This is a genomic window from Actinosynnema sp. NPDC049800 (assembly GCF_040656635.1).
GTDB lineage: Bacteria > Actinomycetota > Actinomycetes > Mycobacteriales > Pseudonocardiaceae > Actinosynnema.
Genome location: NZ_JBFAMT010000016.1, coordinates 56,515 through 112,401, shown reverse-complemented (window position 1 = coordinate 112,401; position 55,887 = coordinate 56,515). Strand labels below are relative to the sequence as shown.

Genomic DNA, 55,887 nt, shown 5'->3' with positions numbered 1-55,887 from the left:
CGGCAGAACGTCCGGCAGGCGTTGAAGGACGTCGAGGGCCCGATCGCGGTGGTGGCCGGCGCGTGGCACGTGCCCGCGCTGCGCACCCTGCCGCCCGCGTCGGTCGACGCCGCGGCGCTGAAGGGCTTGCCGCGCAAGAAGATCTCGGGCACGTGGGTGCCGTGGAGCCACGGTCGGCTGGCGGCGTCGTCCGGTTACGGCGCGGGCGTCGCTTCGCCGGGTTGGTACGCGCACTTGTGGGAGTGCGCCGAACGCGGCGACGCCGTGCCGCGGTGGTTCGCGAAGGCGTGCGCGGTGTTACGGGCCGAGGACTTGCCCGCGTCGACGGCGAGCGCGGTTGAGGCGGTGCGGCTGGCGGACGCGTTGGCGGCGATGCGCGGGCGGCCGTCGCCGGGGCTTTCGGAGGTGATGGAGGCGTCGCTGGCGGTGTTGTGCGGCGGTGACGCGACCCCGCTCCGCTTGGTGCACGAGCAGTTGGTGGTCGGTGAGCGGTTGGGCGTGGTGGGCGACGACGTCCCGACGTCACCGCTGGCCGCGGACCTGGCGCGGTGGCAACGCCGGCTGCGGATGCCCGCCAGTGCGGCGATCAAGCCGATGCGCTTCGACCTGCGCAAGGACACCGATCGCGAACGCTCGAAGTTGTTGCGGCGCTTGGAAGTCCTCGACGTCCCTTGGGGCACGCCGGACACGACCCGGACCCTGGGCACGTTCGCCGAGGCCTGGCAGCTGCACTGGCGGCCGGAGTTCGCGGTCGCGCTGGCCGTCGCCGCGCGGCACGGCACGACGGTCGAATCCGCCGCCCGGACCGTGCTGATCGCCCGTGCCGCGGCGGCCACCCGGGTGGTCGACGCCGCCGAAACGCTGAGCCAGGCCGTGGGGTGCGAGATCCCGGAGGCCGTCGCCGCGTCCCGCCAGGCCCTGGACCGCTGCGCCGCCGCCGCGACCGACGCACTGGAACTCCTGTCCGCCCTGCCGGACCTGGCGACGACCGTCCGCTACGGCTCGGTGCGCGGCACGGATCCGGAACTGCTTCGCGTTGCGCTGCACGGATTGCTGGCCCGCGGCGCGGTCGGCCTGCCGCTCGCGTGCCGGGGCGTGGACGAGGACACGGCGGAACGGGCGGTCAAGGCGGTCGAGGGCGCGGACGACGCGGTGCGCCTGGCCGCCGACGACGAGCACCGCGACACGTGGCAGCGCGCGCTGAAATCGCTGGTCGCGATGCCCGACACGCACGGCCTGCCGACCGGCCGGGCGACGCGCCTGCTGTGGGAAACGGGCGCCCTGGACTCCGACGAAGTCGCCACCCGCCTGCACCGCGCGGTCTCGCTGGCGGCCGGCGCGACCGCGTTCGTGGCGGGCTTCCTGCGCGGGTCGGCCGCGCTGCTCACCGCCGATCCACGCCTGTTCGGCGTCGTGGACGAGTGGCTGACCGGCCTGTCGGGCGCGGATTTCGCCGCCGCGCTGCCGCTCCTGCGCCGCGCGGTGGGTGATTTTAGCCCGGCCGAGCGCCGGATGCTCGGCGACCGGGTCAAGGGCACGGTGGCGGGCGGTGCGATGGCGGCGGGCGACTGGGACGAAGAGCTCGCGGCACGTCTTGCCGGCCACGTGCGCGATCTGCTGGGTGCGGGCACGTGACGCGCGTGACGCGCGTGGCCACGCGGCAGAGGCAGGGGCAGGAGGTGGCGGGCGGGGTGCGGGGTGAGGCGGCCCGTGGTCGAGAGGCGGTGGGTCGGGAGGCGGTGGGTCGGGGTCGTGGGGTGGGTGGGGCCAGGGGTCCGGGGGGTTGGGATGGGTGGTGGTTGTCGGGGCTCCTCATGTTTTAACCGAGGGGCGGTAACAGTGTTTCCGTACATTTTCGGGCGATGATCACCCGATGGTGTGACTGAGGGCCCTGGGGTGGCCGGGATGGCAGGTGGGCGCGTGACGCAGGATATCGCGGTTGAGCGGCAGCGGCGGTGGAGGTTGTTGTTGGGTGGGGCGGCCGGGGATCTCGGTGCGCTCGGCGAGGACGACCAGCGGCGGGATTCCGCGTTGACCGGGTTGTACGGCGGTGGTGGGGACGCGGTGGACGCCGGTGGCAAGCGCGGTGCCGGGTTGGGTGGGTCGTCGCCCGTCCTGCACCGGTGGTTGGGCGATGTCCGCACGTACTTCCCCAGCTCGGTCGTCCAGGTGATGCAGAAGGACGCCGTGGAACGCCTGGGCCTGCGCCAACTGCTCCTCGAACCGGAACTGCTCTCCAGCGTCGAGCCGGACGTGAGCCTGGTCGGCACGCTGGTCTCGCTCTCCCGCGCCATCCCCGAACGCACCCGCGAGACCGCCCGCGCCGTGGTGCGCAAGGTGGTCGAGGACATCGAGCGCAAGCTCGCCGACCGCCTCCTGGCCGCCGTGCACGGCGCGATCGACCGGTCCCGCCGCACCAGCCGCCCGCGGCTGTCCGATGTGGACTGGAATCGCACGATCCGCAAGAACCTGCGCCACTACCAGCCCGACCAGCGCACGGTGATCGTGCAGGACCTGGTCGGCAACAGCAGGCGCAGCCGCCAGGCCTCGCTGCGGGACGTGGTCCTGCTGGTCGACCAGTCCGGCTCGATGGCCGAGTCGGTCGTCTACTCCGCCGTGCTCGGCGCCTCGCTGGCCTCGTTGAAGGCCGTCGACACGAAGCTGGTCGTGTTCGACACCGAGGTGGTGGACCTGACCGAGCAGCTCAAGGACCCGGTGGACCTGCTGTTCTCCACCCAACTGGGTGGCGGCACGGACATCAACCGCGCCGTCGCCTACGGCCAGTCGCTGGTCCGCCGCCCGACGGACACCGTCATGGTGCTGATCAGCGACCTGTACGAGGGCGGTGTGGCGCGGGAGTTGCAGCGGCGCGTGCGGGAGTTGGTGCAGAGCGGGGTGACGGTGGTGGTGCTGCTCGCGTTGTCCGACGGCGGCACGCCCGCCTACGACCACGAGCTGGCCGCGAAGCTGTCCGAGCTGGGCGCGCCGGCGTTCGCGTGCACCCCGGACCGGTTCCCGGACCTGCTGGCCACGGCCCTGCGCCGCGAGGACGTCGCCGCGTGGGCCGAGCAGAGCGGGATCCCGGTGGGCCGGTGAGCCTCAGCGGATGACGATCCGGCCGAGCGTCGTGAACGGCGCGCCCCTGGTCAGCACGGCGGTCCGGCCGCGCGGGTCGGGTCCGGCCAGCCACACCCGGCCGCCGCGGCGGATGTTCTCGCGGACGCGTTCGGGGATCTCGGCCAGCCGCAGGAACGTCCGGTCGGAGCCCGCCGTCTCCAGGTACGTCTGCCGCCCGACGCGGGTGCGCCCCGGCACGAAGTGCACCGAGACGGCGTGCCGGGGGTAGGTGTCGAGCAGCCGCCGCAGGGCGCGCCGCGAGAAGAAGTGCCGCAGCCCGGGCACGGCGAGCTCCACGCACAGCGGTGTGAGCACGAACACCCAGCGCGACCCGGCCCACTCCGAGACGACCCACAGCGTCAGGAAGGCGAACACCGCCAGCCCGAGGAACCCGACCGCGCGGCGATCCGCACTGGTCAGGCACTTGTCCACCCAAGCCTCGCCCACCACCGCTCCCAGCAAACCAGAAGTCCCCCCGGTGGGTAACCGAATAGATGATCAGCAAACTCACCGGCGGACGACCTTCGCCGGGAACAGCTTCGGCACGCCGCGGAACGTGACCACGGTGTTCCCGGCGCGGTCGGGGGCGACGACCCACGCGCGCCGGTGCCGGTTGATCCGCCCGCGGGCGAGGGGTCCGGCGCTGACGTCCAGCACGAGCGGCCGCGGTCCGTGCACGACGAGCAGCCCGCCGCGCCAGTGGATGCGCACGTAGACCCACGCGTGCTCGCCGAGGACCTCGGGCAGCACCTGCCGCCGCGTCAGCCCGAACCCGAGGACGAGCACGGAGAACAGCAGCAGCACGAGCGGCAGGGCGGACGACACGGTGAACACGAAGATCAGCGCGAGCTGGAGCACGAACGCGAGCGCGCCGACCACGACCCAGCCGAACGCCCGCCGGCCCGCGATCTCCATGCAGTACCGGGTCCACCGGTCGTCGAGGGCCGCTCCCCGGGTGGACGGCTTGTTCGGCACGACCACGAGCCACCTCCGCCAGGCGTGCCAAGGTTACGACGAACGCGCGGCCCGCCGAATCGGCCAACCGGACCGAACCGCAGACCGACCGGGGCGACCCGAGGGCCGACCGGGGCGATCCGAGGGCCGACCGGGGCGATCCGCGGCGCTTTTCCCGCGCGCCTGGTCGGCACGGCCGCGGCGGACCCCCTAACCTGCCTGGACGACTCCGGCCCGGCGGAGCGCCGGTAAGCCGGTCGTGGGACTACCGCCGCGGGGCCCCATCAAGTTAGGCTGCCCTAAGTTGGGAGGTGAGCGGGTGAACGAGACACGTCGTCCGCCGGCGCCGCATCCGGCGGAGCGGGCCCGCACGATCGCCGCCCGTGGTGGGCGCGCGGCCCTGCTGCCCTCCGGCGGCACGGAGAACCGGATCACCCCGGTGCTGCACCACGTCCACGCGGACGGTGACGCGACGATCGTGCTGCCCGACGGGCACCCGCTGGTCGAGGCCGCGCGCGGGACCGAGGTGACCGCGATGCTGGAGCTCGCCGACCAGGCGCCCGTGCAGCTGCGCGAGCCGGTCCGGGGGCTGCTGTGGATCACCGGTTGGCTGCGCACGCTCACGCCGGGGGAGGCGCGCGAGGCGAGCCTCCAGGTCGCCGAGGCGCGGCCGGACCCGCGGCTGCTCGACGTCGGGCACGGCGCGTCGGCGCTGCGGCTCTCGCCCGCGTCGCTGGTGGTGGCCGACGCGGAGGGCACCACGTCGTTGCGGCCGGAGCTGTTCGCGCAGGCGGAGCCGGACCCGTTCGCCGCGCACGAGGACCACTGGCTGCGCCACCTGGAGCTGTCGCACCGGGACGTGGTGGGCCTGCTCTCCCAGCACCTGCCGGAGGAGCTGAGGGGCGGTCACGTGCGCCCGCTCGGCCTGGACCGCTTCGGCCTGCGGCTGCGGGTGGAGATGGCGGACTCCGACCACGACGTGCGGATCGCGTTCTCCCGCCCGGTGGGCACGGCGCAGGAGCTGGCCGCGGAGCTGCGTCGCCTGATGGGCTGCCCTTTCCTGGCCCAACGCCGGTGACGCCCGCGCGGTTAACGTAGGGGCGTGATCGAAGACCTCGACGCCCGGACGCGCCGCGGCTACCGGCTGGAACTGCTGCTCGTCTTCGCCGTGACGCTCGGGTTGTCCGGGGCGCGCAGCCTGGTGCGGCTGCTCGACAGCCTGCTCGACCCCGTGCCGCTGAACGAGCAGAAGGTCGCGATCAACGTCCCGCAGGCGCGGTTCGACCTGCTCGACCTGATCGCGCAGCTGCTGGGCGTCGTGCAGCTGGCCGCGTGGGGCGGGCTCGGCCTGTACCTGCTGTGGCAGGGCGGGATCAAGCTGAAGGCGCTCGGGCTGGACCGGACCCGCGTCGGGCCGGACGCGCTGGGCAGCCTCGGGCTGGCGGCCGTGATCGGCGTTCCGGGGCTGGTGTTCTACCTGGTCGCGTGGAACCTGGGGTTGAACCTGGCCGTGCTGCCGTCCACGTTGGACTCCTCGTGGTGGCGCAGCGCGGTGCTGGTGCTGTCCGCGGTGGGCAACGCGTGGGCGGAGGAGGTGCTGGTCGTCGGGTACTTCATCACCCGGCTGCGGCAGCTCGGGTGGCGGGAGAACACGGCGTTGCTGGCCAGCGCGGTGCTGCGCGGCTCGTACCACCTGTACCAGGGGTTCGGCGGGTTCATCGGCAACGTGGTGATGGGCCTGGTGTTCGGCAAGGTGTGGCAGCGCACGAACCGGCTGTGGGTGCTGGTGGTGGCGCACGCGCTGCTCGACGTGGTCGCGTTCGTCGGCTACACGCTGCTGCGCGGGCACGTGTCCTGGTTGCCCTGAGGTCCTCCGCGCGAACGACGCCCGGTCAGCCGCGAGGCGGACGCGTGGCGACAGCCGCTCCCGACAGCATCAGGTGACCCGACAAGAGGGGGGACCTGATGCGCACCACAGCACTCGCCGTCGCGGCCGTCGCGACTCTCGGTCTGGCCGCGCCCGCGGCCGCCGACACCGGCTTGCGGATCACGATGCCCGAGCTGAGCGGCCGGCACGCCGTCGGCACGACCGAGCTGCACCTGGTCGACCGGCGGCCGGACCCGTGGCGACCGGCGGAGGACCGGGAGGTGATGGTCACCGTCACCTACCCGGCGCACGGCTCCGGCGGCGGACGCGCGCCGTGGATGACCTCGGGCGTGGCGGCGGCAGTCGACCGGGAGGCGGGGCTCCTCGACATCCCGCCCGGCGCGGTCGACTGGGGTTCGACCCGGCGGCACGCCCGCACCGGCGCGCCGGTCCTCGGCCGGTGGCCCGTCGTGCTGCACTCGCCCGGTTTCGGCTCGGCGCGGGAGCTGGGCGCGGGTCTCGTCGACGACCTGGCGAGCCGCGGGTACGTCGTCGTCTCGATGTCGCACACGCACGAGTCGCTCGCGGTCGAGTTCCCCGACGGGCGGGTCGAGCCGCCGATGATCGACGAGGACGACCCCACCCAGTTCAAGACCGCGCTCGACGCGCGGGTGGCCGACACCCGGTTCGTGCTCGACCAGCTGGGTTCGATCGCGCGCGGGCACAACCCGGACGCCGAACGCGACCCGTTGCCGCGCGGGCTCGGCCGTGCGCTGGACCTGTCGCGGGTCGGCATGTTCGGCCACTCGTACGGCGGGTTCACGGCGGGCGAGACGATGGTGCACGACCGGCGGATCGACGCGGGGATCAACGTGGACGGCGCCATGTCCCACGGCTTCGGTGACGGCTACCGGCCGGGCGAGGTCGTGACGCGCGGGCTGGACCGGCCGTTCATGCTGGTGGGCGCGGACTTCGTGGACCCGGTGACGGGCGGGCGGGTCGAGCACTCGCACCTGACGCCGGAGTTCGACCCGACGTGGGCGGACTTCTGGGTGAACCAGCGCGGGTGGAAGCGCGACCTGCACTTCGACGGGGCGACGCACTACAGCTTCACCGACCTGCAGTTCGCCGTGCCGCAGCTGGGCGGGGTGATCAGCCCGGACAAGCAGCGGGAGCTGGTGGGCGAGATCGACGCGACCCGGTCGTCGGCCGCGCAGCACGAGTACTTCGCCGGGTACTTCGACCTGCACCTGAAGGGGCGCGACACCGGGCTGTTCCGGGGCGACTCGCCGCAGCACCCCGACGTGCGGTTCATCGCCTGAGCGTTCGACCCGGGTCAGTGGACGAGGAGGAAGCGGGAGGTGGTGTGGGCGGCGGCGGTGACGACGGTGCGGGCGACGCCGGCCGAGTCCAGCAGGGTCTCGTCCAGGTCGGCGACGGCCAGGGCGGCGTTCTCGGCGATCCGGGCGGCCGGTTCCGACAGGGCGGCGGCGAAGGCGCGCCAGCCGGCGATCTCCTCCGGGCCGCCGGCGGCGTCCCGCGCGAGCAGGGCGCCCACCTCGGCCAGGCCCACGCCACCGCCGCGGATCACGCCCTCCTGCACCGCGCTGTCCACCGCGCGCACGGCCCGCCGCACCTTCTCCACGTCAGCGGCGGGCGCCCGGATGAGAGCGGCGGTGTGACCGCGGTTCGCCCCGGGGTGGGCCAGCACCGTTGTGTCCCGTTCGGTCACCACGACCCTCGCCGCGCGGCCCAACGACGACTTCAACGCCGGGTCGCTCCCCCAGTACGGGTAGTGGATCGCGCCGCCGACCACGCGCTGGAGCCGCTCCACCTCGTCCAGCTCGGCGGTCACCGCGACCACGTCCCGCGTCCCGCCCACCCGCAGCAGCTCGGCGAGCTCCGCGTGCGGCAGCATCTCGCAGACCACGAGCAGCGGGTGCTCGCCGAGCTCCAGCCCTCCCGTCAACCGGTCGACGTCGGTCAGCCGACCGGCGGCCAGCAACACCCAGGCGTCCTGCAGCACGACGGTGCCGCCGACGGTGTCGGTGACGAACCGGTCGGACGCGTAGCCGCGGTCCAGGCGCAGGCCGCGGTGGAACTCGAGCTCCAGCTCGAACCGCTTGCTCTCCTCGACCAGGACGGGGCCGACGGCCACGGACCCGACGAGCCGCCCGACCTCGGGGTCACCTGAAGCGGTGGTGGCCAGCAGGGTCAGCTCGTCCGGCTGCAACGGCCGCGCCAGGGACAGTTCGATCAGCTCGTCCGCACGGGCGGCGGCGGCCGTGACGCCGCGCAGCAGCCGCACCGGGTGGTGCCCGTCGCGCATCGCGTCGACCAGCCCGCCGATCGCGCCGCGCGCCACGGCCACCGCCGACGCCGCGCCGTCACCGGCCTCCCGTCGAACCTCCCGCACCAGGTCGCGCACGTACCCGGCGCCGAGCCGGTCACGCGGGTCGTCCGGCTCGAACGCGTCCGCGATCGCCGACGCGTCGGACAGCTCCACCGGCCGCCGGTCGACGAACACCACGGCCCGCCGCCCCATCGGGCCCAGCGTCCGGCACACCGGCTCGGCGGCGGCCCGAAAACCACGCGCCACCAGCAACTGCGCGGACGTGTACGACGCCGTGCCGCGCGGCCGACGTCCCGAGGAGCCACCGGCGCGGGCGATCCGCAGCGGCTGCGACGAGCCGTGCGCGAAGTACTGCGGCGTCTGGTCGGGGCGCCTGGCGCGCACCTCGGCCTGCGCGTACTTGAACAGCTCGTCGACGTCGATCCACCCGTCGCCGTCGAGGTCGGCGCCGCCGCCTGCCAGGCCCTCGATCAGCACGTCGGTGAACAGCGACGCGAGCGGCGCGTCCAGGGACAGCGAGTCCTGCTCGAACGCGTACTCGTAGGCGTTGGACGCGGTCATCACCACGTACCCGGAGCCCGCCCCGTCCAGGGCCCCGCCGTCGAGCACGCCGGTCCCGCCCGCCTTGAAGCCCTCCACGAACGCGCCGCTGAAGCAGCAGTCCAGCAGCAGGACCCGCCCGGACGCCCGGCAGTCCTCCAGCTGCTCGTTGAGGAACGAGCGCGGTATCGCGGTGCCGGCGGGCCGGTCCTGCACGGTGTTCGACGCGGCGAAGTACAGCCGCCGCGCGGGGGTGGTCAGGCCGTGGCACGAGAAGTACAGCAGCACCAGGTCGTCGGCCTCGCGCGGCGCGAGCAGGTCCTCGACCGCGCGCCGGATCTCGTGGTCGGCGCGGTCCCGCAGCACCTCGACCGTCGTGAAGCCGCCGACGTCCGGGTCCTCCAGCACGGCGGCGAGCCGTTCCACGTCCTGCTCCGGCGCGCGCAGCCGGCTCAGCCGGACGTCCTCGTACTCGCCGGTCGCCACCAGGAGCGCGTGCCGGCCCACCTCACCCCTCGCCCTCGTGCTCGCGCAGCCACGCCTCCAGCAGCGCCTTCTGCGAGCGGGCGTCCACGCCCTCGACGGTGATCTCGTCGTCACGGGTCTTGATCGTCACCTTGCGCGCGCTGCCGCGCTGCACGAACGACGTGACCACGGACGCGACCGCGGCGGCCACCGCGGCGGGCAGCGCGCCGTTGAGCACGAGCTCGGCGACGGTCGCGCCCGCGCCGCTCTTGGAGCCCTCCGGCGACGCGGCGGGCGCGGGCCGCGCGTCGACCTTCGCGCCCCTGACCAGCTCTTGCAGCAACTGGCTCGTCGCCGAGGCGGCGTGGCCAGGCGCGTCGACGAACAAGCGGAAGTCCGACACTGATCCTCCCCCGGTAGAACACGATCATCCCGCAACCGCACCCCCGGACCGGTAGTCCACGTGACAACGCAACGTTCACAAAGCCCCAGCACCCGATCACGCAATGAATCGCCGTTCGAAGGCGGTCATACGATCGAGTCTCGCCGGAACAGGCCACTCAGAGCTGCTGATCCGACCGACCTCGGGTTACCCTCGATCCGTGACTGCGCACATCGCCCAGACCGCGTCCACCGACGGCGAGCCGGCAGCGGCGCCCCGCGTCGACAGCGAAGTCGGACCCCTGCGCACGGTGCTGCTGCACCGTCCCGGCGCCGAGCTCAAGCGGCTGACCCCGCGCAACAACGACCAGCTGCTGTTCGACGGCGTGCCGTGGGTCGACCGGGCCCAGGAGGAGCACGACGCGTTCGCCGAGCTGCTGCGCGGGCGCGGCGTCGAGGTGCTGCTGCTGGCGGACCTGCTGGTCGACGCGCTGCACGACGACCGGGCCCGGATCGCGGGGATCCACAGCGCGGTCAACGAGCGGCGGCTGGGCATCGACCTGGCCGACGCGCTGCGCTCGCACCTGGCCTCGATCAGCCCCGACCAGCTGGCCACCGCGCTGATGACCGGCATGACGTTCGAGGAGCTGCCCGCCGCCGAGGGCGCGTCACTGGTGCGCAAGATGCACCACCCGATCGACTTCGCGGTCGACCCGCTGCCGAACCTGCTGTTCACCCGCGACTCGTCGGTGTGGGTCGGCGACCGGGTCGCGATCACGTCGCTGGCGCTGCCCGCGCGCGACCGGGAGACCGCGCTGACCGACCTGATCTACGCCTACCACCCGCGGTTCCGCCGCACCGGCCGCGCCTACGGCGCGCACTCCGCGCCGGTCGAGGGCGGTGACGTGCTGCTGCTCGCGCCGGGCGTGCTGGCGATCGGCGTCGGCGAGCGGACCACGCCCGCGGGCGCGGAGTCGTTCGCCCGGTCCGCGCTGGCCGACGGCCTGGCGCACACCGTGCTGGCGGTGCCGATCACGCAGGAGCGGGCGACCATGCACCTGGACACCGTGTGCACGATGGTCGACCGGGACGCCGTGGTGATGTACCCGGCGGTGCGGGACAACCTGTTCGCCTACCCCGTGCGGTCCGACGGCGGGGGCGGCGTCGTGGTCGAGGACCGGCGGCCGTTCCTGGAGGCGGCGGCCGACGCGATGGGCATCGAGCGGCTGCGCGTGATCGACACCGGGCTCGACCCGGTGACCGCCGAGCGCGAGCAGTGGGACGACGGCAACAACACGCTGGCCGTCGGCCCCGGCCTGGTGGTGGCCTACGAGCGGAACGTGGAGACGAACGCGCGCCTGGAGGACGCGGGCGTCGAGGTGATCCGGATCAGCGGCTCCGAGCTGGGCTCCGGCCGCGGCGGACCGCGCTGCATGTCGTGCCCGATCGACCGCGCGCCGCTCGTCTGAAACGTCCCGGAAAGGGTTGCCTAAGCTTTCTTCGGCAACCCTTTCCTTACCTTCGTAAGCCTTACCTGAAATGCATTAAAGCGCACTTTCAGTTATTCTGCGAGTATGGCTGTCAACTTGAAGAAGATTACCGCCGCGCGTTCCTCGAAGTTCCACGACCTGCTTCAGGAGCAGGTGCGCAACGAGTTCACGGCCTCGCAGCAGTACGTGGCCATCGCGGTCTGGTTCGACGCCGCCGACCTGCCGCGCCTCGCGTCGCACTTCTACAAGCAGGCGCTGGAAGAGCGCAACCACGCCATGATGATCGTGCAGTACCTGATGGACAGCGGACTGCCGGTGGCCATTCCCGGTGTGGACGACGTGCGCAACGACTTCACCGCGCCGCGCGAGCCGGTCGCGCTCGCGCTGGAGCAGGAGAAGAAGGTCACCGAGCAGATCGTCACGCTCGCCAAGACGGCCCGCGACGAGGGCGACTACATCGGCGAGCAGTTCCTCCAGTGGTTCCTGAAGGAGCAGGTGGAGGAGGTCGCGTCGATGAGCACGCTGCTCACCGTGATCGACCGCGCCGACGGCAACCTGTTCCACGTGGAGGCCTTCCTGACCCGCGAGAGCGTGGGCGAGGAAGCCGACAACGGCACGCCGCGCGCCGCGGGTGGCGCCCTGTAAAGGGCCCGCACAGGCCGACCCGCCGACAGCGGACGACGCCCGTCACCCTTGGGGGTGGCGGGCGTCGCGGTCAGTTCAGGCAGCCGTGGCCTTCCCTGGTCAGGCCGATGCCGGTGAGGGTGTCGCCCGCGTCGCGGAAGTAGAACCACGACCAGGTCCCGCTCTCCGCCGCCCGGACGAACCCGTGCGGTGTCTGCTCCACGTCCGGGTAGACCTCGTGCATGCGGGCCCGCGAGTCGCCGAGGCGCAGGCCCTCCGGGGTGCGGGCGCCCGACTCGACCCGGAGGTCCACCGCGACGCCGTCGTGCAGGCCCACCCAGCCCTCCACGGTCCGCAGCTCGTGCACCGGGCACGAGAACTCCGGCTCGGTCATCTCCTCGCCGACCTCGCCGGTGGCCTTGAGCTGCTCCAACGACATCCCCAGCCGCACCGCGCCGATGCCGCGGGCGTCGAGCACGGCCGCGTCACCCGCCCCGGACGTGCCGCTCACGTTCGTGACGGGTGGCACGACCTGCGGCGCGGACGACTCGCAGGCGGTCAGCAGCAGGGTTGCCGCCACCACGACCAGCCACTTCATCCGTCCATCCTCCCGCTCGGCCCCACCCGCGGCAGGATCAGCTGAAGCAGGCCTGACCCCGACGGGCCAGCGACGTGCTGCCCCGGAACGTGTACCTCACGTCGTCGCTCACCCACACCTTGAAGGCGGCCGTCACTCCGCCGCCATCCTCCCAAGGCTCGCCGCTCGGGTAGGTCTCGGCGAGCCGCGGGTCGGCCGGGCCGATGTCGACCGGCAGGCCCTCCGCGGTCACGGCGCCGTGGTTCATCAAGATCGCCATGAGGCCCTGGCCGTCCTGGATCCACGCGGAGCCGTTACCGGACTTCAGCGGGTACATGTCGCACATGGCGCTCATCCGCAGCGTCGGCTCCCCGACCAGGCCGGTGGCCACGAGCTGCTCGCGCGTCATGCCGAGCTTGACCGCGCCGAACGCGGAGTGGCCGAGCACCGGCGTCGTGTCCACCACCACGGTCTCCTGCACGGTGCTCGTCACCGTCGACCGCACCGTGACGGTGCTCGGCGCGACGGCCGACGCGCTCGACGTGCCCGACGCGCTCGACGGCGCGGTGGTCGTGACCGCCGTCGTGGTCGTGGCCGACGCCGACGACGCCGAGCCGATCGACGCGTCCGTGCCCGCCGTGCACCCCACCAGCGCCAGACCCGCGACCACCAGCACCACGACACCCCTGACCTTCATCGCTGTTCCCCCTGCTGCGCGCAGTCGGCGGTGAGCCGCTGCATCCGAATACCGACGACCCGCTCCGCGTCCAGCGCGAACACGTACATCCAGCCCACGTCACCGGTCATGGAGACCTGGTAACCACCGTGGGTCGGCTCCCCCTGCGGGTACTGCGCCTTCACCTGCTCCAGCGTCGAGCCGACGCCGATCCCCTTCGACGTCGTGCCGGCCGCGGGCAACGTGATGCGCACGACGCCCTGTCCCGGCGCCACGAGCACGGCGTTCGCGGTGCCCGGGTCGCTCGTCCACGTGAACGCCGCGCACTCGCCACCGGGCGCCCCGGTCACCAGACCGGTGGCCGCCACCTCCTGCGCGGTCATGCCGAACTTCACCGCGCCGTACCCCACGTTCGGCCGCGTCGGCCCCACGGTCACCACCACCGTGACCGTCTCCACCACGGTGTGCGGTGGCGGCGCGACCTCCGTCCCGCCGGCGGGCGTCGCCGTCGTGGCGGTCGTGGTGGTGGTCGGCAGCACGGCCGGGTCCACCGGCGGCAGGCTCAACGAGCCGCCGAGCGCCGTCACGCCCCACCCGCTCGCCACCAGCGCGACCGCCGTGACCGCGCCCACCACCGCGGTCCGCCGGTGACGCGCCCGGCGCGCACCCGCCACGACCACCTCGGTCGCGTCCGGCCTGGGCCGCACGTCCAACCGGTCGTCGTGCAGCAACCGGCCCAGCTCCTCCTCGAGGTTCACCCCGCGTCCCCCAGTCGTGCGCGCAAGGTCGCCATCGCCTTGCTGTTCTGGCTCTTGACCGTGCCCGCGGACACGCCGAGCGTGCGGGCGATCTCGGCCTCGGACAGACCGTCGTAGAAGCGCAGCACGACCACGGCGCGCTGACGCGGCGGCAGCGACCGCAGCGCCTGCCACAGCGGCTCGTGCTCCAGGCGGTCGTGCCCGGCCGCGGCCACCCCGTCGGGGAACTCCGCCACCAGGTCCTCACGCCGCCGACGGCGCCACCGGCTGGTGTTGGCGTTCGCCATGGACCGCCGCACGTACGCCAAGGGGTCGCCCTTGCGCAGCACCGCCGCCCACCGCGCGCCGACCTTCTCCAGCACGGTCTGCACCAGGTCTCCCGCGTCGTGCGGGTTGCCGGTCAAGGCGTGCCCGTAGCGCAACAGGCCCGGTAACGACATCCGCACGAAGTCGGCGAAGTCGGCCGTCGTCCCCCCACCCCGATCGGTGGCTCTTTCCCCCGGCAAGACCGCGGTCACCTCGACAACCCCCTCCGGCGGCGGCCCCTCGGCCACCGTCGGAGAGGACACGTTCGAGAGGGGGTGTCGGTTGCCTCAGACCGAGGTCACAAAACGGGCAACGGCCGGAAGGCGCCGTCGGCGTCCGGCGTGAACTCGTGCACGGCCACCACCGCGTCGGCCGGGATCGGCCCGTAGACGTGCGGGAACCACGGGCCGTCCTCGGTCTCGCCCGGCTCCCACAGCACGGGCAGGCCCTCGGGGTCGATCACCAGCAGCACGAGGTCGTGGCGGTGCGGGTACAGGCGGTTGGCGGGCAGGTGCACCGTCCCGGGGTCCGAGCAGTGCACGAAACCGTCGAGGTCGAGCGGGATCGCGCCGTCCTCGCGGGCCCGCCTCCAGTCCTCCTTCGGGCTGATCCGCAGGATCACTCCGACTCCTCACTTGTCCACAGGACCCTGTGGACAAAGCTGGGGATACCTGTGGACAGGTTCAGCGCAGGGTGATCTGCCGCCCGCGCAGACCGTCGCGCGCCCGCCGTTCCTGCTCGGTGAGCGGCTCGTCGTCGAGGCTGGTCAGGGCGTCCCGCAAACGGTTGCCCAACGCCTCCGCGCCCGGCGCCCACTCGCTGGAGTGCAGCTCGCGGTCCAGGTCCCACACCGGGACCAGCAGGCCGTGCGCGCGGAACGACCCGGCGTACCGGGAGCCCTCGCCCAGGTCGAGCTCGCCGCGCACGGACAGCCGGGCGAGCGCCGCGAGCAGCGTCTCCTCCGGCTCGGGGCGGACCCAGCGCAGGTGCGCCTTGTCGCCCGCGTCCACCCAGTAGGCGGCGGCCACGCCGGGCGCGTCGAGGCGCTCGGTGGGCAGGATCGCGGCGTTGGCGCGCTCCAGGGACAGGGCGACCTCGCCGGCGGGCTCGTTGTCCGGCGGCAGCCACCACGCGAAGTCGGCGTGCAGCTCCGGGCTCAGCGTCGCCTCGACGTCCAGCAGGTCCTGCAGGCGGCCGGGGTTCGAGCCGTCGTCCGGGCCGACGACCGCGAGGGCGTCACCGGTCTTCGCGGTCTGCGCCCACCGCACGGCGCGCGCCAGGTCGCGGCTGAGGTCGCCGGACCGGGTCTGCACCTGCAGGCCGACGAACGCGGTGCCGTCCGAGCGCACCAGGCCCGCCGCCGCCATCGGCAGCACGGTCGCCAGCACGACCTCACGACCGCCGTCGGTCGCCTTGAGCGGCAGCTTCACCGTCGCCGAGGGCACGAACTCGCGCAGCGCGATCAGCTCCGCCTCGGCGGCCAGGCCCTGGAACGGTCGGGAGACGATCACGTCCGCCGCGCCGCCCGCCGAACCGTGGCAGGCCTTGTAGCGCTTGCCGGAGCCGCACGGGCACGGCTGCCGCGGGTTGACGCCGTCCGCCGGCTTGTTCTTCACGGCTGTCCGCTTCGCCACCGCGCCTCCTCGGTCTCAGGGCTGGTCGGGCGTCAAGTTATCCGCAAGGTGCTCGCGCGTCTCCTCCGGGTTGTTGGTGGCGAGGAACCGGACGCCGCGCTCACGGCACAACGCGATGTCGGCCGGGTCGTCCACCGTCCACACGTAGGCGCCCTCTCCCCTGCCCGGGTGACGTCTGAGCAGGTGAACTCCAGGTCCGGCGTAGTCGGCGAAGTGGGGCTTGGTCCTCGGCCACAGCCGGTCGTAGAGCAGGACCGTGGGCACCTCGGGCCTGAGCTTCTTGAACCGGTGCACGGCGAAGACGGAGAACGACATCATCACCGCGTCGACCCGGTGGCGGCCCAGCTCCTCGGCGAGGCGGCGCTCGACCAGGCCCCGGTACCGGACGGGGTGCTTGGTCTCGACGAACAGCCGCTTGCCGTGGTCGGCGGCGAGGCCGAGCAGCGCGTCCAGGGTCAGCACCTCGGCGGGCTCGCCGCCGTGCCAGCTGCCGAAGTCGTGCCGCCGCAGCTCCTCCAGGGTCATCGCGCTGACCTTGCCCTCGCCGCCGCTGGTGCGGTCGATCGTGCGGTCGTGCACGCACACGAGGTGCCCGTCCCTGGTGAGCCGCACGTCGCACTCCAGCCCGTCGGCGCCCTGCCGCAGGGCCAGCTCGTAGGCGGCGAGGGTGTGCTCGGGGCGGCGGGTGGACGCGCCGCGGTGGGCGATGACGTCAGGTGACACGTCAGGGATGCTCCTGGTGGGGCACGCACGGGGTCAACCTGACTACCCGATGTCACAGCTCGCTGAATATTTGAAACAACAACCACACTCGGATGGACGCGAGCCGCGCTCAAGACCTACCGTCCGTCACCGTGGCATCCTTCGACCAGCACGATCTGGCATTCATCGCGGATCCGTACCCCGCGTTCGCCGCGATGCGCGCGCAGGGCGGGGTGCACTGGCACGAGGACCTGGGCGTGGCGGTGGCGGTGTCGCACGCGGCGGCGTCGGCCGTGCTCAGGCACCGGTCCCTCGGCCGCATCTGGACCGACGCGAAGCCGGTGGACCGGTTCGCGTCGTTCAACCTCCTGCACCGCAACTCGATGCTGGAGAACGAGCCGCCCACGCACAGCCGGCTGCGCAGGCTGGTGGCCGCCGCGTTCGGCCGCGGCCACGTCGAGCGGCTGCGGCCGTGGATCGTCGAGCTGGCCGACCGCCTGGTGGACGAGCTCGTGGCCAAGGTGTCGTCGGAGGGGCAGGCCGACCTGCTGTCCCACGTGGCGGCGCCGCTGCCGGTCGAGGTGATCGCCGAGCTGCTGGGCGTGCCCGCGCGGGACCGCGCGCTGTTGCAGCCGTGGTCGAACGCCATCGTGAAGATGTACGAGTACGACCTGGCCCCGGACAAGCAGGAGGCGGCCGAGCGCGCGGCCGCGGAGTTCGTCGCCTACCTGCGGGAGCTGGTCGCGCTGCGGCGCACGTCGCCCGGTGACGACCTGGTGTCCGACCTCGTGGCGGTCACCGACACCGACGGCGCGAAGCTGACCGAGAACGAGCTGGTGGCGACCGCCGTGCTGCTGCTCATGGCCGGTCACGAGGCCACGGTCAACGTCATCGGCAACGGCGTCCAAGCGCTGATGAATCACCCGCACGAGTGGCGACGCCTGGTGAACGACCACGCTCTGCTACCCACGGCGGTGGAGGAGCTGATCCGCTACGACTCGCCGTTGCAGCTGTTCGAGCGCACCGCCACCGAGCCCGTGACCATCGCCGGGTACCGGGTCGAGCCGGGGCAGAAGATCGCCGCGCTGCTGGGCGCGGCGGCCCGCGACCCCGAGGTCTTCACCGACCCGGACACCTTCGACATCACCCGCGACCCGAACCCCCACCTGGGCTTCGGCATGGGCATCCACTACTGCCTGGGCGCGCCCCTGGCCCGCATCGAGGTCCAGGCGGCCCTGTCCTCCCTGATCCGCAAGCTGCCGAACGCGACCCTGGCCGCCGAACCGCGCCGCCGGGCCGAGTTCGTCATCCGGGGCCTGCACGACCTGCCGCTGACGTCCGCGTGATCCGGTGACCCGGTAATCCGGTGGACGGCACGGCAACCGGCCGCCACCCTGCGTCGATGAGGTTGTCGGTGATCGCGCACCCGGTGGTGCGGCACTCGCCGCTGCACCGCGTCCTCGTGCCCGCCGCACGGTTGCGCAACCTCTGGGTGCGGCCCCCTGAGCCGATCGTCGGCACGGCGACGGTGACCGGGTCGCGGGCCGACCTGCTGCGGCTGGGCGCGTTGGTGCGGTTGGCGGCGACCAGTCGGCACAGCGCGCTGTTCGTCCCGGCGCGGGACAACGTGCCGGAGGGAGAGCGGTGGCGGATGGGCTGCGCCCGGCCCGTCGACCTGCTGGTGGTGCGGCGTGACGTCGGGCTGAGGCCGTCGCGGTGGCCCGAGGTGCGGCGGGCGTTGCGGCGGTCGACGGCACGTCCCGCGCGGTTCACGACGCCACCAGCGCGCACGGACGAGGAGTGGCGCGACCGGGAGTGGACCGGGTCGCACCGGATCACCCTCGCCGAGCACGCGGCCACCCTCGTCGTCTCCAGCACGAGCCGCTCGCTGCTCCGCCTCGGCGACCTGTTCACCGAGGCGGGCGAGCTGGTCGCCGCGGACCGGGAGGTCCACCGGCACGGGCACGCGCACCTGACCGGCCTGCGGAGGGTGTTCGCCGAGCCCGACGTGGCGCTCGACGTCTACGGCCGCGACCCGATCTTCCACAAGGGCCGCTGGGCGCGGGCCGCTAGCGCTTGAGCGTGTGCTTCTTCGGCAGCTTGAAGCCGCGTTCGGCCATCACCGCGCGCAGGCGGTCCGGGTAGTCGGTGATCAGGCCGTCCACGCCGTCGTCGATCAGCTTGTGCATGGTGGCCGGGTCGTTGACCGTCCACGGGACGACCTTCAGGCCGTGCGCGTGCGCCTCGTCCACCAGGGCCTTCGTGGTGAACGGGACGTAGTCCGGGTCGCCGACCTTGCCGTTCTGCGGGTTGCCGTGCACCGGGGAGAGCGCGGACGCGCCGAAGCTCTTCACCGCCCTGACCACGCTGCCGTCGAAGTCGGCCAGGTCGAGGCCGCCCGTCCACGGGGAACCGGGGCGCAGGAACTCGGGCTGCGTCAGCGCGACCAGCGGGAGGCGCGGCTCGGCCTTGCGCCACAGCATCAGCGTGCCCCAGTCGAACGACTGCACGGTGACGTTGCGGAAGAAGCCGGACCTGCGGATCTCGCGGGCCGTGACCTCGACGAACTGCTCGCGCGGCGCGGTCTCGTGCGGCGCGGCGGCCTCGACCTTGGTCTCGATGTTGAACTTCACGGTGAACGCGCGGTAGTCGCGGGCCAGCGCGAAGACCTCGGCCAACGTGGGCATCCGCGCGCCCGGCGACAGCTCCTGCTCCGGGTACTGCGCCCACCGCCGCGATCCGCAGTCCAGCGTGCGGACCTGCGCGAACGTCAGGTCCTTCACGTACTTGCCCGCGTACGGGAACGCCGGGTCGCCGGGGAACGCGGGCGCGGTGTCGACGCACTTCGCCGGGTTCGTCCTGCGGTCGTGCGTGACGACCTCACGGCCGTCCTTGGTGATCTGGACGTCCAGCTCCAGCGTCGTGACGCCCAGTTCGAGCGCCTTGGCGAACGCCGCCAACGTGCTCTCGACCGTCAGCCCGATCCCGCCGCGGTGGGCTTGGAGGTCGAACTTGCGCCCGCTGTCGGCGTTCGCCACGCCGGAGCTCAGCCCAGAGGTCAGCCCGGAGGTCAGCAGGGTCAGGATCAGTGCCGCCGCGAGTGCCCGCATGGGGTCACGGTGGCACGTGGCAGGTCAGGAGCCCAAGTGCCGGAGGAAGAACGACCACTGAACAGCGGGGAACGCGAGCGTTGCGGCGTCCGGGTTCTTCGAGTCCCGCACGGCGACCGCCGGCCCCGCGAACGCCACCTCGACGCAGTTGGTGTTGCTGGCGCCCCCACTACGGCTGCTCTTCCGCCACACGGCGCCTGAAAGGTCCACAGTGGACACAGCCATCGCCTCTTTCACTCCGCCAGAACGCGTCCGACCAAGGCGATCGACTCATCCGGGCTCAACGCTTGGGACGTCAAGTGCTCGAACACGAGTTTAGCTTCCCGGAGTCCCCGCTCGTCCTCGATGTGCACAGCGCCCGCCATGTGCTCGATGAAGAGGACCGGCGACTCGTCGTCCTCGAACCCGAGCAGGGCGAAGCCGCCGACCATGCCGGCGTGCGCGCCCCGTGCATCGGCGAGCACCCGGATGGTGATGTTCGGCAGTCCCGCCATGTCCAGCAGGTGCTGCCGCTGCTCGCGCATGACGCCCGGCCCACCGACCTGCTTGCGCAGCGCGGCTTCGTCGATGATCGCGTGCAGCCGCAGGGGATCGTCCTGATCGGTCAGCCGCTGCTGGCGGATCTGGCGAACGCGGATGTCGTTCTCCAGCCACCGCTTGGTGCGCGGCAGGCGATGGGCCTCGAACAACGCGCGCATGTAGCCGACCGTTTGCAGCAGGCCAGGGATCACCAGCAACGCGAGTTCGGACACGTCCGAGGCCTCGGTCTCGACGTCGATGTAGCCCTGGTTCTCGATGCCGTAGGTGGTCCACCAGCCGGGCTCGCGGGCCCGCAGCGCCTGGTCGATGAGGTCGGGGTCGTACTGGTCGTAGAGGTCCATCATCGACTTGGCGAGGTGGACGTCGAGGATCGTCTCGCCCTTCTCCAGCCGGTGGAGGGTGGACTTGGTGCGGTAGAGGGCTTTGGCGGCCTCGTCGAGGGTCAACTTGGCCTGGGTCCGCATCCGGGCGAGCTTGCGCCCCAGCCGACGGCGGCGGAACGGTGGCGGAGTGGGCACAGGGCAGCATGATCCGGTGGGACTCGCGGATGCGGGATTCCCGCCGCGCGTCACCGCATCGGGCGGATCTCCCGGCCGCACAGTGGTCCCCGTGGAAGCGAACCTCTTCAGCCTGGTGGACGCGACCGACCGCCGACGGATCTTCGCCTGGGGCATGGAAATCGTGGACGAGGACCGGTCGGACGCGGTCGTCTACCGGCGTGATCCCGAGACCGGCCGGACGTTCATCGGGCAGCACGTGTCCGCCGAATCAGCCCTCAAGCGCTACGGCAGGCGCGTCCCCCTGGCCCTGGTCTGGGAGTACGAGCACGTCCTTGAGGCGTTCGCGGTCGGCCAGCACGTCGATGGCGGCGATCCGGCCCCCGGTGACGGTGAAGGCCATGACCGACAGCGCCCGGCCGTCGGCCGCGACGACGACCCCGGCGACACCGTTGACCAGGGCGGGACGGGCGAGCGGGAAGAGCCGGCCGAAGGTGACGGCCTGGCCGGCCACGGTGCGCGCGCCGGACAGGGTGACGCTGAAGCGTGACCCCGCCCCGCCGTCGGAGCGGAGCACGACGTCCGGGTCGAGCACCGCGACCAGGGCGTCGAGGTCACCGTCGCGCGCGGCGGCGAAGAAGGCGTCCACGACCTCCCGTTGCCGGGTCGGGTCGGTGTCCGGGGTCGGGACCCGGCCCTGGACGCGGCGGCGGGCGCGGCTGGCCAGCTGGCGGGTCGCGGCCGTCGACTTCTCGATCACCGCGGCGATCTCGTCGAACGGGACGGCGAACAGGTCGTGCAGCACGAACGCGAGGCGTTCGGCGGGCGTGAGGGTGTCCAGGACGACCAGCAGCGCCAGGCCGACCGAGTCGGCGAGCACCGCTTCGTACTCGGGGTCGGCGCCGCCGTCGTAGCTGACGACCGGGTCGGGCACGTGGACGTCGAACGGGTCCTCGCGCCGCTGCCCGCGGGAGCGCAGGACGTTCAGGCAGAGGCGGGCGACGACCGTGGTCAGCCACGCGCCGAGGTTCTCCACCTCGTCGGTGTCGGCGCGGTCGAACCGCAGCCAGGCGTCCTGCACGGCGTCGTCCGCCTCGGCCACCGAGCCGAGCATCCGGTACGCCACCGAACGCAGGTGGGTCCGGTGCTCCTCGAAGCGCTCGGCGCGCAGCTCCCGGTCGTCCACCGTGTCACGTTCCCTCCGCGCCGCGGGTCGAGGCAGTAGACCCATTCGACATGTTCGGAGGAACAATGACATCCATCCTGGTCACGGGCGGTACCGGCACCCTCGGACGGCTCGTCACGCCGTTGCTCGCGGGACACCGGGTGCGCGTGCTCAGCCGGCGCGGCCACGGGCCGGTGAACGGCGTCGAGCACCTGACCGGCGACCTGCTCACCGGCGAGGGCGTCGAGGCGGCGGTGGACGGCGTCGAGGTCGTCCTGCACCTGGCCGGCGGCCCGAAGGGTGACGCGGAGGCGACCGAGCGGCTGGTGCGCACGGCGGCGGCGACCGGCGGTGTGCGGCACTTCGTCTACATCTCGGCCATCGGCGCGGACCGCGTGCCGCTTGCCTGGTTCCGGGAGAAGCTCGGCGCGGAGCGCGCGGTGGCCGGGTCGGGCCTGCCGTGGACGACCCTGCGCGCCGCCCAGTTCCACGACCTGGTCCTGACCGTGGTCGAGAAGATGGCGAAGATGCCGGTCGTCCCGATCCCGGGCGGGCTGCGGTTCGAGCCGGTCGACGCCCGTGACGTGGCCGAACGCCTGGCGGAGCTGACGCTCGCCGCACCGGCCGGCCTGGTGCCCGACCTGGCCGGCCCGGAGGTCCACGGCCTGGCCGACCTGGTCCGCGGCTACCTGGCAGGACGGGACAAGCGCCGGCTGCTGGTCCCCGTGCGGATGCCCGGGAAGGCGGGCCGCGCCTACCGCGCGGGCGAGAACCTGGCGGGCGAGGGAGCCGCGAGGGGTGCCCGGACCTGGGAGGACTTCCTGGCCGAACGGGTGCCGGCGAACCGGTGACGTGGTCGGCGGCGTGCGAGGGCGCGTCCCTCCGGGCCACGCGGACCAGCCGCCCACGGGGGAACCGCGACGACCGCGCACCCGAGAGGCGGACAGCCGCAGGGCCCCGCGGCCGGAGCGGTCAGCGCGGCGAGCCCGAGGAGCGGACGGGGCGCAGGACCGGGGTCGGGGCGTCCTTGACGTCCACGACCCGCATCCGGCGGATGGCGCCCGCGTCCACCGGCAGCAGGAGCGTGGTGATGCGGCGGACCAGCACCGCCGTCACGATCGCCACGGCGGCGGCCAGGAGGTCGGCGACGGCGTGGAACAGCACGCCGTCCGCCATGGCCTGCACGCTGGAGCGGAAGCCCCAGACCACGGTGAACCCGACGAACAGGCCGGTGAACGCCCACAGGCCCCACCACCAGCGGACCAGCTTGGACGGCGCCGGGCGGGCGGTGGCCGGCTCGCGCAGGGCGGCGTGCTCCAGCTCGGCCAGGATCGAGCCGGGCACCACCAGGTTCACCCCCGGCACCACCAGGCCGACCAGCACCTCCCGGTCCGACCTCGACGGGCCGTAGCCCGCCTCGGCAGCGGCCGCGTTGCGGGCGCGGCGCAGCCACAGCAGGGTGAAGACCAGGGCGACCGCGGACGCCACGATCGTCACCACCGAGGAGGCCACGACCATCGCGTCCGACACGCCCACCGTGGTCTCCGACATCGCGCCGTAGCGGCTGAGCAGCAACAACGCGTAACGCCACAGCTCGCTGCCCGCCGCCCACAGCGCCGTCAGCGCGGCCAGGCCCAGGGCGTGCGACGCCGTGCGCGCCAGCCTCTGCACGTGCTCGACGGTGTCCGCGGACCGGTCGTCATCCATCGCCACGGACGTGGGCCAGCGCCACGCCAGCAGCGGGAAGCCCCAGCGGGGCGGCACCGGGTACGACGGCGGGCCGGTGTAGACCCGGCGCGGCGCGCCCTGGCGACGGTGCGGGTAGGCGCCGGGTGGCGGGGTCGCCACCCAGTCCACCCGCAGCGGTCGCAGCGCCATGTCAGATGACCTCGGGCTCCGCGCCGTCGACCTCACCGACCAGCGGACGGCCGGTCGCGGCCCACAGCTGCATGCCGCCGTCGACGTTCCTCGCCTCCCAGCCGTTGGCGTTCAGGTACTGCGTGACCCGCGCGGAACGGCCGCCGGAGCGGCACACGACGTAGAACTCGGAGTCGCCGGGCAGCTCGTCGAGCTTGCCCGCCAACTCGCTCATCGGGATGTGCAGGGCGCCCGGGGCGTGGCCCGCCGCCCACTCGTCGGCCTCGCGCACGTCGAGCAGGACCTTGCCCTCCGGCAGCTCGGCCGGTACCTCGGACACTTCAACGCTGGGAACCGTCACGGGTCCATGCTGCCACGCGGGTTATAAACCGGGGATAAGGAGCACGCCGGCCACCTCCCCCGAAAGGATGGTGGCCGGCGTGGTGAGCGCGGAACGGCGGGCTAGTGCGCGACCGCCTTCTCGGCGCCGACGCCGGTGAGGGCGCGCACCTCCATCTCCGCGTACTTATCCTTGTCGTTCTCCTTCGACAGCACGGTGCCGAGGTAGCCGAGGAGGAACGCCACCGGGATCGACACGATGCCCGGGTTGGACAGCGGGAACAACGCGAAGTCGACGTTCTTGAACATCGAGGTCGACTTGCCGGACACCGCGGGCGACAGCACGATCAGCGTGATCGTGACGGCGAGACCGCCGTAGATGCTCCACAGCGCGCCGGAGGTGTTGAACCGCTTCCAGAACAGCGAGTACAGGATGGTCGGCAGGTTCGCCGACGCCGCCACCGCGAACGCCAGCGCCACCAGGAACGCGATGTTCTGGCCGTTGGCCGCGATACCGCCGGCGATGGACACGATGCCGATCACGATCGCCGTCCGCCGCGCCACCTTGACCTCGGCGTCCTTGTCCTCCGCCTCACCCTTCTTGATGATGTTGGCGTAGATGTCGTGCGCGAACGACGCCGAAGCGGTGATCGTCAGACCGGCCACCACCGCGAGGATCGTGGCGAACGCGACCGCGGCGATCAGGCCGAGCAGCAGCGGTCCGCCGAGCGCCTCGGCGAGCAGCGGAGCCGCCGAGTTCGCCCCACCCGGAGCCGCCCTGATCTTGTCCGGACCCACCAACGCCGCCGCGCCGTAGCCCAGGACCAGCGTGAACAGGTAGAACAGGCCGATCAGCCAGATCGCCCAGACCACCGAGCGGCGGGCTTCCTTCGCGGTCGGCACGGTGTAGAAGCGCATCAGGATGTGCGGCAGGCCGGCCGTGCCGAGCACCAGCGCGAGGGCCAGCGACAGGAAGTCCAGCTTCGACGTGCCGGTCGCGCCGTACTGCAGGCCGGGGCCGAGCAGCTTCTCGCCGGCCTTCGGCGCGTTCTCCACGGCCGAGCCGAGCAGGCTGGACAGGTTCAGGCCGAACTTGGCCAGGACCCACAGCGTCATCACGCCGGCGCCGACGATCAGCAGCACCGCCTTGATGATCTGCACCCAGGTGGTGCCCTTCATGCCGCCGATGAGCACGTACGCGATCATCAGCGCGCCCACGATCGCGATCACGATCGCCTGGCCGAGCTTGCCGGTGATGTTGAGCAGCAGGGCGACCAGGCCGCCCGCGCCCGCCATCTGGGCCAGCAGGTAGAAGAAGGACACGGCCATGGTCGACGTCGCCGCCGCCGCGCGCACCGGGCGCTGGCGCATGCGGAAGCTCAGCACGTCGCCCATCGTGTACTTGCCGGTGTTGCGCAGCAGCTCGGCGACCAGCAGCAGCGCGATGAGCCACGCCACCAGGAAGCCGATGGAGTACAGGAAGCCGTCGTAGCCGTTGAGCGCGATGGCGCCCGCGATGCCGAGGAACGACGCGGCGGACAGGTAGTCGCCCGCGATCGCGACGCCGTTCTGGGGGCCGGTGAACGAGCGGCCCGCGGCGAGGTAGTCGGCGGCCGTCTTGGTGTTGCGGCTGGCCCGGATGACGACGACCAGGGTTGCCGCGACGAAGATGCCGAAGATGCCGATGTTGAGCAGGGCGTTGCCGTTCACGCTTGACCCCTTTCGAGCTCGTTGCGGAGCTTCTCCGCCATGGGGTCGAGGTTCTTGTTCGCGTGCCGCACGTACAGCGTCGTGATGGCGAAGGTCGACACGAACTGCAGCAGCCCGAGGATCAGGCCGACGTTGATGTTGCCGATGACCTTCGTCGACATGAACCCGTGGGCGTAGTCGGCGAGCAGGACGTACAGCAGGTACCAGGCCAGGAAGAGACCGGCCATGGGGAAGACGAAACTGCGCAGCCGCCGGCGCAACTCGCGGAAGTCGGGGCTGTCCTGCACATCCACCCAGTTGTGGTTGTCCTGGGCGTCGGGGGTGTGCTGCTCAGAGGTGCTCACGGTCCCCTCCTCGCGTACTTGACGACGGTGTGAACGGCACGTAAGTCCTCCTGGTGCGTTCCTGATACGCCGTGCACCGTAGGGAGACCTGGCTCACGCCTGAAAGACCTTTTGTGTGACCTTGCGCTCAACAGTCGAGTGATGCGATGAGCGGTAGTAACTCTGAGACGAACTGCCACTCGGGTGATCGAAGTCACCGATAGCCGGATCGGTGTCTTTATCTTCACCCGATTGAGACCTATCTCCACTCTCAGCGACAGACCGTCGGGTCGTCCCGTCCACCGCAGGTCATCGCGGGGCAGCACCGGCGACAGGCCTGCCCGAAGGCCTAACCGGCAGCCGGGCGCTCAAACGTCACTGTGAGCCGTTTCACACCGGCTCAGGACTGCGCCGGCCCGCCGGCGCCGGGCTCGCGGTCCGCCGCGCGCGCCTTCTCCTCGCCGGCGCCGAACTGCGACTCCCGGTCGCGCATGAAACCCAGCGGATCCGGCGCGTGGAACCGCAGCAGGATCTGGTTCACGTCGTCGGGCTTGCGGCGCGCGGTCAGCCTGCTGATCATCACCATGGTCAGGAACGCCGCCGGCACGGTCACCAGCGCCGGCTGCGAGAACACAGACGGCGCCCAATCCCCGGTGTACGAGCTGACCACCGTCGCCACCTGCGCGCCGATCACCAGCCCGCCGCCGACCAGCAGACCGGCCATCGCGCCGACCCACGTCAGCCCGCGCCACCAGATGCCCAACAACAACAACGGGCAGAACGTGGACGCCGCCAGCGCGAACGACATCGCCACCGTCAACGAGGCGTCCGACCGGGGCAGCAGCAGCGCCAACCCGATCGCCACCGCGCCGGTCAGCACGGTCGCCCACCGGAAGTCGCGCACCTTGCCCGGCAGGATGTCCGTCGACACCACCCCGGCCACCGACACGAGCAGCCCCGACGACGTGGACAGGAACGCCGCGAACGCGCCCGCCGCCACGATCGCGCCGAGCACCTGGCCGAGCACGTTCGGCTGCATCGTGTCCGGCAGCAGCAGCACCGCCGCGTCCGTCTTGCCCGTGACCAGCAGCTGCGGCAGGTACTGGCGCGAGATCACGCCCAGCACGGTCGGGAAGAGGTAGAACAGGCCCAGCAGGTACAGCACGTGCAGCGCCGTGCGCCGCGCCGCCCGCCCGTCCGGGTTCGTGTAGAACCGCACCAGCACGTGGGGCAGCCCCATGGTGCCCAGGAACGTCGCGAAGATCAGCGAGTACGTCTCGAACAGCCCCGACAGGCCCTCCGTCTGGGGCCGCAGCCAGTCGTGGTTCGACGTCGGCGCCCCCTCGACCACCGGCACCGGCGAGCCCGCGGCGAACCGCAGCTTCGTCTCCGCGCCCACCTCGTACAGGCCGGGCGTCCAGTACGCCGGGCCGTCGGCGGGCGAGCCGTTCACCCGGCCGTTCGCGGACAGCTCCATCGGCACGTCGACGCGCACCCGCACCGGGTCGACCGTGGTCACCTCGACGTCCTCGGGGAACCGCAGCACGCCCGCGGAGTCCACCGGCTGCGCGCCGTTGCCCGGACCGGTCAGGAACAGCGCGAACAGCACGAACGTCGGCGCGGCGATCGCGAACAGCTTGCCCCAGTACTGGAACGCCTGCACCAGCGTGATCGCGCGCATCCCGCCGCCGAGGACGTTCACCACGACGATCACGGTCACCGCCGCGCCGCCGAGCCACGCGGGCAGGCCGGTGATCGTGTTCAGCGTCAACCCGGCCGACTGCAGCTGCGGCACCAGGTACAGCACGCCGATGCAGATCACGAAGAACGTGCAGACCCTCCGCAGGTTCGACGGGCCGAGCCGCGCCTCGGCGAAGTCCGGCAGCGTGTACGCGCCCGACCGCCGCAGCGGCGCCGCCACGAACAGCATCATCGCCAGGTACCCCGCGGTGAAGCCGATCGGGTACCACAGCGCGTCGATGCCGTCCTTGAGCACCAGCCCCGCCACGCCCAGGAACGACGCCGCCGACAGGTACTCGCCGGAGATCGCGGCGGCGTTGCGGGTGGCCGGGATGGCGCGCCGGGCCACCAGGAAGTCCGGTGTCGTGTTCGCCCGGCGGGAACCCACGTAGCCCAACGAGAACGTCAGCAACGCCATCACGCCGACGAGCACGAGGCTCCACGGGTTGTCGATCACCGGTCCACCGAACTCACGAAGTCGTGCTCGTGCCGCTCGGCGAGTCTTCGGTACGCGTAGCCGACGCCGTAGCAGAGCGGGAACGGCACCAGCCCCAGCAGCAGCCACGGCAGCCGCACGCCCACCAGCTCCACCTCCGCCAGCCACGGCAGCAGGTAGAACACCAGCGGCAGCAGCGCCAGCAGCAGCAACGTGCCGCCGCCCAGCGCCAGGCCCGTGCGCAGCTGGGTCCGGATCAGGTCGCGGATCAGCTTCTCGCCGACGCTGGTCTGCTCCTCCAGCTCGATGATCGTGCGCAGCACCCGGCCGCGCCCGCGCGGGTCCGCCAGCACCACGCGCCGCCGGCGGTTCTTGCGCGCGGAGACCGACAGCCAGGCGTCGCGCTCGGCCGGCTGCGGCTGGTCCGGTTGCCCGGGGGGGCCGGAGTGCTTGGTCATCCCCAACTGCTCTTGGGGGGACGCACGATCCTCTCCTTCAACTCGCGGGTGTGCCGCCTGCTGACCGGCAGCTCCTTCGCGCCCTCGCCGGAGCCGATCACCACCGCGTACCCGTTCGACGTCATCCGCAGCTCGGTCACCAGCGGCAGCGCCACCAGGAAGGACCGGTGGATCCGGACGAACCCGGCGTTCTCCCAGCGCTCTTCCAGCTGGGCCAGCGGGATGCGCACGAGGTGGCTCGCGCCGTCGTTGGTGTGCAGGCGCGCGTAGTCGCCCTGCGCCTCGACGTAGCGGACGGTGGCCCGCGGCACGAGCTTGATGGTGCCACCCAGCTCGACCGGGATCACCTCGTCGTCCTGCGGTTCCGCCGCGGCGGGCTCCGGCGTGATCGCCGGTGTCGCGGCCACCCGGTCGACGACGCGCGAGATCGCCTTGTTGATCCGGTCGGAGTTGATCGGCTTGGTCACGAAGTCCAGCGCGCCCACCTCGAACGCCACCACGGCCTCCGAGTGCTCGACCCCGGTCACGAACACCAACGCCGGTGGCTGCCGGAACGCGCCGAGCACGCGCGCGAGGTCCGTGCCGCTCAGCCCGGGCATGTTGATGTCGGCGAACACGGCGTCGACCGGCGGTAGCCCTGCCCGCGTGCGGTCCATCACCTCGACGTCGTAGTCACCCCGGAGGATGCGCAGTGCCTCGGCCGCGTCGAAGGCCGTGAGCACGCGTCGGATGTGCGGGCTGCTTTCGAGCAGGTACTTGATCTCGCTCAGACCGGGTGCCTCGTCGTCCACCGCCAGAACGAGGAGGCCGTTGCTGTCCGTGCGATTGTTCACTGGGGTACTCACTGTGCCGCGCATCTTGCCGACCCGGTGGGGTCGCTGTCTACGCCGGTTGCCGGACGGCCGCGGGGCCGTGACCTCACAAGCCGAATCGCGACCAGCGCGCCCGCTCTTCCAGCGCCGCCAACCCCTCCACCAGGAAGTCGCCCGATCGGGTGGTCGCGCCGGCCAGTCCGAGACGGGCGAGGAGGGGTCGGCGCGGCTCGGCGATCGCGATCTCCGCGTCCGGGTAGCGCTTGGCCACCACGCCGCGCAGCGTGCCGAGGCCGTCGACCAGACCGAGCTCGACCGCCTTCGCCCCGGTCCACACCTCGCCGTTGAACAGCTCGTCGTCGGTCGCCTTGAGCTTCGCGCCGCGGCGCTGCTTGACCCAGTCGGCGAACTGCTCGTGCAGCTGCGCCTGCAAGCCCTTGAGCCACTCGACGTCCTCGGGCTTCTCCGGGCTGAACGGGTCCAGGCGGACCTTGGCCTCGCCCGCGGTGTGCACGCGCCGCTCGACGCCGTAGCGCTCGATCAGGCCGTTGAGGCCGAAGCCCGCGCTGACCACGCCGATCGAGCCGACCAGGGACGTGCCGTGCGCGTAGATCTCGTCGCCCGCGCAGGCCAGCCAGTAGCCGCCGGAGGCCGCCAGGTCCTCGCAGAACGCCAGGACGGGCACCTTCTTCTTGGCGGCCAGCTCGCGGACGCGCTCGGCGACCAGCGCGGACTGCGTCGGCGCGCCGCCGGGCGAGTTGATCAGCAGGGCGACCGCGACCAGCCGGTCGTGCTCGAACGCGCGGGTCAGCGCGCTCTCCACGGTCTGCATGCTGATGGTGTTGCGGGCCATCGGCGTCGGCGTCGGGGTGATGACGCCGTGCAGTCGGACGGCGGCCACCACGGGGCCGCGCTCGGTCCGCTCGCTCACGATCTTCGGCAGCCGGGCCGCGATCTTGTCCGTCACGCTCATGGCTCCGACCTTACGTGTGAACGGAGGTCGCGTGACACGGCTAACATCGACCGGTGACGTTCAACCCGTTCCGGTGGCTCGAACGCTACGTCGAGTGGTGGGACGACCGGGGCCGCAAGAATGCGGACGGTCCCACCGCCATGCACGTCTACTGGATGTGGATCACGTGGAGCGTCTGCGCGGTCATGGTGGTGACCGTCCTCGCCATCGCCGCCGCCTGAGCTGATCAGGCGCGCACGACGGGCTGCTCGGTGGTGTCCTCCAGCCGCGGCGGCACCAGCGGCAGGTTCGTCTGCACGCCCGGCCGGTACTTCGGGATCTTCAGGATGATCTTCATGCCGGCTTCCGGCGCGGTCTCCACGACCAGCGCGTAGTCGTCGCCGAACACCGCGCGCATCCGGTGGTTGATGTTGCCGAGGCCGACGTGCGCGCCGGTCTGGTGCGCGTCCTTGAGGTCGTCGAAGAGGCGGTCGGGGTCCATGCCGACGCCGTCGTCCTCGACCGAGATCAACGCCTCCGCGCCGTTGTCCTCGGCGATGATCGTCAGCTCGCCGCCGCCGGGCTTCTTCGCCAGGCCGTGCCGCACGGCGTTCTCCACCAGCGGTTGCAGCACCAGGAACGGCAGCACGACCTGGAGCACCTCGGGCGCGATCTTGAGCCGGACGTTCAGCCTCGACCCGTACCGCGCCTGCTCGATGGTCAGGTAGCGGTGGATGTTGGTCAGCTCGTCGGCCAGCGTGGTGAAGAAGCCGTCGGTGCGGAACGAGTAGCGGGTGAACTCGGCGAACTCCTGCAGCAGCTCCCGCGCGTGCCCCGGGTCGGTGCGGATCAGCGACGAGATCGTGTTCAGCGCGTTGTAGACGAAGTGCGGCGAAATCTGCGCCCGCAGCGCCCTGACCTCGGCCTGCGCCAACGCCTGGCGGGACTTCTGCAGCACCTCCAGCTCCAGCTGCGTGGAGACGAACCGCGCGGTCTCCTCCGCCATCCGGATCTGCCGCTTGTTCGCCACCCCGCTGATCACGATCAACGTGCCGGCGACGTCGCCCTCCACCACCAGCGGCACGATCACGGCGCTGTGCATCGAGCACGGGCCGGGCAGCTCGCACTCCAGCTTGCGGTGCTCGACGTGCTCCTTGTGGCCCTCGCCGATGGCGCGCTCGATGTAGGCGCGGAGGAACTCGTAGTGGTCGTTGGCGCCGCCGTCCCAAGACAGCAGCGTGCCCTCGTGGTCGGTGATGCCGACCGCGACGCACCGCAGCATCTCCCGCAGGTGCGGCGTCGCCTTGTTCGCCGCGTCCTCGGTCAAGCCCTCGCGCAGGTCGGCCGACGCCTTCGACATGCGGTGCAGCATGTCCATCACGGCGTCCTCGACCGACGTGCTCACGCGGCGGGCGCGGCACAGCATCACGAAGAGGCCGAGAACGGCCAGGGTCGCGATGAGTCCGAGCACAGCGCGCTCGGTCAGGAGGTCCCGCACGGCGTCCATGCTGTGCCGTGGGGGCGGTATAGGCAAGGGGATGGGCGGTGCGAGACGTGCACATCCGATGAATTGCGGGCAACCGTGGCAGAGTGCTTACCCGAACGGGTGATCAAGAACGTTCACGATCACGGAGCGTGGGTGCGACCCGATCACTCGGGCCGCGCACCCCGCCCCGGCGCTCACCCCGCGTCAGCGCCGACCGCTCTCGCCCGGGTCGGACGGCTTCGTCTCGCTCGGGTCTTCCGACTTCTTGCACTGCAGCTTCTCCACCAGGTCCGCCAGCGCGGGCTCGTCGAGCAGGTCGAGGTCCTCCAGCACGCGGCAGATCACCTCGGACACCTGGTCCTGCTGCAACCGGGGCGGCTGCTCGTCCTCCGGCGCGGCGACCGAGACGGCGATGGTCGAGCCGGCGAACGTGGCCAGTCCCATCGTGGCCCCGATCAGCGCGGCGGCGATGCGCTGGTTCATGACTCCTCCAAGTAGGTCGGTCGGACCCCGGAGGAGTTCCCCCGACGGCGCGGCTCAGCCGACGAACGGGCCAAGCCACTCGTCCGTGTGACCTACTTGAGCAGCCGCGACATCCGCCGGTCGGCGAGCGGCCTACCGCCCGTCTGGCAGGTCGGGCAGTACTGGAAAGCCTTGTCCGCGAACGAGACCTCGCGCACCGTGTCACCGCACACCGGGCACGGCAGACCGGTCCGCGCGTGCACCCGCAGCCCGGACCGCTTCTCACCCTTCAGTGTCGCGGCCGACTGGCCGACCGACCGGGCCACGGCGTCGTTCAGCACGGCGATCAACGCCTCGTGCAGCCGGTCCAACGCCTCCGCCGGCAGCTTGCCCGCCGTCGCGTACGGCGACAGCCGGGCGGTGTGCATGATCTCGTCGGAGTAGGCGTTGCCGACGCCCGCCATCACCGTCTGGTCGGTCAACGCGGTCTTCAGCCGCTCCGTGCGGCCGGCGAACAGGTCCTCGAGCTGGGTGCGCGTGAGCGACAGGGCGTCCGGACCGAGGCGCGCGACGCCCGGCACGTCCGCCGGGTCGTTCACGACCCACGCGGCCAGGCCCTTCTTGGTGCCCGCCTCGGTCAGGTCGAACCCGGGCCCCTCACCCGGCGGGCCCAGGTGCACGCGCAGCGCCAGCGGGCCGCGGCCCGGCTTGGGCGGGGCCGCCGAGAGGTGCTCCGACCAGCGCAGCCACCCGGCCCGCGCCAGGTGCACCACCAGGTGCAGGCCGTCGCAGTCCAGGTCGAGGTGCTTGCCGAACCGGCCCGCGCCGGTCACCTCGCGCCCCTGGAGCTCGGTCCACGGCGGCGTGAACGTCTTCAACACCTGCAACGACGCGACGTCCACCCGGTGCACGCGCCGTCCAACGGCGTGCTCGCGCAGGTGGTGGGCGAGCGCCTCGACCTCGGGCAGTTCCGGCACCCGGACAGTGTCACCCGCGAACGGCGATCAGTCGACCGGTTGCAGCGGGCCGTCCAGGTCGGGCAGCGAGTACATCTCGATCTTGCGGGCCACGTTGGCCACCTCGTTGCGCACGGTCAGGAAGCCGCGCACCGAGCCGACCCACCGCTCCGGCGGCAGCTCCTCGGTCTTCTTCGACTCCGCCGCCACCAGCCACGGCCGCCGCACCGCCCAGCGCACCGGGAAGAACAGGAACACCAGGACCAGCGCCACGAGCAGCCACCCCGGCACGACGACCTCCGGCGGGGTCCACGCGACCAGCACCACCGCCATGCCGATGACGATCGCCAGCATCAGCACGCCCGGGCCGTGACCGCCGCTCACGTCGTGCTCGAAGTCCTCCTCGGTGGACGGGTTGCGCCACTCGATCTGGCTGCGCACCGTCCACATCCGGCCGTCAGCTCCGCGCACCAGCCGCGTCATCACCGTCTCCTCAAGACGTCGAGCGATCACTCAGCGTTCTCCACGCTACCGGCAAAGTCTTGCACCTCGTGGGTGAAAGCCGGCGGTCACGCGGGGTCGAGGGCGCTCGTCGTCGGGCGCAGCGTCACGGTCGTCGGCGTGACCGTGGGCGTCGCCGTGCCGGCCGACTTGTCCGGTTCGGTGGTGGTCGTCGTCGTCGCGGTGGTCGTGTCCAGCAGGACCGTGCGCGAGTCGGTCGTGGTGACCGGCGTCGACGTCGTGGTCGGCGCCAGGTCGCGCGGCTCGGCCGGCGCGGTCGAGGTGGTCGGCGCCACCCGCGGCGGGACCGAGGTGGACGTCGTCGGCGTCGAGCGCCCCGCCTGCTCCGCCTTCGTGTGCACGACCCGCAGCGCGTCGACCGGCGTCGGCGACGTCGCGCTGGTGGCCGTGCCGGTCGCGGTCGTGGTCGGCTCGGTCGTGCACAGGGCCAGCACGTTCTCGCCGGGCGCGCCGTCCGGGCCGGACTGGACCAGCGCCGGGCCGGGCGCGCCGGTGAACGTCCCGGCCACCACCCCGAACAGGCCGACGGCCGCGGCCGAGGCGGTGGCCGCCAACGCCAGCTTCACCCGCCCGCTGAGCCACGCCGCCTTGCCCAGCACCGCCGGGCCCAGCACCGACGAGCCCAGCGCCGACGACCCGAGCGCCGCCGGACCCAGCAGCGCGGTCGCGGCCACCGGCACCGCGATGCTCGCCGCGTGCGCCCGCAACGTCGAGCACACCTCGACCAGCTCGGCGTGCAGGGCGTTGCAGGACGAGCAGGTCTGCAGGTGCTTGCGGATGCGCCGGTGCTCAGTGCCCTGCGCGCCGCCCGCCGTGTAGGTGCCCAGCTTCGCGACCACGGAGCCGCACGCGCGCGACCCGGTCTCCTCGGCGAGGTGCGCTTGGAGGTACGCCGCCCGCAGCCCCTCGCGGGCGCGGCGGGCCAGCGCCGCCATCGCGTTCGGGCTCAGGCCGAAGTGCGGCGCGACCGCGGCCGGCCGCTCGCCCTCCACCTCGACCTGCCACAGCACCGTGCGCCACCGCTCGGGCAGGCTGGTGAACGCGCGGGAGATCAGCGCGTGCTCCGGCCGGTTCGCGGTGACGTCCGGGAACGGCTCGACCCGCAGGCTCAGCTCCTCGTCCTCCACCGGGACGTCCCGCCGCCGCCCGCTCCACTCCCACGCCACCCGGCGCGCGACGGTCAGCAGGTAGGTACGGACGTGCTCGGTGGGCCCGTTGCCCCGGCGGATCGCCTGGAGCACGCGGAAGAACGCCTCGGCGGTCAGGTCGTCGGCCTCGGCGTGTTCACGCACGTGCCGGAGGGCGAACCGACGAACGGCGTCGGCGTGACGGGTGAACAGCTCGCCGAACGCGCCGTCGTCGCCCGCCCTGACCCTGGCGAGCAGTTCCCGGTCGAAATCGGCATCTCCGGCCATCCCGCCCCGGCACCTCCCGCCCTGCCTGTGGTCCACTGGTCAAGATGCCACAGTCGGCTGGTCTCGCGCCGAAGTGATAGCGAGCCGATACCGAACACCCGACGGACGACGTCGACCGTTCGGCCTAGTCAGAGCACCTGTGCACCGGATCAAGGTTGCTTGCGGTCGGTGACGGCGCGGTCACGGGTGGGCGTCGGCTGGTGGCCGATCGCGCTGCGGACCGCCCGGTGACGAGTAGTCTCCTGCCGCGTGGTCGATTGGCGCACAAGGGCTTCCGCCCTCCTCCCCGAGCTGAGCGCCGTTGTCGAGCGCGAGTCCTGGTCCTGCCACGTGTTCCTGTCCGAGTTGTGGCAACTCGCGCTGGAGGCGCACCGCGACGGCGACCGCGAGGTGCTCGGCCGGGTGTACGGCTTCGCGCACTGGTGCTTCCGGCAGCCGGAGCGGTTCCTCTCCGACGCGTCCGTGGTCAGCTTCTACGAGCACGTGTTCGACGAGTGGGAGCTGCGCGACGAGGTGGCGCCGTGGCTGCCGGCCGAGGTCGTCGACCGGGTCAGGCCGCTGTGGGAGTGGCGCTGGCCGAAGGAGCGGTTGACCGAGGTAGACCGGCTGCTGGCGCAGACGGGACCCCCCGGTCGAAACGCGGTTTGAACGTGGTCTATAGTTGTCACCAACAGGCGGATGTAGCGCAGTTGGTAGCGCATCACCTTGCCAAGGTGAGGGTCGCGAGTTCGAGTCTCGTCATCCGCTCTTCGAAGGCCCCCGGTATCGCACCGGGGGCCTTTCGCATGCGCCACGGCGCGCTCCGACGACCACCATTAGGTTTGGCGGCGAAGGTTTTCCTCGTCGAAGACGGAGTTGCAGACATGGCCACCACCCGCAAGGCGACCACGCACTGGGAAGGCAACCTGCTGGAGGGCAAGGGCAGCGTCGCCCTCGAGTCGTCTGGCGTCGGCACGTTCGACGTGAGCTGGCCCTCCCGGGCCGAGGCGGCGAACGGCAAGACCAGCCCCGAGGAGCTGATCGCCGCGGCCCACTCGTCGTGCTACTCGATGGCGCTGTCGCACGCGCTCGCGCAGGCGGGGACCCCGCCGCAGCAGGTCGAGACCTCGGCCGAGGTGACGTTCCAGCCCGGCACCGGCATCACCGGCATCCACCTGACCGTCACCGCGACCGTGCCGGGGCTGGACGCCGAGGGCTTCGCCGCCGCGGCCGAGGGCGCCAAGGAGAACTGCCCGGTGAGCAAGGCGCTGGCCGGCACGGAGATCACGCTGACGGCCGAGCTCCAGGCGTGACCCGGGTTCCCGGATGAGCTCTGGTACCGGTCCGATACCTCGAAGTGTCAGGCCGGTACCAGTTGTCCGCGGGGATTTGACCCGAATGAGTGAGGCCGGTAGTCGTTGGGGATGCTCACGGCGTTGGGTGGACCCGGTCGGCTCGCGTTCGGCGCCTTGATCGGCGCGGCGGTGGCCGCCTTGTTGGTCGCCCAGGGGAGCATGGCCAAGTCGCCGCGAGGCCTCGAACCGACCGGCGGTGGCGGCGAGATCGTGATCGTCAAGGGCAGCCGGCAGCCGGACCGCACGATCACCGCGACCGGCACGACGTCGTCGAGCACCAGCTCGTCCAGCGGGGCCGGCGCCACGTCGACGTCCTCGGCCACGACCACCACGACGACGACGGACACCACGGCCACCACCACGTCGGACGTGACGACGACGACCACCGCGCGGCCGACCACGACGACCACCACGACGCGGCGCCCCACCACCACGACGACCACGACGACGACCCGCAGGCAGTGCGGGCTCATCTTCTGCTGATCGCCCGGCACTGGATAACCGAACGTGTTTTGGCAAGATCGAGGCGTGACGTCCAGCCAGGTGCCCACCCAGCCCCAGCGAACCAACGACACGCCCACGGTCCGCGTGCAGCCCGTCGCCGTGCGGGAACCCGCTTGGCCCACCACGGAGCCGATGACCGCGACCAACCTGACGCCCGTCGCGGCGGCGACCACGAAGTTCGAGCCGGTGACCGGCACGCCGAACGGCACGCTCAACGGCCACGCCAACGGCAGCCACACCAACGGCAACGGCCACAGCAACGGCAGGCTCGTCGACGCGCTCAAGGGCAAGCTCGACGGCCAGGCCGGCGCAGCGCCCGTCGCGGTTCCCGGTCGGCCCGCTACCCCCGCGCCTGCCGCCGCCTCCGCACCCGCACAGCCCGCCGCGTCCGTGACCGCCGCAGCTCCGTCACCCGCCGCACCCACCACGTCGTCCACCACCGCCGCGCCCGCGTTCGCCCCCGCGCCCGCCGGGCCGTCACTCTTCGAGCCCGCCGCGACCCCCGCAGCCGCCGACCAGGCCCCGGCGTTCGCACCCGCGCACCCCGCGACCACGCCGGCCGCCGCCCAGCCCGCGGCCGGAGCGTTCGCACCCGACGTGGCGCCCGTCGCCGAGCCCGCCGCAGCGCCGGCGCCCGCCGCCAAGCCGACGCCGCCGGCCACCCCGCGCAGCCGGTTGCGCCGGATCGCGCGCCGCATCGTCGGCCCGACCCTGCTCACCAAGAAGAACTGAGGGCGGCCCGCCGGCCGGGAACCGCCCCTTCGCCCCGCCGAAGCCCGTGCGGTCCCCGGCTACGCGCTCTGCGCCCGCGCGTAGAGGCCACCCGACCGGAGCAGTTCGTCGTGCGAGCCGATCTCCTCGATCCGACCGTCCTCCATCACCACGATGCGGTCGGCGTTGCGGATCGTGGAGAGCCGGTGCGCCACCACGAACACCGTGCGGCCGTGCACCAGGCGGGCCAGCGCCTGCTGCACCAGCGCCTCGGACTTGGTGTCCAGCGCCGAGGTCGCCTCGTCCAGCACCAGCACGCGCGGGTCGCGGATCAGCGCCCGCGCGATCGCCAGCCGCTGCTTCTGCCCGCCGGACAGCCGCGCGCCGCGCTCGCCGACCACGGTGTCCAGCCCGGTCGGCAGCCGGTCGATGAACTCCAGCGCGTTGGCGTCGGCCAGCGCCTGCCGCACCACGTCCTCGGACACGTCGTCCAGGCCGTAGGTGACGTTGTCCCGGATCGTGCCCTCGAACAGGATCGACTCCTGCGGCACCACCGACACGAACCGCCGGTAGCTGCGCAGGTCCAACGTCTCCATGTCGACACCGTCGAGCAGGATGCGGCCCTCGGTCGGCCGCAGGAACCCGATGACCAGGTTCAACGCCGTCGACTTGCCCGCGCCGGACGCGCCGACCAGCGCGATCGTCTCCCCCGGCCGCACGTCGAGGTCGAAGTCGCTGACCGAGTTCCGCGCGGACTCCGGGTAGGCGAACCCCACCCGCTCGAACCGCACGCCGCCGCGCACGGCGTCGACCTGCGCCTTGCCCGCGTTGTGCTCGAGGTCCGGGGCCTGGAGCACCTCGCCGAGCGAGCGGACCGACTCCAGCCCCTTGCTGATCAGCGGCGTCAGGCTCATCAACGTGGTGACCGCGCCGGTCAGGGAGGCGAAGTAGGCGCTGAGCATGACCACGTCGCCGGGCGTGACGGACAGCCGGCCGTGGTAGGCGGCCAGGGCCGAGCCGGCGAGGCAGCCGACGCCGAGGGCGTTGAGCAGGATCCAGGCCAGCGCGCCGAAGCGGACGTTGAGGCCGTCCAGCTTCATGCCGGCCGCGAAGACCTGGCGCAGGGTGCCGTCCATCCGGTTGAGGGCGGTGCTCTCCAGGCCGTGCGCGCGGGTGATCGGGATGAGCGTGGTCATCTCGCCGACCCGGGACGACAGCTGCTCGACCTCCTGCCGGAACGACTCGTTGTACGCGCGCAGCCGGCCGCGCAGCCACATCACCAGCACCGCCGCCGCGGGCACGACGACCAGGAACACCGGCAGGAACGCGGGCGCGTTCAACCCGATCACGACCAGCGCGCCGCTCAACGTCGCCAACGCCGCCAGGCCCTGGTCGCCGACCTGCTGGGTGGACGTCTCGATGCTCTCGACGTCCCGGATGACCTTGGTCTGCAGCACGCCCGCGCTGACCCGCGCGTGGTAGCCGATGGACAGCTGCTGCATGCGCCGGCTCAGCGCCGACCGCATCCGCATGCCCATCCGGCGCGCGCTGCCGTACCACCAGCGCGTGTAGAGGATCGCGAACGGGTAGTTCAGCACCAGCGTGACCAGCAACAACCCCGCGCCGAGCCAGATGCCGGTGACCGGTCGGCGCTCCACGACGACGTCGATGACGTGGGCGGTGATGACCGGGGTGAGCCAGGTGGGGCTGTGCTTGACGAAGAACGCGCCGGCGCCGAGGCCGAGCTTCGCGCGGTCCTCGCGGAAGAGGTAGAGGAGGGTGCGGACGGGGTGCTCGCCGCGGTAGCGGTGGTCGAGCGGACCGTGGGGCATGGGGCGAGGGCTCCTGCGAACGGGGGGTCACGAGACGCCCACACCGCGCCGTGTGGGGAGCGCTCTCACATCGTAGGTGGCCGGTCCACCGCATTTGCCCTGGCCGGGGCGGGTGCCGCGGGACACCCGCCCCCTGCCGGTCAGTAGCCGAACACCAGCCGGTAGGCGATCTCCGGGTCGAACGTGCCCGCGGGCGTGTTCGGCGCGGTGCCGCAGTTGCCGTCGGAGTCGCCGGGCACCTTCACCCACAGCAGCATCTCGGCGCCGCCGCCGGTCTGCGCGGTCACGCCGAGCTTGCGCCCGCCGGGGTTGCACCACTCGCCGTTGGACCCGTTGCCGTTGCGGCTGGTGTCGACGACGAACGCCTTGGCGTACCCGGGCAGGGAGCCGTTCACGGAGTTGCCGTAGGACACCGACTCGCTGGTGGTGTGGTAGTTGGAGACGTTGATCGCGAACCCGCGGACGTTGCGCACGCCGGCCGCGTCCAACCGGCCCGCCATGGTGTTCGCGGCCACCCAGCGGGCGTTGCCCGCGTCCAGGTAGGCCCAGGTGTTGGGCGCGCGGTCGCGGAACTGCTCCGTGGCGTAGCGGATCATCGCGTTGCGCGTGGTGACGGCGTCGGGCGTCATGCAGTTGAAGTCGGCCAGCGAGTCAGGCTCGATCACCACGACGGCGGGCCGCGCGCCGATGGCTCCCGCGAAGGCCGAGATCCACGTCCGGTAGGCCTCGGGCGACCCCGCGCCGCCGCCGGAGTGGCCGCCGCACGCGTCCCGGCCGGGGATGTTGTAGGCGACGAGGACCGGCAGCTTGTCGGCCGCGTCGGCGGCGGCCACGTAGTTGCCCACGGCCGTGCGGATGTCACCGCTCCAGCTGCCGAACCACCGCGCCATCGGCTTGGTGGAGAGGTTGGACCTGATGGCCGACGTCCGCCCGTCGTTGGGGTTGTTGCGCACCCACACGGCGGGGTTCGAGTTGGGATCCACGTAGAAACCACTGGTCATGCCGATCGGGCTGGCGGCGTTCGCCTGGCCGGGCACGACCAGTGCCGCGAGCAGGGCGAGCGCTGTCGCGAGCAAGCGCATTGACGGTCCTTCCGCTCGAAGAACGCGGCGGCGGCTCACCGATCAAAGCACTCCGGTCCGCGAACCGGTTCGACCATCTGGACACTCCGAGTGCCGGGCCGTGGCTCATCGTCATCCCCGAGTGCTCCGGGACTCGGCGTGTGACCTGTGCCATAGCCGCCCGGCGCGAGGGCGCCGGAGCCGGCTCCGGCTGGATCGATCACTCCGCTTTCGTCACGGCCGCACCCCGGTCCACGTGCTGTTCGGTGGCCTCGTCGCGACCGGAGGGACCAACCGCCGGCAACGACCGCATCACAAGTGCCGGATGCCCGCACCGGCCACGGACGCATAAGCAACAATGGCGCTCGCGCGGCAACCCCTGGAGGAGCGGAATGTCCTGGCAAGAGGACCTGGCAGAGCTGGACCGCACATTGGCGGAGGGTCGGATCAGCGCCGACGACTACCGCCGACGCCGGGATGAACTCCTCGCCGCCGCCTCGGGTGGCGGCCCGGCCGCACCGCCCAACAGCGGCCCGTTCGCGCCGCCGGTGCGGTGGGACGCGGTGCCGCCGTCGCAGCCGAACCAGAACCCCGACGCCACCCAGATCGTCACGCCCGGAGCGGTCCCGCAGGCCAACCCGGACCGGACGCAGGTGGTGAGCCAGCGGCCGCCCGACGCCGACCGCACCCAGTACGTGACCCCGATCGCGCCGCAGCAGCAGATGCCGCCTCAGCAGCAGCAACAGCAGCAGCAGGGTGGCTGGCAGTCCGGCCCGCCGTCGAGCACGCCGCCGTGGGGTGGCGACAGCTACAGCCCGATCGGCGACGCCAACCCGAGCTGGATCGCGCAGGGCCCCGAGGTCTTCGACGACACCGGCGGCGGCGGCAAGGGCAAGGTCATCGGCATCGTGCTGGCCGTCGTGCTGCTCGCGGGCATCGCGTTCGGCGCCTACTGGATCTGGGGCCGCGGCGAGTCGTCGCCGACCGCCGGTGGCAACACCACCGAGGCCAGCACGGCCGCGACCACCACCACGCCGCCGCCACCGCCGGACCCGCTGCCGGTCGGCAAGCTCCCCGGCAGGATGAGCACCAACAAGGCCGTGACCGACTTCTCGGGTGTCCCGGGCCTCAACTACCTGCTGCCCACGGAGGCCGCGCTCTACACGACCGCGGGCGCCACGAAGACCAAGCTCTCGCAGTTCGTCATGGACGACGGCTCCGCGGGCGTCGTCCTGATCGTGCAGGGCACCGACGCCACAGCGGCCGCCGCTGCCGCGCTCGAACTGCACAACACCCAGCTCAACAACGGCATGACGCAGATCACGGACGGCCCCGCCGGCGTGATGGCGGCCCAGGTCGACGTGAAGGACGGGCAGAAGGCCCGCGTCCGCGGCCACTACAGCAGCAAGGACCTGATCGTCCGGGTCGACGCCTCCGCCGCCACGCTCGCCCTCGCGCGCAAGGCCTTCGACCAGGCCCTGAAGGCGCAGCTCGAGGTGCTCGCCGCCGATGGCTGACCCGCGCCACGACGGCGGTGCCGTGACCGCGTGCACCGTCGTCGCCCGCAACTACCTGCCCGCCGCGCGCGTCCTCGCCGCGTCCTACCTCCGGCACCACCCGGACCACGAGTTCGTGATCGCGGTGATCGACGTGCCGCGCGGCACGGGCGAGCGCCAGGGCCGGCTGCGCACGGTCGGCCCCGAGGCCACCGGCATCGACGCGGACGACTACCTGCGCATGGCCACCGCCTACAACGTCACCGAGATGGCCACGGCGGTGAAGCCGTACCTGCTGCGCGAGCTGCGCTCGCAGGCCGACGTGGTGATCTACCTCGACCCGGACATCGAGGTCTTCGCGCCGATGCCGGAGCTGGAGGAGCTGGCGCTCGCGCACGGCATCGTGCTCACGCCGCACTTCCTCAACCCGCTGCCGCGCGACGGCAAGGACCCGAGCGAAGCCGCGATCATGGGCGCCGGGATCTTCAACCTCGGCTTCGTGGCCACCGGTCCCGGTTCCGAGCCGTTCCTGGACTTCTGGGCCGAGCGCCTGCGCCACGACGCGATCGTGGCGCCGGAGAAGCAGCTGTTCACCGACCAGCGGTGGGTGGACCAGGTGCCCGCGCTGTTCGACAACACCGTGCTGCGCGACCCCGGCTTCAACGTCGCCTACTGGAACATCCACGAGCGGCCCGTCGAGCGCGACGCGGACGGCGTGCTGACCGCGGGCGGCCACCGGCTGCGGTTCTTCCACTACAGCGGCTACCGGCCGGAGAAGCCGTGGCTGCTGTCGCACCACACGCCGACCCGGCCGCGCGTGGTGCTGTCCGAGCACCCCACCGTCCGCGAGCTGTGCGACGGCTACCGCGCGTCCTTGCAGGGCAACGGCTACGCCGAGACGCTGGAGTCGATCCCGTACGGCTTCGCGAAGATGGCCGACGGCACGAAGATCAGCCCGGCCATGCGCACCCTGTACCGGGACGCGTGGGTGAGGGCCGAGCGCTGGGAGGCCCTCGGCCTGACCGGCGAGCGGCCGACGGCGGTCCCGCCGCACGCGTTCGACGCCGACGGCGGCGCGGCGCTGCGCGAGTGGCTCGCCGCTCCGCCGGACGACGCGCCCGTCGGCACCGCGCTGAGCCGCCTGGTGCAGGCGGTGTGGGACTCGCGGCCCGACCTGAAGACCGCGTTCCCGCTGCCGCACAGCCGTGACGCCGCGCCGTTCCGCTCCTGGTGCGCGAGCTCCGGCGTGGTCGAGGCGTCGCTGCCGGCGTGGGCGCTGCCCGCCGAGCCGGTCGAGCCGTCGGAGCCGTCGGACGACTTCGGCGTCAACGTGGTCGGCTACCTGACCGCGGAGCTGGGCGTCGGCGAGATGGCACGGCTGGTGCACGACGCGATCCGCGAGTCCGGCGTGCCGGTCGTCTCGGTGGTCGAGGACCGGTTGGTGTCCAACCGCACGGGCCTGGCCGAGCCGGGCACAGTCGGTCAGCCGCGGTTCCCGGTCAGCCTGCTGTGCGTGAACGCCGACCAGACCCGCGCGGTGCTCGACCACCAGCCGCACGTCGGCCACCACCGCTACCGGATCGGCCTGTGGGCGTGGGAGCTCGAGGAGTTCCCCGGCGAGATGCACCACGCGTTCGACCTGGTCGACGAGGTGTGGACGGTCAGCGAGTTCTGCCGCGACGCCATCGCCAAGCACACGTCGGTGCCGGTGAAGGCGATCCCGGTGCCGGTGCGCGACCCCGGTCCGGTGGCCCGGCCGGAACGCCGCCCCGGCGACCCGGTGCAGTTCCTGTTCGCGTTCGACTTCTTCAGCATCGGCCAGCGCAAGAACCCGTGGGGCCTGGTCGAGGCGTTCCAGCGGGCCTTCGAGGGCCGCGACGACGTGCGCCTGGTGCTCAAGGCGATCAACGGCGACAAGAACCCGCACACCGCCGAGCGGCTGCGGGTGAAGGTCATGGACGACCCGCGCATCGAGCTGGTCGAGCGCTACCTGTCCGTGCAGGAGCTCGACGACCTCTACGCGTCCAGCAGCGCCTACGTCTCCCTGCACCGCAGCGAGGGCTTCGGCCTCACCGTGGCCGAGGCGATGGCGCGGGCCATGCCGGTGATCTCCACCGACTACTCCAGCACCACGGAGTTCCTGGACGCCAAGACCGGCTGGCCGGTGCCCCACAAGCTGGTGCCGGTGGGGCCGGGCAACCACCCGTACCCGGCGAACGCGGTGTGGGCCGAGCCCGACCTGGACGCCGCCGCCCGCGCCATGCGCGAGGTCGCGGACGACCCGGCCGAGGCCGCCCGCCGCGGTCGTGCGGCGCGCGAGCACATCCTGCGCACCCGTTCGGTGAAGCGGGCCGCCTCGTGGATGGCCGAGCAGCTGCGCGCGGCGCACGAGAGCTGGCGGGGCAGCGGTGGCGCGGGTTACCGGGCCGAGCTGCCGGGCGCGGACCTGCTGCGGCCGTTGCGCGAGTCCAAGCAGGCGCTGCTGTGGCGGGCCGAGGTGGGCACGGCGTCGCGCACGCCGCTGGCGCCCGCGCTGCGCAAGGCCGTGCTGCGCGCCATCGACCACTACGACGTGCACCAGCGCAAGGTGATGGGCACGCTCGTCGGCGGCGTCGAGGACACGCTGAACAGCGTGGTCGCGCGGCTGGAGGCGGTCGAGTCGAACGTCGAGTCCACGCGCTGGGCGAACGAGGGCCTCAAGAACCGGCTCGCGAGCGTGCAGGACGAGGTCCGCTCCGCCGTCGAGGACAACGCGGCGAACCTGACGAACCTGGAGCAGCAGCTCGACAACACGCTGGAGCGGGTGTGGTCGCGGCTCGCGGACGACGAGCGCACGACGTTCACCCGGTTCGCCGAGCGCGACCAGCGGCTCGACGGCGACGAGCAGCGGATCACCGAGCTGGCCCGGACGCTGTCCGCGGTGCAGGACACGGCACGGCTGCGGCACGCGCCGGTGCCCGCGGGCGCGGACGTGGTGGTGTGCGACGCGGGCGCGTTGCTGCTGCCCGTGGACAACGTCGTGCTGCCGTGGCTCGCCTACCACCGGTCGTGGGAGGTCGAGGAGGCCGACCTGATGGCCAGGCTCGTCGGCGACGGCACGTTCCTCGACATCGGCGCGCACGTCGGCTACCACACGCTGCGCCTGCTCCAGCGGGCCAAGGGCGTCGCGTCGGTCGTCGCGGTGGAGGCCAACCCGGTCAACGCCGAGTACCTGCGCCGCAACGTCGTTGCCAACCTGGGCGCGGAGGGCGCGAAGACCGTCGACGTGCTGCCGGTCGCGGCGTGGGACGAGGACGGCAGCATCCGCCTCGTGCAGGCCGAGGACGACAACAGCGGCGACCACCGGGCGCACGAGGTGTCCGACGAGGGCGCGGGCGGCGTGGTGATCCCCGCGGTCCGGCTCGACGGCAGGCCCGAGGTGGCCGACCGCCGCGTCACGCTGGTGAAGGTCGACCTGCAGGGCCGCGACCACCGGGCACTCGCCGGCCTGACCGCCGTGCTGGAACGCGACCGCCCGCACGTGGTGTGCGAGTTCTGCCCGGCGGCGATCGCGGAACTCGGCGACGACCCGCTCCAGGTGCTGCTCGGCTACCGCAAGATGGGCTACGCCCCCGTGCCGCTCGGCGCCGACCCGGAGGCCGAGCACGTGGACGAAGACCTGGTGCGCCAGGCGGACGCGGCCGACACCGGCTTCGTCACGCTGTGGCTTCGGCCACTCTGACCACAGCATTCGCTGTGTTTCGAGGTGCCGGTCCTGCGACACTCGATCCCGGTTCCGGTAAGGGGGCCGGGTTCCGAGTGTGGAGGTAGCGCCGCGTGGGTGAGGTTCGGACTCGCACGTCCACGCTCGGCGCGCTGCTGGTGGTCGGCCTGCTCACGGCCGTCGCCTTCGGCGCGTGGAGCCTGTGGGGCGGGCAGCCGCTGCCGGCCAGCGCGCGCAACGTGCCGCCGACCGGCGAAGCGGGCCGGCTGGCCGCCGATCCGCTGGCGCTGGCGGACTTCGACTCGGGCACCGAGTCCTACGACTACGTGCGCGCGTTCCCGGACCTGATCAGGCTCGAGTTCCTCAACGAGGCCGAGGTCGCGGTCTACCAGGAGGAGGGCGCGGGCGCGGCGCGGATGACCGTGTCGTCGAAGCGGCCCGAGGGCCGGGTGCTGGTCGCCGTGATCCGGATGGCCGACCGGGACGCCGCGCTGCGGGCCGCCGACCGCCTGGACGAGCTGCAGCTGGCGTTCGGCCTGGAGCGGGTACCGCCCGAGCACGGCGTCACCAGGGTGACCCGGGTGATCCAGAACCTCGACGTCCAGCCCCCGCCGCGGCCGACCGCGCGCGGCTACTACGTGCACCGGGACCTGCTGGTGCGGGTCGAGCTGAACGCCAAGTCGTTCGACCTCACCTCCGAGTTCGGTCCGTTGCTGGCCATGCAGTTGCAGGCGCTGCCCGCCGATGGCTGAGACCAAAACGTCCGTCGAGACCGGCGGCACGACCCTGCCCGGTGTGCGCGTGGTGACCGCGACCGCCGTGTGCCTGATCGCCTACAGCTACCTGTTCGGCCTGTGGCCCAACCGGCACGGCCACGACTCCGAGCTGGTCGTGGTGATCCGCAGCTGGGTCAACCAACCGACCGGGATCGGCGAGGACTTCGGCTTCCTCGGCATCGCGCTGCTCCTCATGGCGGCCGGGTACGCGGTCGCGGGCGTCGACCGGTGGTCGGTGGCGGTCCGGCTGCTGCGCCGGGTCGTGCCCGCGGTGGTGGGCGCGGTGCTGGTGGGCGCGCTGCTGTCGCTGGTCGGCGCGGAGCCGCTGACCGACGCCGCGGTGACGACACCGGTCGCGGCGGTGGCGTTGGCGGGGCTGCTCGTGCTCGTGCTGCGGCCGGTGGAGCGCGGCGCGCCATGGCTCGCGGTGCCGGTGCAGTTGGAGATCACCTGCGTGCTGGTGATGGCGGGCGGCTGGGCCGCCCGCGCCGGGGGTCCCGACGTGCTGCGCCTGCTCGGCCTGGTCGGCGGGCTCCTGCCGTTGACCGCGCTCGGCCAGGTGGCGTGGCAGGTGCGGGCGGGACGGCTGAGCGCGGCGCGCGGCGTCGGGCTCGGCCTGCTCGCCGTGGTGGTGCTGGCGCTGGCCGACCGGATGGCGCCGGACCTGGCCGGGTACTGGCACCCGTTGGGCGGCGTGCTGGCGCTGCTGCTGTTCCTGATCGCGCTGCCGCGCGGCGCGGCGTTGGCGTCGACGCGGCCGGTGCGCTGGCTGAGCAGCCGCGCGGTGCCGCTGTACGTGTCCGTCCCGGTCGTCGGCTACGCGGTGACCGGCGTGCTGGCGAACGGCGTCCCGGTGCTGCTCGCGCTGCTGCTCGGGACGGTGTGCGCGGGAGGTGCCGCGGAGGCGTTGCACCGGGGTTTGGAGAAGGTGGCATGACGGCGGGCACGCTGGAACGGACCGAGGTCATCCCGAAGAGCGCCGGGTACCTGCACGGCCTCGACCTGCTGCGGGTCGTCGCGTCCTGCGCGGTCGTGCTCACCCACCTGATCGCCTGGTTCACGTTGAACGACCGCGAGTTCTGGCTGGCGACGGCGGTCGAGCGCGGCGTGGTCGAGACGCTGCACCTCAACCCGCGCCTGTCGTTCCTCGGCGTCGCGCTGTTCCTCGTCGTCAGCGGCGTGGTGGTGACGCACGTGGCGAACCGCGAGCGCCCGCTGCAGTTCCTGCGCCGCCGCGTCGTGCGGCTCATCCCGCTGCTCTGGGTCGTCACGATCATCGTGTGGGTCCTGATCAACCTGGGCCACCGGGTGTCGTCGGCCCGCGAGTCGAACCTGGACGTCGGCGACCTGCTCAGCGGCATGGTCCTGGTCAACTTCTTCCAGACGCCCCAGGTGGCGCTGGTCGCGGTGACGTGGACACTCCAGGTGCAGGTCGTCTTCTACTGCTACGTGGCGCTGACCATCCCCGTGCTGCGCAAGCGCGCCTGGATCCCGCCGCTGGCCGCCGCGCCGCTGTGCTTCACCGTGCTGCTGATCACCGATCACTTCCCGACCATGCTCAGCCACGGGATCGCCCAGTTCGGGGTGTACCTGCCGGTGCTGGTGCTGGGGCAGCTGATCTCGCTGGTGCACTCCGGCAAGGTGCACCCGGTCGCGGGCACGGCCATCGGCGCGGTGCACTTCACCTTGTTCGTCTGGGTGGACAAGGTCGGCGGCCACACGGACCAGGGCGGCTCCGTGCCGCGCACGCTGCTGTTCGCCGTGCTGCTGACCGTGCTGCTGGTGGCCGCGAGCGGTCCGGTGAGCCGGTCGGCGTTCATCCGCGGCTGGTCCAAGCGGACGTACGCGATCTACCTGATCCACCTCAGCGCGATGTACCCCTTGTACGACGCCCTGATGCCGCACCTCGACCCGACGCTGGTCGCGGTGCTCGGCCTGGTGACGACCGCGCTGGCGGCCGAGGCGCTGCACCGCTGGGTCGAGATGCCCGCCGACCGGGCGGTCCGCCGTTGGGAACGGCGGGGCAGCGTTACCGGCCGCTCGGGATAGTCACGATCCGCCGTCTGATCGAGAGCCTTCCGTTACCATGCTGGACGGCGGGGAGGCGGCGGCGACGGGGAAGGGGCGGACCCCTGGACGGTCAGACGGCACCGCCGAAGGTTCGCATCGCGTTCATCGACATCGGACGCGGGCTGGCTGCGCTGCTCGTCTTCTACAGCCACATCGCCGAGCAGTGGGTCGCCAAGCGCGAGGTCGGGCCGACGCCGGGCGTCGACTTCATCGACGCGCTCACCAGCGACCCGATGCACATGGGGTTGCAGGGCATCGGCCAGATCGCGGTGCCGTTCTTCTTCCTGGTCAGCGGGTTCGTGGTCACGCCGATCGCGTTGCGCCAGGGCCAGCGCCGGTTCGGCCTCAACCGGTTGGTGCGCGTCTACATCCCGATGACGTTCGTGGTGCTGCTGACCGCCGCGGTGATCCTGCTCGGCGCGCAGACGCTGATCGGCGCGAAAGAGCCGGTGATCACCTGGTGGACCATCATCACCAACTCACTGGTGATCAACTACCTGATCGTGCCGCAGGTCGTGATGGTCGGCGTCGCGTGGACGCTGGTCGTCGAGGTCGTCTTCTACATCCTGCTGGTGCTGCTGCTGCCGGTGATGCGGCGCTGGACGTGGCTCGCCATCGGCGCGCAGCTGACGTTCGTGTTCGTGGTGATGATGAGCGCCCGCGAGTTCGGCGCGTCGTGGGCGCTGTTCGCGGTGAACGTGTCGTACCTGCCCATCCCGATCATCGGCCAGATCATCTGGGCGACCACGAGCAAGCGCGTGCCGCTGTGGCTGGGCGGGGTGTACGTCGGCATCGCGTGGTCGCTGTACGTGCTCGCCGAGCACCTGAAGCTCGGCCGGCTCGACACCTCCTACAACCTCGCGCTCGCGTTCGCGCTGCTGTTCTTCATGGTCGGGTACTTCGCGGAGTCGCGGCTCAAGGAGCGCAAGATCTGGATCGCGCTCTCGGAGCGCAGCTACTCGATCTACCTGCTGCACGGTCTCGTGGCGTTCGTGTCGCTGGACCTGATGCGGCCGGCCGTGCCGCTGTGGCTGGCGATCCCGCTCGCGGTGGCCCTCACGTTCGGCGTGGTCGAGGTGAGCTACCGGTTCGTGGAGAAGCCGAGCCACGCGCTGGCCCGGAAGCTGTCCCGCAAGCCCGCGCCCAAGCCGGAGCCCGAGGTCGAGGCGGAGGTCGAGGCGGAGGCGGAGTCGGCGGAGGTCGAGGACGAGTTCGAGGACGACGACTTCGAGGACGAGTTCGACGATGCCGAGGACGCCGAGTGGCCGGAGGAGTCCGAGGAACCGGACGAACCGGAGCCCGTGCGGGAAGCCCCGACCGTGGTGATCCGCCCGGTCCGCCTGCGCACGCCACCGCCCCAGCGCACACCTCCACGCACCCCGACCCCACCTCAAGGCACCCCACTACAAGGCACACCGCTCCAGCGCACCCCGCCGCCGCGCACGCCGCCCCGAGGCACGCCGGTCAACGGCACGCCGGTCAACGGCGCGCCGGTCCCGGGCACGCCACCCCGAGGTGTGCCCGTCAACGGCACACCGGTTCCCGGCACGCCACCGCGCGGTATGCCGGTCAACGGCTCACCGGTCAACGGCACGCCACCGCGAAGCGCAACCGCCAACGGCACGCCGGCTCCGGGCACACCGCCGCGCGGCACGCCCGTCAACGGCACGCCGGCTCCCGGCACCCCACCTCGCGGTGTGCCCGCCAACGGTTCACCGGTCCCCGGCACACCCCCGCGTGGCACGCCGGCCCAGCGAACCCCGGCTCAGCACACGTCGGCCCAGCGCACCCCGGCCCAACCCCCGCCGCGCCCGCCCGCCCCACGCCCGACGCCCGCACCCCCGCGGGTCGAGGACGCGACCCAGCACCTGCCCGCGGCGGTCTGGCCGGCCGAGGACCCCGAGGTCGACGAAGCGCCCCGGCGCCGGCGGCTGCGCGAGGACAGCGGCCCGTCGGTGACGGTGGCGTCCCTGCTCGCCAACCACGCCAAGGAGAACGGCCACCACCGCTAACGCGGGTTCTTGGCCATCTCCTCGGCGATGATGTCGATGACCGGCGGTTCGAGCACCGGGTCCAGCCCGCTGACGAGGAGCCGTTCCGCGGCCTCCAGCACGACGACGTCGGTCTCCGCGAGGGCCCGGGCGACCTCACGGGCGTTGTGGGTGAGGCGTTCGACGTGCACCATCGTCAAGTCGGTGAAGCAGGCCACCAGGTACTGCGCCGCGTAGTAGGCGAACGAGTCGCCGAGCAGCCCCACCTTCGCCGTCGCCACGCCCTCCGAGGGCGCCTGCGTGAACCGCTGCGGCTTGGGGTCGAGCGGGATCTCGTGGTTGCGCACCGTGCTGCCGTCGGGCGCGAGGTCGTAGGACTGGACCGGGTCCGTCGCGGTCCGGCCCAGCAGCGGCGCGAGGTCGCCCTCGCGGTGGACCACCTTCGTGGGCTCGACCTTCCAGCCCTTGGACGTGCCCGGCTTGACGGTGTCGGTGATGACGCGGGCCATCACGAGGCTGCCCTCGTGGGTCCAGTGGCTGTCGTACTTCGGGTAGGGCAGGCGGTTGGTCAGCTCGGCCGTCTGCTCGATCCGCGACCGCAGGTCGAGCGCCCCCGTCTTGCCGATCCCCTGCCAGAACTCGTCCCGCGCCTTGTTGAAGCAGTCCTTGCCGTAGAACTTCGACGGCAGGAACTCGGGCACCATGGTGCTCTTGTTCGGCGCGACGACCAGCAGGAACCTGCGCCCCGACGACTCGACCGCGGCGCGCAGGCGCGACAGGCGGGCGTGCACCTCGGCGACCGGCATCACCGGGTCGCACGCGCCCTCGACGTCCGCGCCGAGGAACAGCCAGTCGTCCTTGCCCTCGATCACGTCGACGAACGCCGTCGGGTCGGGCAGGTCCGCGGACGGGTCCTTCGGGGGCGTCGGCACCGGTCCGACGACGTCCTGCCGCCGGTCGAGGTCCGGCGCCTCGCCGAAGAGGCCGCGGCTGATGCCGTTCGCGGCGGCCACCGCCTTGTCGCGCAGCGGCACGTGGTCGCTCGCCCACGCGTTCAGCCCGGTGAAGAAGCCCCAGCCGTCGGTGATCGACGGGAACTCGGCGAGCTTGCGGTTCTCGAACTCCGCGGGCCGCACGCCGACGACCAGCAGCAGGGCGGGCGCGCAGAAGAAGAGGATCGCGAGGGTGAGCGCGGTGCGCTGGCGGCTGCTGTGCCGCGGCCGGTAGAGGGCGTGCTCGCGGGGGAGCAACGACTCCGGCACCGCCGGGAGGCTCTTGGGCGGGTCGATGCTCACGCCGAACAGCGTAGCCGGCGCGCACATCACCTGTTCGTGGTTCACCTCAAGGAGGGGATTCAAGAACAGTTGCGCGTGCAACCCCGCGCCCATGGCAGACGTCTCTTCGGGTGACAGGGCACCTCACGCAGCGGAGGATCGTATGTGGCCCACTGTGATCCTGGTCACCTCTGGGGCACTGGCGTTTTTAGTGCGAACCGTTCGAGTCCTGCGATCCGTATCGAAATCCGAAGGTGGGCGAACCCGTATTGAGACCGCCCCGCCGGCCTAGTCCCTATGGCGGCTTGTCCACTTGCCGTACGATCATTTCGGGTCGTACGACCTGTGCCTGCTAGGGGACCTCAGAACAGAGGTAGGTGCGTCATGGATCTCGCACTGAGTAAGGTCATCGAGCTGCGCGAAAGCGGGTTCCAGTTCCTCCACCTCCGGGACGAGGACGGACAGCTCGACCGCATCATGGCGTTCAAGCAGCGCAGAGGGTTCATCGACTCGATCTTGTTCTGGTCGGAGACCGAGGCCCGCGCGGGCAGGCTGCCGGCCGTCCGGGACAGCCAGCGCGCCGCCCAGGCGGTCTGGATTTACGAGGGACCGCTGGTGGAGGCCGTCGACCGGCTGCTCGACCTGCCCGAGCCCGGCTCGCGCAACGCGCCGACGCTGATGAAGAAGACGGCGTCCGACCTCGCGGTCGTGACCACGCTGCCGTTCAAGCTGAAGCTGCCGCCCGGCGCTATCGCCTAGACATCTTCCGTTAACGTCACCCGCCGCACACACAATGCGGCGGGTATCGGCGTTTCGGTCACTGTCCGTGATTTTTCACTGTTTTACGCAGAAGTTTCGCTGCCGGTCTATGTGCACCCCGCGCGTTCACAACAATGAATATTCACCCTCTGCGCGGTGACACCAAACCTGATTCGTAGGCGAGCACGACAAGTTGTGCGCGGTCCCGTGCGCCCAGTTTGGTCATCACCCGACTGACGTGCGTGCGCGACGTCGCGGGACTGATCACGAGGTGCTCGGCGATCTCCTCGTTCGACATGCCGGCGGCCACGAGCGCGAGGATCTCCCGCTCCCGAGCGGTCAGCACGCCCAACGCCTTCGGGTCCGGGCGGCGGTGCTCCGGCCGGTTTGCGAACTCCTCGATCAACTTCCGGGTGACACTCGGTGCGAGGAGCGCCTCACCCTCCGCGACCACGGTGAGGGCGTGCAGCAGCTCGACCGGATCGGTGTCCTTGAGCAGGAAGCCCGACGCGCCGCTGCGCAACGCCTCGAAGACGTACTCGTCCACGTTGAAGGTCGTCAGCACGAGCACCTTCACGTCCGGCAGCTCGGCGCAGATCTGCCGCGTGGCGGCCAGGCCGTCGGTGCCGGGCATCCGGATGTCCATCACCACGACGTCCGGCCGGTGCTCGTGCGCCCGCCGGACCGCCTCCGCGCCGTCACCGGCCTCGCCGACGACCTCGAAGCCGTCCTCCGTGTCGAGCAGCAGGCGGAAACCCGCGCGCACCAACGCCTGGTCGTCGGCCAGCACCACCCTGATCACCACGAACCTCCCACGGTAGGACCGCCCTGACGGTGAAGCCCTCGGTCGACGGCCCCGCGTCCAGCGTGCCGCCGAGCGCTTCGACCCGTTCCCGCATGCCGCGGATGCCGGAGCCCGCGCCCTGCGGCGCCTGGACGCCCCTGGCCGCGCCGTCGTCGGTGACGGTCAGGACCAGGGCGTCCTCGGTGTGCTCGAACGAGATGACGATCTCGGACGCGTCCGGCGCGTACCGCAGCGCGTTGGTCAGCGCCTCCTGCACCACCCGGTACGCGGCGGCGTCGACGGGCGCGGGCAACGTCCCCGGCGTGCCGACGACCTTGGCCACCGGCACCGGTCGGACCAGCTCGTCGAGCCGGTCGAGGCTGGGCGCCGGCGTCGTGCCCTCACCGGTCCGCAGCACGCCGAGGGTCGCGCGCAGGTCGTCCAACGCGTGACCGCTCGCCTCCTTGATCGCCTTGAGGGCCTTCACCGCCTCTTCGGGACGGCGGTCGGCGACGTGCGCGGCGACGCCCGCCTGCACGTTGATCATGGCGAGGCTGTGCGCGACCACGTCGTGCACCTCCCGCGCGATGCGCAACCGTTCTTCTTCCACCTGGCGGCTCCGCTGTTCGTGGACACGGGTGCGGCGCAGGGAGAACACGGCGATGGCGGGTGCGGCGATCAGCGGACCCCAGTGGCCGGTGACGTAGTACAGCCACGTCGACGCGCCGGTGACCGCGATGACGGCGACGGGGAAGCGCTTGCGCCAGATCAGCGGCGCGAACGTCGCCGCGAACCAGACCCACGCCAGCCACGCCATGCCGATGACGGTACGGGAGGGTCCGGCAGGTCAGCGTCGTGTCAGGAGCGACTCACGCCCCTACGTCGGCGGGCGTACGTCGCGGGGAGCGCGTCAGCCGTCGTACGAACCTTTCTTCACCGCCGCGACGAAGGCGGTCCAGTCCGGCAGCGCCACGGTCGGCCCGGCCGGGTTCTTCGAGTCCCGCACCCGCGCCGAGCCCCCCGATAGCGAGACCTCGACGCAGTTGCCGTTCCCGCCGCCGTTGCTACGAGTGCTCTTGCGCCACATGGCGACACCTCGATCTCTATCGTTCAGCTGCCAACCTCCCGAGCCAATCGGCGGACTCCTCGGGGGACAACGCCAACTTCGAGAGGTGGGTGAAGGTCAGCCTAGCGACCTTCACCTTCGACGGGTCTTCAACGTGCAGCGATCCAGCCGCGTGCTCCACGTACAGCACCGACCGGTCCGCCTTCATCGGGAAGTCGAGCACGGTGAACGCCCCGTACTGCCCCTCGTTGAACCCCGCTCGGTGGGGCAGCACCTGCACCGTCACGTTGGCCAACCGCCGACGCTCTTCGAGGTGCGTCAACTGCGCCCGCGAAGCCTGGGCCAACGCGCTCTCCAGCATGATCGCGTGCAGTTGCAGCGGCTCTTCGGCGAGCAGTCTCTCCTGCCTGAGCAGGCGCACCTCGATCTGGTTCGCGATCCACCGCTTCGACCGCTGCACCCGAGCCCCCGCCAACACCGCTCGGACGTAGTCGGACGTCTGGAGGAGGCCGGGCACGTAGGTGACCTGGAAGTCGGAGACCTTGGAGGCGTCGTGCTCCAGGCTGATGTAGCCCTGGTCGTCGAGGTCGTACTTGGTCCACCAGCCCTTCTCCAGCGCCCTCGCGTACATCTCCATGTAGGGCTCCCACTGGGAGAACGGGACGCCGTAGGTGTCGAGCATGGCGCGCATGCCGTGGTAGTCGGGTCGCTGGCCCTTCTCGATCCGACTGATCTTGCGGTGGTCGTAGTTGAGCCGGTCGGCTGCTTCCTGCTGCGAGAGGCCCGCCCGTTGGCGCAGTTCCCGCAGGACCTCGCCGAGCCTGCGCATCCGGTGAGTCGGCTCGTTCCTGCTCACCCGCATCACCTCCGTTGACCAGTCGTGATCATCCGATCGCGCAACGCTACGGAGGCGGAAACAGCGGGTGGGAATCCCACGGCGCGGCGGAGGGACCAGTGCCCGACACGCGGGTCTGCACGGTGGGCTTGCGGTGGACCGGGGTGCACCTGGCCGGGTGAAGTAATCCACTCGCCGGAGTTAGGGCGCTTGAACCGGGCACCCGGATTGGGAAACTTTCCCGCCCATGAACCTCAGGAAGACCATCGCCGGAGCAGCGGTCGCGCTCGGTGGCACGGCCGTCATGCTCGGGCTGGGCGGCACCGCGCAGGCCGCCGACCTCGGTGCGCAGACGCGGCCCGACGTCGACGCCGAACTGGGCGAGATCGCGAACATCGGCGACGCGCTCCGGGTCGATCTCTCGGACCCGGCCGGCCCGATCGTCACCGGTCCCCTGCTCCTGGGCG

General features: G+C 71.9%; 58 protein-coding genes and 1 tRNA gene (2 of these 59 cut by a window edge). 23 read left to right on the top strand and 36 right to left on the bottom strand.

The window, feature by feature from the left end; translation table 11 throughout:
- Positions 1-1,635: the 3' portion of a DUF5682 family protein gene (locus AB0I91_RS20700; protein ID WP_499638231.1), read on the top strand. 612 nt of this gene lie to the left of the window's left edge; the window shows 1,635 of its 2,247 coding nt (coding positions 613-2,247); its start codon lies off the left edge, out of view; its stop codon occupies positions 1,633-1,635.
- 270 nt (positions 1,636-1,905) lie between these two features.
- On the top strand, positions 1,906-3,096 hold the full coding sequence (locus AB0I91_RS20695) for a VWA domain-containing protein (protein ID WP_499638228.1): 1,191 nt from the start codon (positions 1,906-1,908) through the stop codon (positions 3,094-3,096).
- A 3-nt stretch (positions 3,097-3,099) separates the two neighbouring features.
- Here the strand turns inward: AB0I91_RS20695 and AB0I91_RS20690 are convergent, their stop codons facing one another.
- The gene (locus tag AB0I91_RS20690) at positions 3,100-3,564 is read right to left on the bottom strand and encodes a hypothetical protein (RefSeq protein WP_498771162.1); all 465 of its coding nucleotides are present in this window, start codon (positions 3,562-3,564) and stop codon (positions 3,100-3,102) included.
- A 60-nt stretch (positions 3,565-3,624) separates the two neighbouring features.
- Positions 3,625-4,098, bottom strand: a complete 474-nt coding sequence (locus AB0I91_RS20685; protein WP_498771164.1) for a hypothetical protein — start codon at positions 4,096-4,098, stop codon at positions 3,625-3,627.
- A 292-nt stretch (positions 4,099-4,390) separates the two neighbouring features.
- Between AB0I91_RS20685 and AB0I91_RS20680 the strand changes: the two genes are divergently transcribed.
- From AB0I91_RS20680 to AB0I91_RS20670, 3 genes are all read left to right on the top strand, one after another.
- Positions 4,391-5,149, top strand: coding sequence for a DUF2470 domain-containing protein (locus AB0I91_RS20680; RefSeq protein WP_498771166.1), 759 nt, complete (start codon positions 4,391-4,393; stop codon positions 5,147-5,149).
- A 24-nt stretch (positions 5,150-5,173) separates the two neighbouring features.
- Positions 5,174-5,938: a CPBP family intramembrane glutamic endopeptidase gene (locus AB0I91_RS20675; RefSeq protein ID WP_498771168.1), complete on the top strand. Its 765-nt coding sequence runs from the start codon at positions 5,174-5,176 to the stop codon at positions 5,936-5,938.
- 98 nt (positions 5,939-6,036) lie between these two features.
- Positions 6,037-7,260, top strand: coding sequence for an alpha/beta hydrolase family protein (locus AB0I91_RS20670; protein WP_499638225.1), 1,224 nt, complete (start codon positions 6,037-6,039; stop codon positions 7,258-7,260).
- Between the two features lie 14 nt (positions 7,261-7,274).
- Here the strand turns inward: AB0I91_RS20670 and AB0I91_RS20665 are convergent, their stop codons facing one another.
- Together AB0I91_RS20665 and AB0I91_RS20660 are read right to left on the bottom strand one after the other, a co-directional pair.
- The gene (locus AB0I91_RS20665; protein WP_499638222.1) at positions 7,275-9,338 is read right to left on the bottom strand and encodes a caspase, EACC1-associated type; all 2,064 of its coding nucleotides are present in this window, start codon (positions 9,336-9,338) and stop codon (positions 7,275-7,277) included.
- 1 nt (position 9,339) lies between these two features.
- Positions 9,340-9,699 (bottom strand): hypothetical protein, encoded by a 360-nt coding sequence (locus tag AB0I91_RS20660; protein ID WP_498771174.1) that lies wholly within the window; start codon positions 9,697-9,699, stop codon positions 9,340-9,342.
- A gap of 199 nt (positions 9,700-9,898) precedes the next feature.
- Between AB0I91_RS20660 and AB0I91_RS20655 the strand changes: the two genes are divergently transcribed.
- Both AB0I91_RS20655 and AB0I91_RS20650 read left to right on the top strand, forming a co-directional pair.
- The gene (locus AB0I91_RS20655; RefSeq protein ID WP_498771176.1) at positions 9,899-11,146 is read left to right on the top strand and encodes an arginine deiminase; all 1,248 of its coding nucleotides are present in this window, start codon (positions 9,899-9,901) and stop codon (positions 11,144-11,146) included.
- 105 nt (positions 11,147-11,251) lie between these two features.
- Complete coding sequence (locus tag AB0I91_RS20650; RefSeq protein ID WP_498771178.1) at positions 11,252-11,812, top strand: ferritin; 561 nt, start codon at positions 11,252-11,254, stop codon at positions 11,810-11,812.
- A gap of 70 nt (positions 11,813-11,882) precedes the next feature.
- Here AB0I91_RS20650 and AB0I91_RS20645 read toward each other — a convergent pair whose 3' ends face one another.
- The 7 genes from AB0I91_RS20645 to AB0I91_RS20615 all read right to left on the bottom strand — a co-directional run bounded on the left by AB0I91_RS20645 (position 11,883) and on the right by AB0I91_RS20615 (position 16,465).
- Positions 11,883-12,389, bottom strand: coding sequence for a hypothetical protein (locus AB0I91_RS20645; RefSeq protein ID WP_498771180.1), 507 nt, complete (start codon positions 12,387-12,389; stop codon positions 11,883-11,885).
- A gap of 37 nt (positions 12,390-12,426) precedes the next feature.
- The gene (locus AB0I91_RS20640) at positions 12,427-13,065 is read right to left on the bottom strand and encodes a hypothetical protein (RefSeq protein ID WP_499638220.1); all 639 of its coding nucleotides are present in this window, start codon (positions 13,063-13,065) and stop codon (positions 12,427-12,429) included.
- On the bottom strand, positions 13,062-13,802 hold the full coding sequence (locus AB0I91_RS20635; protein ID WP_499608093.1) for a hypothetical protein: 741 nt from the start codon (positions 13,800-13,802) through the stop codon (positions 13,062-13,064). Before AB0I91_RS20635 ends, AB0I91_RS20640 begins: the two co-directional genes overlap by 4 nt.
- Positions 13,799-14,320 carry a SigE family RNA polymerase sigma factor gene (locus tag AB0I91_RS20630; protein WP_498771185.1) on the bottom strand — a complete coding sequence of 174 codons (522 nt, stop codon included), beginning with the start codon at positions 14,318-14,320 and terminating at the stop codon, positions 13,799-13,801. The genes AB0I91_RS20635 and AB0I91_RS20630 overlap by 4 nt, the downstream gene beginning before the upstream one ends.
- Before the next feature lie 86 nt (positions 14,321-14,406).
- Entirely contained in the window at positions 14,407-14,730 is a 324-nt protein-coding gene (locus AB0I91_RS20625; RefSeq protein ID WP_498771187.1) for a DUF952 domain-containing protein, read from the bottom strand.
- A 61-nt stretch (positions 14,731-14,791) separates the two neighbouring features.
- The gene (locus AB0I91_RS20620; RefSeq protein ID WP_498771189.1) at positions 14,792-15,742 is read right to left on the bottom strand and encodes a DUF5926 family protein; all 951 of its coding nucleotides are present in this window, start codon (positions 15,740-15,742) and stop codon (positions 14,792-14,794) included.
- A gap of 15 nt (positions 15,743-15,757) precedes the next feature.
- Positions 15,758-16,465 carry a glycerophosphodiester phosphodiesterase family protein gene (locus AB0I91_RS20615; RefSeq protein WP_499608090.1) on the bottom strand — a complete coding sequence of 236 codons (708 nt, stop codon included), beginning with the start codon at positions 16,463-16,465 and terminating at the stop codon, positions 15,758-15,760.
- A 92-nt stretch (positions 16,466-16,557) separates the two neighbouring features.
- Between AB0I91_RS20615 and AB0I91_RS20610 the strand changes: the two genes are divergently transcribed.
- Together AB0I91_RS20610 and AB0I91_RS20605 are read left to right on the top strand one after the other, a co-directional pair.
- Positions 16,558-17,790, top strand: coding sequence for a cytochrome P450 (locus AB0I91_RS20610; RefSeq protein WP_499638217.1), 1,233 nt, complete (start codon positions 16,558-16,560; stop codon positions 17,788-17,790).
- A 56-nt stretch (positions 17,791-17,846) separates the two neighbouring features.
- Entirely contained in the window at positions 17,847-18,524 is a 678-nt protein-coding gene (locus AB0I91_RS20605) for a hypothetical protein (protein ID WP_499638214.1), read from the top strand.
- Here the strand turns inward: AB0I91_RS20605 and AB0I91_RS20600 are convergent.
- The 4 genes from AB0I91_RS20600 to sigJ form a co-directional block, all read right to left on the bottom strand.
- Entirely contained in the window at positions 18,514-19,554 is a 1,041-nt protein-coding gene (locus AB0I91_RS20600) for a glycerophosphodiester phosphodiesterase (RefSeq protein WP_498771197.1), read from the bottom strand. The two genes, AB0I91_RS20605 and AB0I91_RS20600, sit on opposite strands and share 11 nt — an antisense overlap.
- A 24-nt stretch (positions 19,555-19,578) precedes the next feature.
- On the bottom strand, positions 19,579-19,779 hold the full coding sequence (locus AB0I91_RS20595) for a DUF397 domain-containing protein (protein WP_499638211.1): 201 nt from the start codon (positions 19,777-19,779) through the stop codon (positions 19,579-19,581).
- An 8-nt stretch (positions 19,780-19,787) separates the two neighbouring features.
- A complete protein-coding gene (locus AB0I91_RS20590; RefSeq protein ID WP_499638208.1) occupies positions 19,788-20,612 on the bottom strand; it encodes a helix-turn-helix domain-containing protein in 825 nt (274 codons plus the stop codon).
- Positions 20,613-20,862: 250 nt separating this feature from the next.
- The gene (gene sigJ / locus AB0I91_RS20585; protein ID WP_499638205.1) at positions 20,863-21,777 is read right to left on the bottom strand and encodes an RNA polymerase sigma factor SigJ; all 915 of its coding nucleotides are present in this window, start codon (positions 21,775-21,777) and stop codon (positions 20,863-20,865) included.
- A 65-nt stretch (positions 21,778-21,842) separates the two neighbouring features.
- Here sigJ and AB0I91_RS20580 point away from each other — a divergent pair, with 65 nt between their 5' ends.
- The gene (locus tag AB0I91_RS20580; RefSeq protein WP_499638203.1) at positions 21,843-22,607 is read left to right on the top strand and encodes an SDR family oxidoreductase; all 765 of its coding nucleotides are present in this window, start codon (positions 21,843-21,845) and stop codon (positions 22,605-22,607) included.
- A 121-nt stretch (positions 22,608-22,728) separates the two neighbouring features.
- Here the strand turns inward: AB0I91_RS20580 and AB0I91_RS20575 are convergent, their stop codons facing one another.
- From AB0I91_RS20575 to AB0I91_RS20540, 8 genes are all read right to left on the bottom strand, one after another.
- Entirely contained in the window at positions 22,729-23,634 is a 906-nt protein-coding gene (locus tag AB0I91_RS20575; RefSeq protein ID WP_499638200.1) for a DUF4328 domain-containing protein, read from the bottom strand.
- A 1-nt stretch (position 23,635) separates the two neighbouring features.
- Positions 23,636-23,953, bottom strand: coding sequence for a rhodanese-like domain-containing protein (locus AB0I91_RS20570; protein ID WP_499638197.1), 318 nt, complete (start codon positions 23,951-23,953; stop codon positions 23,636-23,638).
- A 122-nt stretch (positions 23,954-24,075) separates the two neighbouring features.
- A complete protein-coding gene (locus tag AB0I91_RS20565) occupies positions 24,076-25,662 on the bottom strand; it encodes a monocarboxylic acid transporter (RefSeq protein WP_498771211.1) in 1,587 nt (528 codons plus the stop codon).
- Positions 25,659-26,006, bottom strand: coding sequence for a DUF485 domain-containing protein (locus AB0I91_RS20560; RefSeq protein WP_498771213.1), 348 nt, complete (start codon positions 26,004-26,006; stop codon positions 25,659-25,661). Before AB0I91_RS20560 ends, AB0I91_RS20565 begins: the two co-directional genes overlap by 4 nt.
- A gap of 379 nt (positions 26,007-26,385) precedes the next feature.
- On the bottom strand, positions 26,386-28,143 hold the full coding sequence (locus tag AB0I91_RS20555) for a sodium/solute symporter (protein ID WP_499638271.1): 1,758 nt from the start codon (positions 28,141-28,143) through the stop codon (positions 26,386-26,388).
- 35 nt (positions 28,144-28,178) lie between these two features.
- A complete protein-coding gene (locus AB0I91_RS20550) occupies positions 28,179-28,619 on the bottom strand; it encodes a hypothetical protein (RefSeq protein ID WP_498771215.1) in 441 nt (146 codons plus the stop codon).
- The gene (locus AB0I91_RS20545) at positions 28,616-29,476 is read right to left on the bottom strand and encodes a LytR/AlgR family response regulator transcription factor (RefSeq protein WP_498771217.1); all 861 of its coding nucleotides are present in this window, start codon (positions 29,474-29,476) and stop codon (positions 28,616-28,618) included. The genes AB0I91_RS20550 and AB0I91_RS20545 overlap by 4 nt, the downstream gene beginning before the upstream one ends.
- Positions 29,477-29,537: 61 nt before the next feature.
- Positions 29,538-30,404: a S49 family peptidase gene (locus tag AB0I91_RS20540; RefSeq protein WP_230569419.1), complete on the bottom strand. Its 867-nt coding sequence runs from the start codon at positions 30,402-30,404 to the stop codon at positions 29,538-29,540.
- Between the two features lie 53 nt (positions 30,405-30,457).
- Between AB0I91_RS20540 and AB0I91_RS20535 the strand changes: the two genes are divergently transcribed.
- Positions 30,458-30,625 (top strand): hypothetical protein, encoded by a 168-nt coding sequence (locus AB0I91_RS20535; protein ID WP_498771219.1) that lies wholly within the window; start codon positions 30,458-30,460, stop codon positions 30,623-30,625.
- 5 nt (positions 30,626-30,630) lie between these two features.
- Here AB0I91_RS20535 and AB0I91_RS20530 read toward each other — a convergent pair whose 3' ends face one another.
- From AB0I91_RS20530 to AB0I91_RS20510, 5 genes are all read right to left on the bottom strand, one after another.
- Positions 30,631-31,890 carry a histidine kinase gene (locus AB0I91_RS20530; RefSeq protein WP_498771220.1) on the bottom strand — a complete coding sequence of 420 codons (1,260 nt, stop codon included), beginning with the start codon at positions 31,888-31,890 and terminating at the stop codon, positions 30,631-30,633.
- Positions 31,891-32,073: 183 nt separating this feature from the next.
- Positions 32,074-32,352 carry a hypothetical protein gene (locus AB0I91_RS20525; RefSeq protein WP_498771222.1) on the bottom strand — a complete coding sequence of 93 codons (279 nt, stop codon included), beginning with the start codon at positions 32,350-32,352 and terminating at the stop codon, positions 32,074-32,076.
- A gap of 92 nt (positions 32,353-32,444) precedes the next feature.
- Positions 32,445-33,308, bottom strand: coding sequence for an Fpg/Nei family DNA glycosylase (locus AB0I91_RS20520; protein WP_498771224.1), 864 nt, complete (start codon positions 33,306-33,308; stop codon positions 32,445-32,447).
- A gap of 27 nt (positions 33,309-33,335) precedes the next feature.
- The gene (locus AB0I91_RS20515) at positions 33,336-33,770 is read right to left on the bottom strand and encodes a DUF983 domain-containing protein (RefSeq protein WP_498771226.1); all 435 of its coding nucleotides are present in this window, start codon (positions 33,768-33,770) and stop codon (positions 33,336-33,338) included.
- Positions 33,771-33,856: 86 nt separating this feature from the next.
- Positions 33,857-35,224: an RNA polymerase sigma factor gene (locus AB0I91_RS20510; protein ID WP_499638194.1), complete on the bottom strand. Its 1,368-nt coding sequence runs from the start codon at positions 35,222-35,224 to the stop codon at positions 33,857-33,859.
- 249 nt (positions 35,225-35,473) lie between these two features.
- Between AB0I91_RS20510 and AB0I91_RS20505 the strand changes: the two genes are divergently transcribed.
- The 3 genes from AB0I91_RS20505 (at position 35,474) to AB0I91_RS20495 (ending at position 36,516) form a co-directional block, all read left to right on the top strand.
- Positions 35,474-35,872 (top strand): DUF7674 family protein, encoded by a 399-nt coding sequence (locus tag AB0I91_RS20505; RefSeq protein ID WP_498771230.1) that lies wholly within the window; start codon positions 35,474-35,476, stop codon positions 35,870-35,872.
- Positions 35,873-35,898: 26 nt separating this feature from the next.
- A tRNA-Gly gene (locus tag AB0I91_RS20500) sits at positions 35,899-35,971 on the top strand.
- A gap of 116 nt (positions 35,972-36,087) precedes the next feature.
- Positions 36,088-36,516, top strand: a complete 429-nt coding sequence (locus tag AB0I91_RS20495) for an OsmC family peroxiredoxin (protein WP_498771232.1) — start codon at positions 36,088-36,090, stop codon at positions 36,514-36,516.
- Between the two features lie 47 nt (positions 36,517-36,563).
- Here the strand turns inward: AB0I91_RS20495 and AB0I91_RS20490 are convergent, their stop codons facing one another.
- On the bottom strand, positions 36,564-37,052 hold the full coding sequence (locus tag AB0I91_RS20490; protein WP_499608063.1) for a hypothetical protein: 489 nt from the start codon (positions 37,050-37,052) through the stop codon (positions 36,564-36,566).
- A gap of 34 nt (positions 37,053-37,086) precedes the next feature.
- On the opposite strand from AB0I91_RS20490, the gene AB0I91_RS20485 reads away from it, so the two are divergent.
- On the top strand, positions 37,087-37,794 hold the full coding sequence (locus tag AB0I91_RS20485; RefSeq protein WP_499638191.1) for a hypothetical protein: 708 nt from the start codon (positions 37,087-37,089) through the stop codon (positions 37,792-37,794).
- Positions 37,795-37,853: 59 nt separating this feature from the next.
- Here AB0I91_RS20485 and AB0I91_RS20480 read toward each other — a convergent pair whose 3' ends face one another.
- Together AB0I91_RS20480 and AB0I91_RS20475 are read right to left on the bottom strand one after the other, a co-directional pair.
- Positions 37,854-39,605, bottom strand: a complete 1,752-nt coding sequence (locus tag AB0I91_RS20480) for an ABC transporter ATP-binding protein (RefSeq protein ID WP_498771240.1) — start codon at positions 39,603-39,605, stop codon at positions 37,854-37,856.
- Between the two features lie 140 nt (positions 39,606-39,745).
- Positions 39,746-40,687: a glycoside hydrolase family 6 protein gene (locus tag AB0I91_RS20475; RefSeq protein WP_498771242.1), complete on the bottom strand. Its 942-nt coding sequence runs from the start codon at positions 40,685-40,687 to the stop codon at positions 39,746-39,748.
- Positions 40,688-41,058: 371 nt separating this feature from the next.
- Between AB0I91_RS20475 and AB0I91_RS20470 the strand changes: the two genes are divergently transcribed.
- The 6 genes from AB0I91_RS20470 to AB0I91_RS20445 all read left to right on the top strand — a co-directional run bounded on the left by AB0I91_RS20470 (position 41,059) and on the right by AB0I91_RS20445 (position 50,723).
- Entirely contained in the window at positions 41,059-42,183 is a 1,125-nt protein-coding gene (locus tag AB0I91_RS20470; RefSeq protein WP_498771244.1) for a hypothetical protein, read from the top strand.
- On the top strand, positions 42,176-45,883 hold the full coding sequence (locus AB0I91_RS20465) for an FkbM family methyltransferase (protein WP_499638188.1): 3,708 nt from the start codon (positions 42,176-42,178) through the stop codon (positions 45,881-45,883). Before AB0I91_RS20470 ends, AB0I91_RS20465 begins: the two co-directional genes overlap by 8 nt.
- A gap of 95 nt (positions 45,884-45,978) precedes the next feature.
- Positions 45,979-46,617: a hypothetical protein gene (locus AB0I91_RS20460; RefSeq protein WP_499638185.1), complete on the top strand. Its 639-nt coding sequence runs from the start codon at positions 45,979-45,981 to the stop codon at positions 46,615-46,617.
- Positions 46,610-47,578: a hypothetical protein gene (locus AB0I91_RS20455; RefSeq protein ID WP_499608055.1), complete on the top strand. Its 969-nt coding sequence runs from the start codon at positions 46,610-46,612 to the stop codon at positions 47,576-47,578. Before AB0I91_RS20460 ends, AB0I91_RS20455 begins: the two co-directional genes overlap by 8 nt.
- Positions 47,575-48,690 (top strand): acyltransferase family protein, encoded by a 1,116-nt coding sequence (locus tag AB0I91_RS20450; RefSeq protein ID WP_498771252.1) that lies wholly within the window; start codon positions 47,575-47,577, stop codon positions 48,688-48,690. The genes AB0I91_RS20455 and AB0I91_RS20450 overlap by 4 nt, the downstream gene beginning before the upstream one ends.
- Positions 48,651-50,723, top strand: coding sequence for an acyltransferase family protein (locus AB0I91_RS20445; protein WP_499638182.1), 2,073 nt, complete (start codon positions 48,651-48,653; stop codon positions 50,721-50,723). The genes AB0I91_RS20450 and AB0I91_RS20445 overlap by 40 nt, the downstream gene beginning before the upstream one ends.
- On the opposite strand, the gene AB0I91_RS20440 is transcribed toward AB0I91_RS20445, so the two are convergent.
- On the bottom strand, positions 50,720-51,997 hold the full coding sequence (locus AB0I91_RS20440) for an alginate O-acetyltransferase AlgX-related protein (RefSeq protein ID WP_498771256.1): 1,278 nt from the start codon (positions 51,995-51,997) through the stop codon (positions 50,720-50,722). The genes AB0I91_RS20445 and AB0I91_RS20440 overlap by 4 nt on opposite strands.
- Positions 51,998-52,360: 363 nt before the next feature.
- Here AB0I91_RS20440 and AB0I91_RS20435 point away from each other — a divergent pair, with 363 nt between their 5' ends.
- Complete coding sequence (locus AB0I91_RS20435) at positions 52,361-52,735, top strand: hypothetical protein (protein WP_141979792.1); 375 nt, start codon at positions 52,361-52,363, stop codon at positions 52,733-52,735.
- 142 nt (positions 52,736-52,877) lie between these two features.
- On the opposite strand, the gene AB0I91_RS20430 is transcribed toward AB0I91_RS20435, so the two are convergent.
- The 4 genes from AB0I91_RS20430 to AB0I91_RS20415 all read right to left on the bottom strand — a co-directional run bounded on the left by AB0I91_RS20430 (position 52,878) and on the right by AB0I91_RS20415 (position 55,441).
- Positions 52,878-53,537, bottom strand: a complete 660-nt coding sequence (locus AB0I91_RS20430) for a response regulator transcription factor (protein WP_498771258.1) — start codon at positions 53,535-53,537, stop codon at positions 52,878-52,880.
- On the bottom strand, positions 53,434-54,336 hold the full coding sequence (locus AB0I91_RS20425) for a sensor histidine kinase (protein ID WP_498771260.1): 903 nt from the start codon (positions 54,334-54,336) through the stop codon (positions 53,434-53,436). The genes AB0I91_RS20430 and AB0I91_RS20425 overlap by 104 nt, the downstream gene beginning before the upstream one ends.
- A 93-nt stretch (positions 54,337-54,429) precedes the next feature.
- The gene (locus tag AB0I91_RS20420; RefSeq protein WP_499608046.1) at positions 54,430-54,606 is read right to left on the bottom strand and encodes a DUF397 domain-containing protein; all 177 of its coding nucleotides are present in this window, start codon (positions 54,604-54,606) and stop codon (positions 54,430-54,432) included.
- Between the two features lie 16 nt (positions 54,607-54,622).
- Positions 54,623-55,441 (bottom strand): helix-turn-helix domain-containing protein, encoded by an 819-nt coding sequence (locus AB0I91_RS20415; RefSeq protein ID WP_499638178.1) that lies wholly within the window; start codon positions 55,439-55,441, stop codon positions 54,623-54,625.
- Between the two features lie 226 nt (positions 55,442-55,667).
- On the opposite strand from AB0I91_RS20415, the gene AB0I91_RS20410 reads away from it, so the two are divergent.
- A protein-coding gene (locus tag AB0I91_RS20410) for a hypothetical protein (protein ID WP_499608041.1) crosses the window boundary here: on the top strand, positions 55,668-55,887 show its 5' portion. It continues 41 nt past the right edge of the window; 220 of the gene's 261 nt are visible here — the first part of the coding sequence; its start codon is at positions 55,668-55,670; the stop codon falls past the right edge of the window.

Excerpts from the sequence above, each read along its gene's own strand:
- AB0I91_RS20600 (WP_498771197.1), bottom strand. The coding sequence starts at position 19,554 with ATGCGGGCACTCGCGGCGGCACTGATCCTGACCCTGCTGACCTCCGGG.
- AB0I91_RS20610 (WP_499638217.1), top strand. The coding sequence starts at position 16,558 with ATGGACGCGAGCCGCGCTCAAGACCTACCGTCCGTCACCGTGGCATCC.
- AB0I91_RS20555 (WP_499638271.1), bottom strand. The coding sequence starts at position 28,143 with ATGGCGTTGCTGACGTTCTCGTTGGGCTACGTGGGTTCCCGCCGGGCG.
- AB0I91_RS20580 (WP_499638203.1), top strand. The coding sequence starts at position 21,843 with ATGACATCCATCCTGGTCACGGGCGGTACCGGCACCCTCGGACGGCTC.
- AB0I91_RS20550 (WP_498771215.1), bottom strand. The coding sequence starts at position 28,619 with ATGACCAAGCACTCCGGCCCCCCCGGGCAACCGGACCAGCCGCAGCCG.
- AB0I91_RS20470 (WP_498771244.1), top strand. The coding sequence starts at position 41,059 with ATGTCCTGGCAAGAGGACCTGGCAGAGCTGGACCGCACATTGGCGGAG.
- AB0I91_RS20605 (WP_499638214.1), top strand. The coding sequence starts at position 17,847 with ATGAGGTTGTCGGTGATCGCGCACCCGGTGGTGCGGCACTCGCCGCTG.
- AB0I91_RS20450 (WP_498771252.1), top strand. The coding sequence starts at position 47,575 with ATGACGGCGGGCACGCTGGAACGGACCGAGGTCATCCCGAAGAGCGCC.
- AB0I91_RS20640 (WP_499638220.1), bottom strand. The coding sequence starts at position 13,065 with ATGAAGGTCAGGGGTGTCGTGGTGCTGGTGGTCGCGGGTCTGGCGCTG.
- AB0I91_RS20465 (WP_499638188.1), top strand. The coding sequence starts at position 42,176 with ATGGCTGACCCGCGCCACGACGGCGGTGCCGTGACCGCGTGCACCGTC.
- AB0I91_RS20670 (WP_499638225.1), top strand. The coding sequence starts at position 6,037 with ATGCGCACCACAGCACTCGCCGTCGCGGCCGTCGCGACTCTCGGTCTG.
- AB0I91_RS20695 (WP_499638228.1), top strand. The coding sequence starts at position 1,906 with ATGGCAGGTGGGCGCGTGACGCAGGATATCGCGGTTGAGCGGCAGCGG.
- AB0I91_RS20495 (WP_498771232.1), top strand. The coding sequence starts at position 36,088 with ATGGCCACCACCCGCAAGGCGACCACGCACTGGGAAGGCAACCTGCTG.
- AB0I91_RS20575 (WP_499638200.1), bottom strand. The coding sequence starts at position 23,634 with ATGGCGCTGCGACCGCTGCGGGTGGACTGGGTGGCGACCCCGCCACCC.
- AB0I91_RS20645 (WP_498771180.1), bottom strand. The coding sequence starts at position 12,389 with ATGAAGTGGCTGGTCGTGGTGGCGGCAACCCTGCTGCTGACCGCCTGC.
- AB0I91_RS20435 (WP_141979792.1), top strand. The coding sequence starts at position 52,361 with ATGGATCTCGCACTGAGTAAGGTCATCGAGCTGCGCGAAAGCGGGTTC.
- AB0I91_RS20480 (WP_498771240.1), bottom strand. The coding sequence starts at position 39,605 with ATGCCCCACGGTCCGCTCGACCACCGCTACCGCGGCGAGCACCCCGTC.
- AB0I91_RS20650 (WP_498771178.1), top strand. The coding sequence starts at position 11,252 with ATGGCTGTCAACTTGAAGAAGATTACCGCCGCGCGTTCCTCGAAGTTC.
- AB0I91_RS20545 (WP_498771217.1), bottom strand. The coding sequence starts at position 29,476 with ATGCGCGGCACAGTGAGTACCCCAGTGAACAATCGCACGGACAGCAAC.
- AB0I91_RS20525 (WP_498771222.1), bottom strand. The coding sequence starts at position 32,352 with ATGAACCAGCGCATCGCCGCCGCGCTGATCGGGGCCACGATGGGACTG.
- AB0I91_RS20455 (WP_499608055.1), top strand. The coding sequence starts at position 46,610 with ATGGCTGAGACCAAAACGTCCGTCGAGACCGGCGGCACGACCCTGCCC.
- AB0I91_RS20510 (WP_499638194.1), bottom strand. The coding sequence starts at position 35,224 with ATGGCCGGAGATGCCGATTTCGACCGGGAACTGCTCGCCAGGGTCAGG.
- AB0I91_RS20540 (WP_230569419.1), bottom strand. The coding sequence starts at position 30,404 with ATGAGCGTGACGGACAAGATCGCGGCCCGGCTGCCGAAGATCGTGAGC.
- AB0I91_RS20425 (WP_498771260.1), bottom strand. The coding sequence starts at position 54,336 with ATGGCGTGGCTGGCGTGGGTCTGGTTCGCGGCGACGTTCGCGCCGCTG.
- AB0I91_RS20475 (WP_498771242.1), bottom strand. The coding sequence starts at position 40,687 with ATGCGCTTGCTCGCGACAGCGCTCGCCCTGCTCGCGGCACTGGTCGTG.
- AB0I91_RS20595 (WP_499638211.1), bottom strand. The coding sequence starts at position 19,779 with ATGGCTGTGTCCACTGTGGACCTTTCAGGCGCCGTGTGGCGGAAGAGC.
- AB0I91_RS20420 (WP_499608046.1), bottom strand. The coding sequence starts at position 54,606 with ATGTGGCGCAAGAGCACTCGTAGCAACGGCGGCGGGAACGGCAACTGC.
- AB0I91_RS20530 (WP_498771220.1), bottom strand. The coding sequence starts at position 31,890 with ATGGACGCCGTGCGGGACCTCCTGACCGAGCGCGCTGTGCTCGGACTC.
- AB0I91_RS20515 (WP_498771226.1), bottom strand. The coding sequence starts at position 33,770 with ATGACGCGGCTGGTGCGCGGAGCTGACGGCCGGATGTGGACGGTGCGC.